Below are 57671 nucleotides of genomic sequence, written 5' to 3'. Positions count from 1 at the left end.
CCCTCAGGTCAGACGGCGGGCCCCCGCTGACGGGACCGCCGGGAACACCCGGGGAGCCGTGAAGCCCGCCGCGGCGAAGGCCTCGTCCACCGCCTTGGTGACCGTGTCCGCGTCCGCGGACTCGACCAGGACGATCGCCGAGCCGCCGAAGCCGCCACCGGTCATCCGGGCACCGAGGGCACCGGAGGAGTTGGCGGTGTCGACGACCAGGTCCAGCTCCGGGCATGAGATCCGCAGGTCGTCCCGCAGGGACGCGTGGCCGTCGGTGAGGACGGGGCCGATGGCCCGGACATCGCCCGCGTCCAGCAGCGCGACCACCCGCGCCACGCGGTGGTCGTCGGAGACGACATGGCGGACGTAACGGCGCACGCGCTCGTCGGAGAGGCGAGCCAGCGCCGCGTCCAACTCCTCGTACGCGACATCACGAAGATGGGAGACGCCCAGCTGCCGCGCACCCTCCTCGCACCCCTGCCGCCGCTCCGCGTACGCCCCGTCGCCCAGCGCGTGCTTCACCCGGGTGTCGACGACCAGGAGCTCCAGGCCGTGGGCAGGCAGGTCGAAGGGGATCTGGCGGATCGACAGGTCACGGCAGTCGAGGTGCAGGGCGTGGCCCTCGGTGCAGCACGCGGACGCCGTCTGGTCCATGACGCCACAGGGCACGCCGACGAAGTCGTTCTCGGCGCGCTGGGCCACGCGAGCCAACTCCGGTCGGGTGAGGCCCAGTTCGTAGAGGTCGTTGAGCGCCAGGGCGGTGACCACCTCCAGTGCCGCCGACGACGACAGGCCCGCGCCCGTCGGCACCGTCGAGGCCAGGTGGATGTCCGCGCCGGTGATCACATGCCCCGCCTCGCGCAGAACCCAGACGACGCCCGCCGGGTACGCGGCCCAGCTGGTGTTCGTCAGGGGTTCCAGCGCGTCCACGTCCAGCTCGACGACCGGCCCCTCGATGTCCGCCGAGTGGAGGCGCAGGACTCCGTCGGAGCGCCGCGACACCGCCGCCACCGCGGTGTGCGGCAGGGCGAGCGGCATCACGAACCCCTCGTTGAAGTCCGTGTACTCGCCGATCAGGTTGACCCGGCCCGGCGCAGCCCAGACGCCCTGGGGAGCCGTCCCGTACAACTCCTCGAAGCCCTCACGTACCCCCACTTGCTACCCCTTCGCTACGTTCTGTGCGAACTCCCACGCGTCCGCGACGATCCCCGCGAGATCCGCGCGGGACGGGTTCCAGCCGAGCCGCTCCCGGGCCGTGGCCGCGGAAGCCACCAGTACCGCCGGGTCGCCGCCGCGGCGCGGGGCCACGACCTCGGGGATCGGGTGCCCGGTCACCTGTCGCACCGTCTCGATGACCTCGCGGACGGAGAACCCGTTGCCGTTGCCGAGGTTGCAGATCAGGTGTTCGGCGGGAGCGGCCGCCTTCAGCGCCAAGAGGTGGGCTTCCGCCAGGTCCGCGACGTGGATGTAGTCGCGGACGCACGTGCCGTCCGGCGTCGGGTAGTCGTCACCGTAGATCGAGATCGCGTCGCGGCGGCCCTGCGCGACCTGGAGGACCAGGGGGATCAGATGCGACTCGGGGTCGTGGCGCTCTCCGCACGCCCCGTACGCGCCCGCCACGTTGAAGTAGCGCAGCGACACCGCACCCAGTCCGTGCGCCGCCGCCTCGCCGGTGATCATGTGGTCGACGGCGAGCTTCGAGGCACCGTAGGGGTTGGTGGGCTTGGTGGGCGCCGACTCGACGATCGGGGTCGTCTCCGGTTCGCCGTACGTCGCCGCCGTGGAGGAGAAGACCAGCTTGCGGACGCCCGCCTCGCGCATCGCGGCGAGCAGCGCCATCGTGCCGCCGACGTTGTTGTCCCAGTACTTCTCGGGCTTCACCACCGACTCGCCGACCTGTGAGAACGCGGCGAAGTGGAGCACGGCGTCGAACGAGGAGTCCAGCCACTTGGCCGCGTCCCGGATGTCGCCTTCCACGAACGAAGCACCCGCCGGTACGCCCTCTCGGAAACCCGTCGAGAGGTTGTCCAGTACGACGACCTCGTGGCCCGCCTCGATCAGGTGCTGCGCGACCACGCTGCCCACATAACCCGCACCACCGGTGACCAGGTACTTCCCACTCATCAACTCGCTACCTCTCGCAGTCGCTGGGCCGCGGTCTCCGGCGGCACGTCGTTGATGAACACGCTCATGCCGGACTCGGAACCCGCGAGGAACTTCAGCTTGCCGGAAGTACGGCGAATGGTGAAAAGCTCAAGGTGAAGCGCGAAGTCGTCGCGGTTGACGCCCTCGAACTCCTCCAGCGCGCCGAAGGGTGCCTGGTGCCAGGCGGCGATGTACGGCGTCGGAGGCTCGCCCGCCCCTTCTTTCCCTCCATCCGGCCCGTCGAAGATCCGGTCGAAGCGCCTCAAGAGTTCCAGATAGACCTGGGGGAACTCTGTGCGCGCATCCTCGTCGAGGCCGAGCAGGTCGGGTACGCGGCGCCGCGGGTAGAGGTGGACCTCGTACGGCCAGTGCGCCGCGTACGGCACGAAGGCCACCCAGTGGTCACTCGACAGGACGACCCGGGAGCCGTCCGCCACCTCGCGGGCGACGACCTCGTCGAAGAGGTTCTCCCCGCCGGTCGCCTCCTTGTGGGCCGCCAGTGAACGCAGCATCAGCGCGGTGCGCGGGGTGGTGAAGGGGTAGCCGTAGATCTGTCCGTGCGGGTGGCCGAGGGTCACGCCGATCTCGGCGCCGCGGTTCTCGAAGCAGAAGACCTGTTCGACGGCGGGGAGGTGGGACAGCTCGGCGGTCCGGTCCGTCCACGCTTCCAGCACCAGCCGCGCCTGATCCTCCGTGAGGTCGGCGAAGGACGCGTCGTGGTCGGAGGTGAAGCAGACGACCTCGCAACGGCCGGAGTCGCCGGCCAGCGAGGGGAAGCGGTTCTCGAACACCACGACGTCGTACGAGGAGTCGGGGATCTCGCTCAGCCGGTCGCCGGAGGAGGGGCACAGCGGGCATTCGTTCGCCGGCGGGTGGTACGTACGGCCCTGGCGGTGCGAGGCGATCGCGACCGAATCGCCGAGCAGCGGGTCGCGGCGTACCTCCGAAGTGGTGACGGTCGGGTCGAGCGGGCGCCGGTCCACCGCGTCGCGCACCACGTCGTCGCGTGAGTCGTAGTAGATGAGCTCACGACCGTCGGCGAGCCGGGTCGAGGTCTTCTTCACAGTCGGACTCCCCATCCGCACCCATTCAAGCCTTCAAACATAACCGAACACAACAAACCACGAATCACCACCGGCGTCAACATCACAATCAAACAAAGGACACCACCAGAAGTGTTCATTTCTTGAACATGGAGGCGTAGGTTCCGCTCTTGATCAGTTCGCGCAACGAAGCGAGACGAAGCGAGTTCTTATGCAGTCCCCCACACATTCCCCCACATTCCTCACCGAACCAGGCATCCACCTCGCCGCCGGGCTCCGGCTCCCCACCAACGGCCTCGACTACACGATCCTGGCGATCTACTTCGTCGCCGTCCTCGGCATCGGTTTCGCCGCCCGCCGCTCGGTGAAGACGAGCCTCGACTTCTTCCTCTCAGGGCGCTCACTGCCCGCGTGGGTCACCGGACTCGCGTTCATCTCCGCCAACCTGGGCGCCACCGAGATCCTGGGCATGGCCGCCAACAGCGCCCAGTACGGCGTCTACACCGTGCACTGGTACTGGATCGGCGCCATCCCCGCCATGGTCTTCCTCGGCCTGGTGATGATGCCCTTCTACTACGGCTCCAAGGTCCGCTCGGTCCCCGAGTTCCTGCTGCTGCGCTTCGACAAATGGGCGCACCTGCTGAGTTCGATCCTGTTCGCCTTCGCCGCCATCCTGATCGCCGGCGTCAACCTCTACTCGCTCGCGATCGTCGTCGAGGCGCTGCTCGGCTGGCCGCAGTGGGTGGCGATCGTGGTGGCCGGCCTCTTCGTCCTGGCGTACATCACGCTCGGCGGCCTGTCCTCCGCCATCTACAACGAGGTCCTGCAGTTCTTCGTCATCCTCGCCGCGCTGATCCCGATCGCCGCGCTCGGCCTGAAGCGGGTGGGCGGCTGGGACGGCCTGACGAACTCCCTCGACAAGACCCACGGCGCCGACTTCACCACCGCCTGGGGCGGAACGGGCATCGGCCACGACAACCCACTGGGCGCCAACTGGCTGACCATCGTGCTCGGCCTGGGCTTCGTCCTGTCCTTCGGCTACTGGACGACGAACTTCGCCGAGGTCCAGCGCGCGCTGTCGGCCAAGAACCTCTCCGCGGCCCAGCGAACCCCGCTGATCGCCGCATACCCGAAGATCTTCATCGTCTTCCTGGTGATGATCCCGGGCCTGGTGGCGGCCGTCCTGGTCCCGAAGATCGGCACGAGCGGCTCTGACCTGCAGTACAACGACGCGATCCCCTATCTGATGCAGGAGCTGTTGCCGAACGGCGTGCTCGGCATCGCGGTGACGGGCCTCCTCGCGGCCTTCATGGCGGGCATGGCGGCCAACGTCTCGTCCTTCAACACGGTCTTCACGACGGACATCTGGGCGAAGTACGTGGTCAAGGGACGGGAGGACACCTACTACGTCGGCTTCGGCCGTCTGATCACGGTGATCGGCGTACTGGCGTCGATGGGAACGGCGTTCCTGGCGTCGTCCTTCTCGAACATCATGAGCTACCTGCAGACGCTGTTCTCCTTCTTCAACGTGCCGATGTTCGTGGTCTTCATCGTCGGCATGTTCTGGAAGCGCGCGTCGGTGAAGTCGGGCTTCTGGGGCCTCCTGGCCGGCACGACGGCGGCGATGATCAACTACTTCGTCATCTACAAGCAGGGCATCATCGACATCCCCTCCGACCAGGGCGCCAACTTCGTCTCGGCGATCGCGGGCTTCGTGGCCGGTGCGGTGGTCATGGTCGCGGTCTCGCTCTTCACCGCCCCCAAGCCGGAGGAGGACCTCCAAGGCCTCGTCTACGGGACCCGCTCCCCCGGCATGGCCGAGCCGCCCGCCGTCGGCGACGACGCCTGGTACCGCAAGCCGGCCCTGCTGGGCTGGGGCGCGTTGATCCTCGCGGCCGCCTGCTACATCCCGTTCTCGTTCTGATCTCGTTGCGACGAGGGAGGCTTAAGAAACCATGTCCGACCATTACTCGGATCGCGACGTCCAGCGTGAGGTCACCGAGCTGGAGCAGAAGTCCGCGACCGCGACTCGCCTCTTCGACATCCGCCTCATGATCGGCGGCCTGTTCGTGATCTACGGCATCATCGTCACGATCGCCGGCATCACCGTCTCCGACGCCAACCTCGACAAGGCCGGGGGCGTCAACATCAACCTCTGGACCGGCCTGGGCATGCTCGCCCTGGGGGTGTTCTTCCTGGGGTGGCTGTGGCTGCGGCCACTGGCGCCGCCGGTACAGGCGCCTGACGAGAAGGGGGCGGCGGAGTAGCTCTCTGACGTGGGGCCGGAGTTCACGGTGGGACTCCGGCCCGTACGGCTACGGGGCTGCTCGGGGAGAAAGAGGTCGGCCGGGTCGGTCGCTTCGAAGGCGCGGTCGCGCAAGATCGGGAGCTGCTCCAGGTCGGTGGTTGCGAACACCTTGGCCTTGACGTCAGGTGGTGTCTCAATGCCCCGCCAGCACAGGAGTTTCAGGACGATGCGCTGCAGGCGCCCCCGTTCGAAGCGCTCCGCACAGCCTTCACTCCAGGCCCGCTCGGCGGCCTCCAGCCACGCTCGCCGTATTGTTGGCTGCCAGATTTCCGGGGGCAGCTTCCACGGAGTCGAGTCCCGCTGCCGACTGCCGTCCTTCTGCTCAGGCTCCGTCGCCGACGTGCGCAGAAAGGTGGCACGGCGGATCCTCCGGGACGGCTTCGGCGGCTGAGGCCTCCACCGCCAGTCCGTCTACTGCGGCGGTCGAGGATCCTCCCCGCCGCCCGGCGCCGTAGGCACAGGCCCCGCCCGGTCCAGCAACCCCGTCCGCGCCGCCAGCGCCGCCGCCTCCAGCCGCGATCCCACCCCCAGCTTCATCAGCACCCGCTGGACATGGGTCCGGGCCGTCGACGGAGCGATCCCCATCCCCGCCGCGATCAGTCGCGTGTCCTCGCCGTCCGCGACCCGGACCAGGACCTCGACCTCCCTCGGGGTCAGCATCTGGAGAAGCCGCTGGCCCTCGTCATCGGGCTGTGCGGCCGGATTGAGCAGCTCGCTGAAGGCGCCCTGGAGCAGTTGTGGGGCCACCGCCGCCTCGCCCGCGCGGGCCTTCATGATCGCGCGCTCGACTCCCTCTATGCGCTCGTCGTGCCGGACATAGCCGGAGGCACCTGCCGCGAACGCGGCCGCGATGCCGCGTGGGTTCGGTACCGGGCCCAGGACGAGGACCGCCACCTGCGGGCGCTCCCGTTTGATCTTCACCACCGGGTCGAAGATCCCCGGCTCGGCCGGTGTCGCGGTGCCGATCAGGCACACCTCGGGTGCCCGTGTGATCACCAGCTCTGCCGCTCCCGCGGCGGGCGCCGCCGCGGCGAGCACCCGGTGCCCCCGCAGCTTCAAGGCCGAGGCCAACGCCTCGGCGAGCAATCGGTGGTCGTCGACCACCATGAGCCGCACTCCCATCAGGCAACCCCCCAGTCCCCCCAAGCATCCCCACTGGTTCCCCGTGGATTAGGAGCCCCCCGGCTCTCCATCCCCCGGAAGCTACACGCTTGTTCGACGTTGCGCTTCCCCTACCGGAGAGAAGTGCCCCGGAATATCAAAATCCCTCCCATTCGGGAGTGATGAGGGGTACGCGAACGACCCCGCCCCTGAGCAGGGATCCTGCACCAAGGGCGGGGCCGTTCACAACGGCGCGTTCATCTATTGAGCGCCGAGGGCGATCGTGCGCGATTACTGCGTGCCGAAGGCGATCGCCAGGTACTCCTTGTCGTCCGAGGACGACGGCTTGTGGGCGTAGACCGCGGACATGTACAGGTGACCGTCCTTGTAGAGGATCTCGGCGTAGTCCGGGAGCATGCTGGTCTCCGCGCCGTGGACCGCCTCGGTCGCGGGGTTCTCCAGGAGCTTGGTCTCCTTGAACGAGGTGCCGTCGATGGTGACGATCTGCCCGCCCTTGTCGTACGGCGGACGCTTGTACGCCAGGATGTTGCCGCCATCCATACGCAGCGGGGTGATGCTGTAGCCGTCTCCCGCGTCCGCGCGCTGGCCGGTCTGCTTTCCGGTGGCCAGGTCGAAGGCGACGATCTCGTTGGTCTGGCTGTACTCGCCGGTGCCGTCGTGCTCCTCGGTCGGGATGTAGAGCTTGTCGTTGCCGACGGCGAGCGAGGAGCAGTACTCGATCCTGGTGATCCCGTCGCATCGGGCGGCGTACGTCTTGCCGGGCGCCGAGATCTTCGTACGCAGCGTGCCGGTCTTGTTGTCGATGGAGAAGAAGTCCGAGATGCCGCTGCCGTCACCGGCGGAGTCGCCGACGTCGGCGGCGACGACCAGCGGGTTGGTCGACACGACGCTCGCGTACTCGATGCCGGGCGACATCTTGTACTCGGAGAGCACCTTCCCGGACTTCGGGTCGATGGTCTGGATGTGCAGCTGACGGGTGCTGCCGTACTCACCGCACTTGCGGACCGCGACCAGCTTGTCGCCGCCGCCGTATCCGGAGTCGTAGCAGCTGTCGGTCGGCTTCGGCGCCCACAGCTGCTTGCCGGTGGATATGTCGAACGCGGCGCCGCCGCTGGTGCTGCCCGCGGCCACCGTGTTCGCGCTCACGGTGACGTTGTCGAGGCTGACCAGCTGGTCACCGGACTTGACCGTCTTGGTCCACAGCTTCTTGCCGATGTCGAGGTCGAGGGCCGCGAGTTGGCTGCAGCCGTGCGAGGGCTCCGCCTTGGTCGGCATGGCGGGCTCGTAGATGATCGCCGTCCGGTTGGCCTCGGTGCTGTGGCGGCTGGCCTGGCACACCGGGCCGGGAAGTTTGATCGTCCAGAGCTTGGCGCCCGAGTCGGGGTCGTAGCCGTTGATCTCGGCGTTGCCGCTCTTGGCGTACACCTTGTCGGTGAGCCAGGAGCCGACGGTGGTCACGCTGCTGTCGTCCTTCACGGCGGGCGCGGGCACCTGGAACAGCACCTTGGAGCTGGTGTTGGACGGCACCTTCTCCTTGCCGTTGGAGCCGCTCGTCTTGCCGCCGTCCTTGCCGTCCTTGCCGCCGGTGCCGCCGCTCGTACCGGACGAGTTGTTCTTGCCGTCGTCCTTGCCCGAGGAGTTGGCGTACCAGACACCGCCACCGATGATCAGCGCCACGGCCACCACAGCCGAGACGATGATGACCAGCTGGCTGTTGAACTTCCGCCCGCCGCCCTGGGGAGCCTGCGGCTGCATCGGCATGGTCTGCGGCTGGGGGTAGCCGTACGGCGTCTGCTGCGCGCCGTACTGCGGCTGCTGGCCGGGATAGCCGTAGCCGGGCTGAGCCGGGGGCGGCGTCTGCGGGTAGCCGTACGGCTGCTGCGGCGGGGCGGACGGGGGCGACTGCGGAGCCGGGGGCGTCTGCGGGTAGCCGTAGCCGGGGCCCTGCGCGGGCGGCGGGGGCGTCGGGGCACCGAAACCGCCCGGGGGCGGGTCCTGCGGGGCGCCGAAACCGCCGGGCGGCGGGTCCTGGGGCGCGCCGAAGCCGCCCTGCGGGGGCTGGTTCGGCGGTGGCGGGGGCGGCTGGCTCATGACGTGTGTACCTCGGAATACGAAGGGATGGCGGGTCTGGACGGAAGGAGGACGAGGGTCACTTGCCGTAGGCCAGCATCAACTTCTCCTTCGCCTCGTCATTGCCCGTCAGCCGGGTGGTGGAGATGTAGAAGCGCCCGTCCACGTAGTCGACCGCCTTCGAGAAGAAGCTGTTCTCGATGTCCGCGGTGCCTTGTGGCATCTGCAGGAGCTTCGTCGTCCTGTGGCTGCCGCCGGTCGTCGGGATCGACACGATCTGGCCACCGCCGTCGTACGACGGCTCGACGTACGCGACGAGATTCGTGCCGTCCATCCTCATCGGCAGCATCGACTCGTCCGCCGGGGACTTGACGCGCCACTTCTCCTTGCCGGTCTCCAGGCTGAACGCGACGATCTCGTTGGCGCCGCTCTTCGCCTCGGTCGGCAGATAGAGGGTGTTGGCATCGGCCGCGGTGCCGAAGCAGCCGGACAGGTCGCGGTTGAGGATGGCGTAGCCGCACTCGGGCGCGAAGGAGTCCTTGCTCTCCAGCTGCGAGCGCAGATCGCCGTTGTTCTTCAGCGTGGTGACGTTGACCGTCTTCTTGTCGTCCTTGGTCATGTAGAGGACGACGGGGTCGACGGAGTACGCGCGCTCGACCCGCCAGCCCTTGGGGATCTTCGTGGTCCACTTGGCCTTGCCGGTGGCCGGGTCCAGCTCCTGCACCTCGTCGTGCTCGGTGTCGGAGCCGACGCCGCAGGACGAGACGGCCAGCAGCTTGGTGCCGCCCGCGAACGCGGCCGGATAGCAGCCCGAGCCGTACTTCCCCTTGTCCCACAGCTTCTTGCCGCTGCCGGTGTCGAACGCCGTACCGGACATCGAGCGGCCGACCGTCAGCGTGTCGCCGGTGATGGACAGCTCGACGGAGAGCGTGCTGTCGAAGAGGTCACCGTCGGGGACCTTCCCGCTCCAGCCCTTGGCACCGGTGTTGAGGTCGATCTCCTGGAGCTGGTTGCACTTGGCGCTGTCGCTGGAGCCGCTCATGTACGCCACGAAGACCTTGTCGTCGGACGTCTTCTGCGGGGTGACCGCGCAGATCTTCTGCGGGAAGGTCAGCGCGTCCCAAGTGGGCTTGCCATCCCCGGTGTTGTAGGCGAAGACCTGCTTGTACGCCGCCTTCACCGCGGCCTTGTCGGTGATCCACAGACCGGGGGCGTCGGCGCCGGACCCGGGCGCGTCCGGCGCCTGCTTGTACCAGAGCACCTTCGCCTCACCGGCCTGGCGGCCCGCGTTGAGGTCCTCGGGGTCCTCCCCGCCGTTGCCGCTGCCGTCACCGGGGTTGACCGGGTCGTCGGAGGCGGAGGCCTTGGAGGTCGGGCTCTTGTCGGCGACCGGCTTCTTGCCGTCGTCACCGCCGCTGCTGACGGCCCAGACGGTGCCGCCGACGACGAGCAGCGCGGCGACCGCGGCGCCGATGATCACCGCGGGCCTGCCCTTGAAGGGGTTCTTGGAGCCGCCGCCGGGGGACGGGGTGCCGGGCGCGCCCGGGTACTGCGCCTGGGGCGGGTATCCGTAACCGGGCTGCTGCGGCTGGCCGTAGGGGCCGGGCTGGCCATACGGTCCCGGCTGCTGCGGTTGTCCGTACGGGCCCGGCTGGCCGTAGGGGCCGGGCTGCTGGGGGTATCCGTAACCGGGCTGCGGGGGGCCGGCGGGCGGAGCCTGCGGGGGCGCGGGGGCCTGGGGCGGCTGCGCCGGCGGAGGTGGCGTGCCCTGGGGCGTGTTGGCGGGGGGCGCGCCGAAGCCGCCCTGCGACCGCGGGTCCTGGGGCGCGCCGAAGCCACCCGCCGGCGGCTGGTCCTGTGGTGCTCCGAAGCCGCCCTGCGGCGGCTGACTGGGCGGCTGACTCATCAGCGCTTCCCCCTCTTCACTGATGTGGCGCCCCACCGGCGGCGCTGGACTCGCGCCACCCCCGGTGGTTCTCAGACTGTTCTCAGACGGCCCTTTCTATCACTCTGAGGCCCATGAACAGCGGGCCGGTCCGTCCCCTGTTCCCAAGGGAGGACCGGCCCGTGATGCCGTCGTTACGCGCCTTCACGCGCCCTTCACGCGGGGCCCACGTCGGCGCTCGCGCGGGCCCATGTCGGGGTCCGCCCGGCGCACTTCAGGCATACGCGCCCTCGTGCGCGACCCGTCAGGCGTCCTCGGCCAGCTCCAGCCAGCGCAGCTCCAGGTCCTCGCGCTCCCCGGCCAACTCGCGCAACTCCGCGTCGAGTTTGGCGACCCGCTCGAAGTCGGTGGCGTTGTCGGCGATTTGGGTGTGCAGCTTGGTCGCCTTCTCGGAGATCTTGTCCAGCTGCCGCTCGATCTTCTGGAGCTCCTTCTTGGCGGCGCGGGCGTCGGCGGCGGAGGCGGCCTTGGCGGGCGCCGGCGCGGAGGCGAGCACGGCGGCGGCCGCGACCTCCTCGATCTTCCTGCGCCGCTCCAGGTACTCGTCGATCCCGCGCGGCAGCATCCGCAGCGTGCCGTCGCCGAGCAGCGCGAAGACGTTGTCCGTCGTCCGCTCGATGAAGAACCGGTCGTGGGAGATCACGACCATCGAGCCGGGCCATCCGTCGAGCAGGTCCTCCAGCTGCGTGAGGGTCTCGATGTCGAGGTCGTTGGTGGGCTCGTCGAGGAAGAGGACGTTGGGCTCGTCCATGAGGAGCCGCAGAAGCTGCAGCCGCCGACGCTCACCACCGGAGAGGTCCCCGACCGGGGTCCACTGCTTCTCCTTGTTGAAGCCGAAGGTCTCGCAGAGCTGCCCCGCGGTCATCTCGCGGCCCTTGCCGAGGTCGACCCGGTCGCGGACGGCCTGGACGGCCTGCAACACACGCCAGTTCGGGTCGAGTTCGGCGACCTCCTGCGAGAGGTAGGCCAGCTTGACCGTCTTGCCGGTGACGATCCGCCCGGCGGCGGGCTGCTTCTCCCCCTCGCTGCGGGCGGCCTCGGCCAGGGCCCGCAGGAGCGAGGTCTTCCCGGCGCCGTTCACGCCGACGAGCCCGACGCGATCGCCGGGGCCGAGGTGCCAGGTGAGGTGCTTGAGCAGCACCTTCTGGCCCGCCTGGACGGTCACGCCCTCCAGGTCGAAGACGGTCTTGCCGAGCCGCGAGCCGGCGAACTTCATCAGCTCGCTCTTGTCGCGGGGCGGCGGCACGTCCGCGATCAGCTCGTTGGCGGCCTCGACGCGAAAGCGCGGCTTGGAGGTGCGGGCGGGCGCCCCGCGCCGCAGCCAGGCCAGCTCCTTGCGTACGAGGTTCTGCCGCTTGACTTCCTCGGTGGCGGCGATGCGCTCGCGCTCTGCGCGCGCGAAGACGTAGTCGGAGTAGCCGCCCTCGTACTCGTACACCGCGCCCTTCTGCACGTCCCACATGCGGGTGCAGACCTGGTCCAGGAACCACCGGTCGTGGGTGACGCAGACGAGGGCCGAGCGCCGCTCGCGCAGATGCTGCGCGAGCCAGGCGATGCCTTCCACGTCCAGGTGGTTGGTGGGCTCGTCGAGGATGATCAGGTCCTGCTCCTCGATGAGCAGCTTGGCGAGGGCGATGCGGCGGCGCTCGCCGCCGGAGAGGGGGCCGATGACGGTGTCCAGCCCCTGCGGGAAGCCGGGCAGGTCCAGCCCCCCGAACAGCCCGGTCAGTACGTCTCTGATCTTGGCGTTGCCCGCCCACTCGTGGTCGGCCAGGTCGCGGATGACCTCGTGGCGGACGGTGGCCGTGGGGTCGAGGGAGTCGTGCTGTGTCAGCACTCCCACGTGCAGGCCGCCGGAGTGCGTGACACGGCCGGTGTCGGCCTCCTCCAGCTTGGCGAGCATCCGGATGAGGGTGGTCTTGCCGTCGCCGTTCCGGCCGACCACGCCGATACGGTCGCCCTCGCTGACGCCGAGGGAGACTCCGTCGAGCAGTGCACGGGTGCCGTACACCTTGCTGACGGACTCGACATTGACCAGGTTGACGGCCATTTCTCTCCTGACAAGGGGGACGATCGACCCTCAAGGGTAGTCCGCGCGGTACGGGGGCCGAGCGGTGAGGTTGTTCGCCCCCTCCGCCCCTGCCATGGCCTCCTCGTTCATGCCGAAGCCGCTGTTCTCGACCTCGACGAGGACACCGTCCCGCAGCCGCGCGGCCCGCAGCTGCACCTTGGTGCTGGGCGGCGAGAAGGCGGCGGCGTTCTCGACCAGCTCGGCGAGCAGGTGGATCACATCGGCGACGGAGATCAGAACCGCACGACGGAGATCACAGCGGTACGTCGCGGATCAGAGCACGGTCGCTCCCGGCGCCGGGCTCTCGGTGACCCGTACGGAGCGGCAGGTGCCCGAGGCGAGCAGGGTCTTGGCGACCGTCTTCGCGGACTCGGCGCCCGGCGCGAGAAAGGCCGTGGTCGGGCCCGAGCCGGAGACCAGCGCCGCGAGGGCGCCGGCCGCGCGGCCCGCGGTGAGGGTGTCGGCGAGGGCCGGGAAGAGGGAGAGGGCGGCGGGCTGCAGGTCGTTGGAGACCGCGGCCGCGAGAGCGTCGGCGTCCCCCTTCCGCAACGCGTCGAACAGCTCCTGCGAGGCGACGGGTTCAGGGATCCGCACGCCCTCGTTCATCCGGTCGAACTCCCGGAAGACGGCCGGGGTCGACAGCCCCCGCTCGGCCATGGCGAAGACCCAGTGGAAGGTCCCGCCGACCTCCAGCACCCGCAGCTGCTCGCCCCGGCCGACGCCGAGCGCCGCCCCGCCCACCAGACTGAACGGCACATCGCTGCCCAATGCGGCACAGATGTCGAGGAGTTCGTCGCGCGAGGCGTCCGTGCCCCACAGCGCGTCGCAGGCGAGGAGCGCACCGGCCCCGTCCGCGCTGCCGCCCGCCATACCGCCGGCGACGGGGATGTCCTTGGCTATGTGGATGTGCACGGCGGGGTCGCGGTCGTACCGCCGGGCGAGTTCGAGGGCCGCGCGGGCCGCCAGGTTCGTACGGTCCAGGGGCACCTGCGCGGCGTCCGGACCCGCGCAGGTGATGCGCAGTTCCTCGGCGGGGGTCACCGTCACCTCGTCGTAGAGGCCGACCGCGAGGAAGACATTGGCCAGGTCGTGGAAGCCGTCGGGGCGGGCGCCGCCCACCGCGAGCTGGACATTGACCTTGGCAGGGACGCGTACCGTCACGCTCACTTACAGGGACTCCTTGTGCTCGGCGATACGCGCGAACTCCTCGACCGTCAGGGACTCCCCGCGCGCCTGCGGCGAGACACCCGCGGCGACGAGCGCTGCCTCCGCGGCGGGCGCGGATCCGGCCCACCCGGCGAGAGCGGCGCGCAGCGTCTTGCGCCGCTGGGCGAAGGCGGCGTCGACCACGGCGAAGACCTCGCGCTTCGTCGCCGTGGTCTTGATCGGCTCGCTCCGGCGGACGAGCGACACGAGCCCGCTGTCCACGTTGGGCGCCGGCCAGAAGACATTCCGCCCGATGGCGCCGGCCCGCTTGACCTCGGCGTACCAGTTCGCCTTCACGGACGGGACGCCGTACACCTTCGAACCGGGCGCGGCCGCGAGGCGGTCGGCGACCTCGGCCTGCACCATCACGAGCGTGCGCTCGATGGTCGGGAAGGTGTCGAGCATGTGCAACAGGACGGGTACGGCGACGTTGTACGGAAGGTTGGCCACCAGCGCGGTCGGGGCGGGCCCGGGGAGTTCCCGTACGTGCATCGCGTCGGAGTGCACGAGCGCGAAACGCTCCGCGCGCTCCGGCATGCGGGCCGCGACGGTCGACGGCAGAGCCCCCGCGAGCACGTCGTCGATCTCCACCGCGACGACCCTCTCGGCCACCTCCAGCAGGGCGAGTGTCAGCGAGCCGAGCCCGGGGCCCACCTCCACGACCACGTCGTCGGGCCGCACGTCCGCGGTGCGCACGATGCGGCGCACGGTGTTCGCGTCGATCACAAAGTTCTGGCCGCGCTGCTTGGTGGGTCGCACGCCGAGGGCACCCGCGAGTTCGCGGATGTCGGCGGGGCCCAGGAGGGCGTCGGGGGTGGGGCTGGTCACGGAGCAAGGGTACGGGTGCGGAGGGCTGGGGGATGTTTTCGCCCCCTCCGCCCCTACCCTCCCCCACTCTCGGCTTCGCTTGAGCGGGGGACCCCCATCGTCCCTGGGGGCTGCCGCCCCCAGACCCCCGCCAAAAGACTGCGCAGTTCCCCGCGCCCCCAAAACGGGGCGCGGGGAACTGCGCGACAAGCCTGGAGCGAAAAAACCTCGCGGCCTCACCTCCACAGCCGCCCCCCACAATGCGGCCAAGGGCTCGCTCCCCGCCGCACATACAGCTTCTTCGCACGCGAGGTCTGCTCGGCGGCGGAGGCGTCCTGGGGGCGCCCGGAACCGCCGAGGGCGTGCCAGGTGCGGGTGTCGAACTGGTAGAGGCCGCCATACGTGCCGGAGGGGTCCACGGCCCCCGGCCGCCCACTGGACTCGCACGCCGCGAGACCGGACCAGTTCAGATCGTCGACCCCGTCGAAGGACGTCGGATGCGGCTTCGTACCGACCTTCACCAGCTGCGCCCGCGGCTCCCGCACCACCGCGGACTCGATCCGCCTCGGCCTCTGCTCGACCCCGTTGACGGTCCGAAGGGAATACGTGACGCGCCGCGCCCCCGGCTGACCGGCACGCTCGACGACCTCCGTGCCCTTGAACAGCGAGGGGTCCTGAGTCCGCCGTACCTCGAACGGAATCGGCTCGTCGCGGACCTCCCTGGCCCCGGTGACCCGCATGACGGTGACCGTCTGCCCGTCGCGCGGGAAGCTCCCGGGCGCGACGGAGGTGGTGTCCTGCCCGTGCAGGGTGATCCCGGCCTCCTCGACGGCCTCCCGGACGCTCGCCGCGTTCGTACGGATGGTCCGCGCCCGCCCGTCCGCCATGATCGTCACCGTGCGCTCGGTACGGACGTTGACCGCGAGGCCCGCGCGCCTGATTCGCTGGGAGCGCGACGTCGACAGGTACGCGCCCTCCGCACGCACCCCGAGCTGTCGAAGCGCCTCGTCCACCGTGTGCGCCGTCGTCCACACCTCGCGCCGGTGTCCGTCGAGGGTGAGGTGTATGGGCCGCCCGTAATGCACCGCGACCTCGTCGCCGCTGGCGAGCGCCGTGCCGGGCCCGGGCGCGACGACGTCGTGCGCCCCGACCTCGACGCCCTCGCCGGCGAGGAGTTCGCCGACGTCGTCCGCGAAGGTGTGCAGGGTGCGCGGCTTCCCGTCGACGCTGAGCTCGATCGCCTTGTCGTTGGCGACGAACGCGGAGGTGCCTCCGGCCAGGAATGCCACGACCAGCGCCTGTGGGAGCAGCCGCCGCAGGGGGTCGGGCCGCTCGGTGCTGCGCTTGCGCCGTGCCGCGCGCCGGGCCTCGGCGCGACCGCCGGGCGCGGGCGCCCCGTCCGCCTGCCCTGGCCGGGGCAGCCGGGGTTCCGTCGACGCCTCCGGCTCGGCCACCCAGGCCGCCTCGTACGCGGGCCGGTAGGTGTCCGGGTGGCCGAGGCCGTACGACGGGTCGAAATGCCCGTACGACGTCCCTGTCGCACCAGGGAGTCCAGCGACACCAGCGCTATGGGCAACACCGGTGTCACCAGCGACACCAGTGGGTCCATACGTCTCGTACTGCGAGCTGCTCACGACGACACGCTCCAGAAGTCCGGATGAGGCGACCAGAACCTAGCGGAGCGGTCGTCACTCTCCCAAGCGACCTGGCTACGCTGTGTCGCGACACTCCCCTGAGGTGCGCCCCGGAAGAACCCCCGGAACCGTTATCCGTCAGTAATCGAAAGCGCGCGCAGTGTTCGCGGAGATCGAGGTCGCCAGCGCGTCCTCGTCGATGCCCCGTACAGCCGCCATCGCGCGCACTGTGACCGGAATGAGATACGGCGCGTTAGGCCGTCCGCGGTACGGAGCGGGCGTCAGGAAGGGCGCGTCGGTCTCGACGAGGACGAGTTCCAGGGGCGCCACGGCCAGCGCGTCGCGCAACGGCTGGGCGTTCTTGAAGGTCATGTTGCCGGCGAAGGACATGAAATATCCGGCGCCGGCGCAGATCTCGGCCATCGCGGCGTCGCCGGAGTAGCAGTGGAAGACGGTCCGCTCGGGCGCGCCCTCCTCCTTGAGGATGCGCAGCACGTCGGTATGGGCGTCGCGGTCGTGGATGACCAGGGCCTTCCCGTGCCGTTTGGCTATCTCGATGTGGGCGCGGAAGGACCGTTCCTGCGCGGCCTTGCCCTCGGGTCCCGTACGGAAGTAGTCGAGCCCGGTCTCGCCCACGCCCTTGACCTGGGGAAGGGCGGCGAGCCGGTCGATCTCCGCCAGCGCCTCGTCCAGCGCGGCGTCTCCGCCCGGCTGCCGCGCGCCCTGCCGGGACCAGCCGTCGGGATCGCCGTGCACGATCCGGGGCGCTTCGTTGGGGTGCAGCGCGACGGTCGCGTGCACGGCGTCGTACTCGGCCGCCGTCTGCGCCGCCCAGCGCGAGCCGTTCACGTCGCAGCCGACCTGTACGACCGTCGTCACGCCGACCGACGCGGCCTTGGCCAGGCCCTCCTCGACCGTGCCGGACTGCATGTCGAGGTGGGTGTGCGAGTCGGCGACGGGCACCCGGAGGGGATCCGGCAGCGGCGGGGCTTCGGCGTTGGAAGGCATGCCCCGATCCTACGAAGGGGGCATGCCCGACCTCACCTCGCGGGGAGCCGGGAGGTCATTCCACCTGGCCGCCGGACCGGCCGACGCCGCGGATGAGCCCGCCGTGTCCGGCGGATCAGCCCGCCTTGCGGTGGTGAAACGGGTGCAGGAGATCGGAGAGGTGCCAGTGGTGGGACTCGCGGGGCTCGCGGGGCTCCTCGGTCGCCGTCTCGGGCGCGTCCACCTGGGGCTCGGGCTGCCGTGCCGGCACCGGCCGCTGCAGGGAGTTCCGCGCCGAGGACACCTGTCCCGGACGCATGATGCGCACCACATGGTTGTCGCAGTTCTGGCAGGTGGGCCGGCTCAGCGGCGACGGCACGATCCGGCCGTCGGCCACGTACATGACGAACTCGTTGCCCTCGGCGTCGAGGTGGTGCTCTATCTCGTACGACTGCTCCCAGCCGTGCCCGCAGCGCATGCAGGCGAAGGAATACGACTCGTTGACAACGGCGGTCGCCGCACCGCGGTGGCCGGTCTGCCCTGCAATCTCACTCATGCCAGCTCCTGCTGTCCGCTGGACAAGCGCCCCCGCGCACGGGGGCGAGGGACGGGTACGTCCCTTCAACCAGTGGACGCTTCTCCCGGCTCGAACGCATCAGGCCTGTCGACTATTGGAGTCGTTTTGGGCGTTCCTTGTCGGAAGGCGCTCGCCACCCGGCCTGAGCTTTGCCTTTCGCGACCGTCCTTTGCCCTTCTATGGGGCGCTTCGCGCTGCATTCTTTGCCGCGACGACCGCATCGAAGACGTCGCGCTTGGGAATTCCCGCCTCCGCGGCGACGGCCGCGATCGCCTCCTTGCGCCGCTCCCCCGCCTCCTCGCGCACCTGCACCCTGCGCACCAGCTCAGCGGCGTCCAGCTCCTCCGCGCCCTTCTCGGCGGCGCCCTCGACGACCACGGTGATCTCACCCCGTACGCCCTCGGCGGCCCAGGCGGCCAGCTCGCCCAGCGGGCCGCGCTTGACCTCCTCGTACGTCTTCGTCAGCTCGCGGCAGACGGCGGCGCGCCGCTCGGTCCCGAAGACCTCGGCCATCGCGGCGAGCGTGTCGTCGAGCCGGTGGGGCGCTTCGAAGTAGACGAGGGTGCGCCGCTCGTCGGCGACCTCGCGCAGGCGCGACAGGCGCTCGCCCGCCTTCCTGGGCAGAAAGCCCTCGAAGCAGAAGCGGTCGACGGGCAGCCCGGACAGTGCGAGCGCGGTGAGCACGGCGGACGGGCCGGGGACGGCGGTGACCTTGATGTCCTTCTCGACGGCGGCCGCGACCAGCCGGTAGCCGGGGTCGGAGACGGACGGCATCCCCGCGTCGGTCACCAGCAGCACCCGCGCCCCACCGGCCAGCGCCTCGACGAGCTCCGGCGTACGGGCCGCCTCATTGCCCTCGAAGTACGACACGACGCGCCCGGCGGGCTGCACGCCGAGCGCCTGGGTGAGCCGCCGCAGCCGCCGGGTGTCCTCGGCGGCGACGACATCGGCCCCGGCCAGTTCGGCGGCGAGCCGTGGCGGCGCGTCGGAGATGTCGCCGATGGGAGTGCCTGCCAACACAAGGGTTCCTGTCACGGTTCCATCCTCGCAGGGCCCAGGCACGGGACTCCCACAGACGTGTTCCCTACGATGGCGCGGTGACCAGTACCGCGTCCTCCACGGACACCCGGCAGGGCCAGGCCGCCGAAGAGCAGCGGCCGTCGTGGCAGCAGCGGCTGCGCCGCTTCGGATACACGACGCCGCCCAGAAGCGATGTCCGCGACCGGCTCATGCCGCCGTACGCCGAGCCCAGCCCGCGCCTCTGGGCCACGATCGGGCTGCGCCACGAGGTCGCCGAGCGCATCACGCGCTGGTCGGGCTGGGGCGGCCCGCTCCTGGTGACGCTGCTCGCCGGGCTGCTGCGGTTCTGGAACCTGGGCAGCCCGAAGGCGGTGATATTCGACGAGACGTACTACGCCAAGGACGCCTGGGCCCTCATCCACCGCGGATACGAGGTCAACTGGGCGAAGGACGCCAACGATCTGATCCTGCAGGGCAATGGCCATGTGCGGATCCCGAGCGACGCCGCATATGTGGTGCACCCGCCGGTCGGCAAGTACGTCATCGGGCTCGGCGAGTGGATGTTCGGGTTCAACCCGTTCGGCTGGCGGTTCATGACGGCGCTGCTCGGCACGCTGTCGGTGCTGCTGCTGTGCCGGATCGGGCGCCGGCTGTTCCGCTCGACGTTCCTCGGCTGCCTCGCGGGCGCGCTGATGGCGGTGGACGGCCTGCACTTCGTGATGAGCCGCACCTCGCTGCTCGACGGCGTGCTGATGTTCTTCGTGCTCGCGGCCTTCGGCTGCCTGCTCGTCGACCGGGACAAGGCGCGAGCGAGGCTCGCGGCGGCGCTGCCCGGCGACGCGGACGGAGTCGTACGTCCCGACGCGCACGCCGCCGAGACGACCCGCCTCGGCTGGCGCCCCTGGCGCTGGGGGGCCGGCCTGATGCTGGGCCTGGCCATCGGCACCAAGTGGAACGGCCTCTACATCCTCGCCGCGTTCTGTGTGATGGCGGTCCTGTGGGACGCGGCCTCGCGCCGGGTCGCGGGCGCCCGCCGCCCGTACCTGGCGGCCCTCAAGCACGACACGGGCATCACGTTCCTGGCGACGGTCCCGGTCGCCCTGGCCGTGTATCTCTTCTCCTGGATCGGCTGGATCCTCTCCCCCGACAACGGCAAGGGCGGCTACTTCCGCAACTGGGCGGTGACGGACGGCAAGGGCGGCAGTTTCGCCTTCCTCCCCGACTGGCTGCGCAGTCTGTGGCACTACGAGCACGAGGTGTACGAGTTCCACGTCGGTCTCTCGTCCCCGCACACCTACCAGTCGAACCCGTGGAGCTGGCTCGTCCTGGGCCGCCCGGTCTCGTACTTCTACGAGTCCCCGCTGCCCGGCAAGGACGGCTGCCCCAGCGACGCGGGCGACAAGTGCGCCCGTGAGGTGCTGGCGCTCGGCACCCCCCTCCTGTGGTGGGCGGCCTGTTTCGCGATCGCCTACGTGCTCTGGCGCTGGGCGTTCCGCCGCGACTGGCGCGCGGGCGCCATCGCCTGTGGCATCGCGGCCGGTTACCTCCCCTGGTTCATGTACCAGGAGCGCACGATCTTCTTCTTCTACGCCGTCGTCTTCGTCCCGTTCCTGTGCCTGGCCGTCGCGATGATGATCGGCGCGATCCTCGGCCCACCCAACGCGGGCGAACGCCGCCGCGTCATCGGCGCGGCGGGCGCGGGCGTCCTGGTCCTGCTGATCGCGTGGAACTTCATCTACTTCTGGCCCCTGTACACCGGCACCGCGATCCCCATCAATGAATGGCGTTCACGAATGTGGCTGGATACCTGGGTCTAACAATTCGGAGAACTCCCGCCCCATGAACCACACCCCCCGCATACAGTGCGGTGTAGACCAACTTTTCTGAACGCGTTCAGAAGTTCGGGGGAGGGTCAACGGGGAGGGATCGCGCGATGCGCAAGGGGGCAAAGGCAGCCGTCATCGGCAGTGTGTTCGCCGTGATGGTGGGGGGCGCCGGGTACGGCGCGTACAACGTAGTGACCGCGATCAGCGGGGACGGCGGCTCAGGCGGGCCCGGAGCGGCAAAGACCGGGCCGCCGAGCAGTGCGGAGGTCAAGGAGACCACCCGCGCGTTCTTCGCTGCCTGGGAGAAGGGCGACGCGGCCAAGGCGGCGTCGTACACCAACTACGCGACGAACGCGGAAGCCATGCTCGCCGGTTACCGCACCGACGCGCACCTCACCGACGTGCGGATCACGCCGGGCACGCCGACCGGCGCGACCGTGCCGTTCTCGGTGAAGGCGACGGTGTCCTACGACGGGAAGAGCAAGCCCTTCTCGTACGAATCCGAACTGACCGTCGTGCGCGGGGACACCACCGGGAAGGCGCTGGTCGGCTGGAAGCCGTCCGTCCTCTATCCGGAGCTGAAGGACGGGGACACGCTCGTCACGGGCGAGTCGGCGAGTCCGGCGATCGAGGCCGTGGACCGCAACGACGTTGCCCTGACGAAGGAGAAGTACCCGTCCCTGGGGCCGATCCTTGACGCGCTGCGCGACAAGTACGGCGACACGGCGGGCGGCACACCCGGTATCGAGCTGGCGATCCGGCACGGGAGCGAGGACACCGGCGACACGACCCTGGTCACCCTCGCCAAGGGGCAGCCGGGCAAGGTCCGTACGACGCTCAGCGCGAGCGCGCAGGCCGCGGCGGAGAAGGCGGTCGCGCAGTACTCCGAGTCGTCCGTCGTGGCGGTGAAGCCGAGCACCGGTGAGGTGCTGGCGGTCGCCAACCACCGCGAGGACGGGTTCAACGCGGCGTTCCTCGGCAAACTCGCGCCCGGTTCCACGATGAAGATCATCACCGCGGCGATGTTCATCGACAACGGCGTGACCACGATGAACGGCCCTGCGCCCTGCCCGGACACCGCGACCTGGCAGAGCCAGACGTTCCACAACCTCACGGGCATGACGGCCAACGAGAACGCCAGCCTCGCCAACAGCTTCATGCGGTCCTGCAACACGGCCTTCGTGAAGCTCGTCGACGGCAGCGACAAGGCGCCGCTCACCGACGAGTCGCTCACCACCGAGGCGCAGACGCGGTTCGGCCTCGGCCAGGACAACTGGAAGACCGGCATTCCGTCCTTCGACGGCAGCGTCCCCGCCTCCGCCGGCTCGGACCGCGCGGCGAACGCGATCGGTCAGGGCCAGGTCCAGATGAGCCCGCTGAACATGGCGTCGGTGACGGCGACCGCCATCACCGGCACGTTCCGTCAGCCGGTCATCGTGCCGCTCAAGCTCGACGACCGCGTGCCGGCGCAGGCGAAGGGGCTGCCGGTGAACACCGTCGCGCAGCTCAAGCAGATGATGCGGCTCACCGCGACGAGCGGCACCGCCGCGCGCGTCATGGCCGGGCTCGGCGGTGACCTCGGCGCCAAGACCGGCTCCGCCGAGGTCGACGGCCAGACCAAGTCCAACAGCTGGTTCACCGGTTACCGCAATGACATCGCGGCCGCCGCGATGACCCAGGAGGGCGGCCACGGAGGGGACGCGGCCGGTCCGATCGTCGCAGCTGTGCTACGAACTGGTGGCTGAAGTCACCCCTAACAGGGCGGGACCCTAGGGTGGTGCTGTCGTTGAGCAGGTTGAGCAGCGTGCGGCACGGGGGTATCAGGGGACAGCGGAGGACTGAAAGCTGTGGGCAAGAGAAGGCGCGTCGCCGAGCGGCGGAAGACTAAGCAGCCCGCCGTGCTCGGCGGGGTGATCGCCGTGGTCGTCGCCGGCGGGGCGTTCGGCGCCTACAGCCTGTACGGCGGCGCGGCGGCCGACGACGGGACGTCGACGACGGGCGACCACAAGACCGTGAAGACGGGCCCCTTGTCGGCGACCGAAGTGCGCACGACGACGGCCGCCTTCCTCACCGCCTGGCAGAGCGGCGACGTCGCCAAGGCGGCCGCCGCCACCGACGACTCGGCCGCCGCGACGACCGCGCTCACCGGCTACGCCAAGGACGCCCACATCACCGGCGTGACGCTGACCAGCGGCAAGCGGTCGGGCGCCGCCGTCCCGTTCTCCGTCAAGGCCACCGTCACGTACAAGGGCAAGAGCAAGCCGCTGACCTACGACTCGAAGCTGACGGTCGTCCGACGCGCCAAGGACGGCGTACCGCTCGTCGGTTGGAAACCGTCCGTCGTCCACCCGGACCTCCAGGACGGCGACCGGCTGGTCACCGGCGAGTCGGGCACGCCCCCGATCAGGGCCCTGGACCGAAACGGTGCGGAGCTGACCACCGCCAAGTACCCCTCCCTGGGCACGGTCCTCGACGGGCTGCGCGAGAAGTACGGCAAGACGGCCGGCGGCAAGGCGGGCATCGAGCTGCGCGTGGTCCGCAAGGCCGCGGAGAAGGGCGCCCAGAAGACCCCCGACAAGACCCTGGTGGCGCTCAGCGAGGGCACCCCGGGGACCGTGAAGACGACGCTCAGCCCGACCCTGCAGGCCCTCGCCGAGGAGAAGGTGGCCGCGAAGTCGAAGGCGTCGGTGGTCGTGATGCGCCCCTCGACGGGCGAGATCCTCGCCGTCGCGAACACCGGCCACGGCTTCAACACCGCCCTCCAGGGCTCCCTCGCCCCCGGTTCCACGATGAAGGTCATCACGGCGTCGCTGCTCTTCGACAAGGGCCTGGCCTCGGCCGACAAGCCGCACCCGTGCCCCAAGACGGCGACGTACGGCGGCTGGAAGTTCCACAACGACAACGACTTCGAGATCAAGGACGGCACGTTCAAGGCAAGCTTCGCGCGGTCCTGCAACACCGCCTTCATCACCCAGGCGAAGGAACTGGAGAACGACGACCTGACCAAGCAGGCCCAGCAGGTCTTCGGGCTGAGCATGAACAACTGGGCGATCGGCGTCCCGTCCTTCGACGGCTCGGTGCCGGTGCAGAGCGCCGCGCAGATGGCGGCGTCGCTGATGGGCCAGGGCGGGGTCCGCATGAACCCGCTGAACATGGCGTCGGTCGCCTCGACGGTCCAGGCGGGTACCTTCCACCAGCCGTACCTGGTGTCTCCGACGGTGGACCACCGCACGCTGGCCACGGCGTCCCGCACCCTGTCCGCGTCCACGCTCTCCCAGCTCCGCGAAGTGATGCAGTACACGGCCGCCGCCGGCACCGCCGCCGAGGCCATGTCCGGCCTCGGCCCCGACTACGGTGCCAAGACCGGCTCCGCCGAGGTCGACGGCCAGGACAAGCCGAACGGCTGGTTCACGGCGTGGAAGGGCGACTTGGCGGCGGCGGGCGTCGTGCAGCAGGGCGGGCACGGGGGCGACACGGCGGGGCCGATCGTTGCGGCGCTGCTGAAGGCCGGCAGCTAGCCGTTCGGTTGAGGGCGCCTTTGTCCGGTGGCCAGTCGTCCGGTCGGGGGCGCCTTGCTTTCGGTTCGGAGGCGATGTCAGTGGGGCGCTCTACGCTCCGCGCATGACGTTCCCTCTTCCCGAGGGGCTGCCCGCCGGGCGTTGCGTGCCCGCCGGCTCCCCGGTCATGTGGCGCTCCGACAAGCCCCCGTACGACCCTTTGGCCTCGTGGACCCGCTACCAGCGGCAGCAGGGCGCGACCGGCCTGCTGCCGATCCTCTGTTACGCGGACGACGACCGGCCCGGTTCGCTCGACCTCGCCGCGATAGACGCCGTCGACCTGGAAGGCGAGTTGGCGGAAGGCTGGCGCGCATACCGGCGGCGTCAACTCGCATGGCTCGCCGCGCCGCCCGAACCGATGGACTGCCCCGAGGACGTGGACGTCGAGCCGTGGGAGGACGACCCCGGCGCACCGTACGACCAATGGCCCGGGCTGGCCCCCAGCACGCTCCCCTCCACGGGCGTCGACCCGGACGAGGCCGCCCGGGCTGCCTTCGCCCACCTCGTCGACGACGACCCGTACATGGCGACGGGAGCCGGTCTCGGCCTCGTCGCCGCCGCGCGGAGCGCCGACATCCCCGCCGTCATCGGCTGGCGCGCAGAGGCGCCCCTCCCCCTGCTCTGCGCCCTGCTGCGCAGCTGGGAGGACCGCTTCGGGGCGCGAGTCCTCGCCGCCGTCGGGTCGACGCTGTACGTCTCCGTAGCGAGTCCGCCGCGCGACGAGCGGCAGGCCGGCCACATCGCCCTCGAACACCTCCTGACCACGGCCGACAACATCGTCAACGACCCCCCGACCCCTTTCCCCCAGTACGCGGCATCCCTCGTCGACGCCCCGCTGTGGCGCTTCTGGTGGGACTAGGCGACCCCGGGGAGGACCCGCGCAGAACTCGGTCGCGTGCCTCGTACACCGACCGCTAGCGTGCCGTTCATGACCGCCACCGATGAGAACGCCGCCGAGGAGCAGTCCCCCGCCGCGAACGCCGCCCACCCCCGTTTCGCCGAGGCCCTGCGGGAGTTGGGGCTCGACGAGGTGAACGGGCGCATCCGCCGCTTCCCGGACGCGACCCGCACCGCGGCCGAGGCCGCCGCCGCGATCGGCTGCGAGCTGAGCCAGATCTGCAAGTCGCTGATCTTCGCGGCGGACGGGGTGCCGGTGCTGGTGCTGATGGACGGCGCGTCGCGGGTCGACGTGGAGCTCGTACGGCGGGAGCTGGGCGCCGAGAAGGTGACCCGGCCCAAGGCGGACGTGGTGCGGGAGACGACGGGGTACGCGATCGGCGGCGTACCGCCCTTCGGGCACCGCACCAAGACCCGTGTTCTGGCGGACCGTTCGCTGCTCGACCACGACACGGTGTGGGCCGCGGCGGGCACGCCGTACACCGTCTTCCCGATGGACCCCAAGAGCCTGATCGCCCACGCCGGCGGCACCCTGGTGGACGTGCGCGAGCAGACCGCGTGACGCCGGTCGTCACCGCGGCGGTGCTGCTCGCCGCGGTCACCCACGCCAGCTGGAACGCGATCGCGCACCGCATCAGCGACAAGCTGGTCGGGTTCACGCTGATCGCGGGCGGCGGCATGCTGATCGGTCTGGTCATGGTGCCGTTCGTGGCGTTCCCGGCGTCCGGGGCGTGGCCGTACCTCATCGCCTCCGCCGTGATCCACGTCGCGTACTACGTGCTGCTGATGCGCTCCTTCCGGCTCGGCGACTTCGGGCAGGCGTACCCGATCGCCCGCGGGACCGCTCCACTGATCGTCACGGCACTGGCGGCCGTCTTCGCGCACGAGGTGCCCGACGGGTGGGCGGCCTCGGGCATCGCACTGTCCTGCGCGGGGCTGACGGGTGTCGCGCTGTGGGGACTGCGCGGGCGGCGGCCCAACTGGGCCGCGATCGGGGCCGCGTTGGCGACCGGGGTGTCGATCGCCGCGTACACCGTCGTCGACGGTCTTGGCGTGCGCGCCTCCGGGTCCTCCCTCGGGTACATCGCCTGGCTGATGGCCGTAGAGGGTGTGGTGATCCCGGCGTACGCGGTGTACCGCTGGCGCGGTGAACTCGTATCCGTGTTGCGGCCGTTCGCCGCCGTCGGCTTCCTCGGGGCGGCGCTCTCCGTCGCGGCGTACGGTCTGGTCCTCTGGGCCCAGACCCGCGCCGAGCTCGCTCCGATCGCCGCCCTCCGGGAGTCCTCGATCATCGTCGGCGCGGCCATCGGCGCGATCTTCTTCAAGGAACGCTTCGGAGCGCCCCGCATCGCGGCAGCGGGGCTCCTGGTGCTGGGCATCGGGCTGATGCTGCACGCGGGATAGGTTGCTGGGACGGTCGAGAGGGCGTCCGGGGCGCCGGGTGCCGTGACAGCGGTCGCAGCTGTGGCCATGCGTGCCGCCAGGGGCGGCACGGGTGGGCACAGCGGCACCCCGTACAGCGCCGGGTTGCACGACCACCCCCGACGGCAACCCCCACCCAGGGTGCCCCGAAGCAGGAGCTCAGCCCCCGAGGGACAGACGTACCGCCCGTACCAGTGCCTGGGCCCGTGGGTCCGCCGTCACGCTCTTGCGGAAGCCGTTCGTGACGTAGCCGAAGGCGATGCCCGAGTCGGGGTCGGCGAAGCCGAGGGCGCCGCCCCGGCCGGGGTGGCCGAAGGAGCCAGGGGAGAGCAGGGGCGAGGCGGTGCCGTGGAGCATGTAGCCGAGGCCGAAGCGGGTGTTGACGACGAGGACCCGGTCGGGCCCTGCGGACTGTTCGGCGCGGGCCCGCTCCACGGTGGCCGGCGTGAACAGCCGTACGCCGTCCACCTCCCCGATCAGCGCGGCGTAGAACCGGGCCAGCCCCTCAGCCGTGGCGATGCCGTTGGACGCGGGCAGAACCGCCGCCCGGTACGCCGGATCGTTCTCGTCCGGCAGCGGAGTGATCGCGGCGAAGGCGCGCCGGGTGAGGGACGACGCATCCGCGTACGCCTCGGAGACCGCCCGCTTGGGGCGGGTCTTCAGGCCGCCCGGCGCCGACGGGACCTCGACCTGCGCGACCCTGCCCACGCGCCCCGCCGCCGCCTCCGGCAGCCCGACCCACAGATCCAGCCCGAGCGGCCCGGCCACCTCGTCCGCGATCCACGCGCCGATCGAGCGCCCGGTCACTCGCCGGACCAGCTCACCGGTCAGCCAGCTGTACGTCTGCGCGTGATATCCGTGATCCGCCCCCGGCTCCCACACCGGCGCCTGCGCGGCCACCACCGCGGCCGCGAGATCGGGATCCGCCGCCTGGGCCGGAGTGAGCGGATGGTCGAGAACGGGCACCCCGGCCCGGTGCGCGAGCACGTGCCGGACGAGGGTCCGTTCCTTGCCCGCCGCCTTGTACTGCGGCCAGTACTGGCCGACCGGAGCGTCCAGGTCGAGTTCCCCGCGCTGGGCGAGCAGCAGCAGTACGGCGGCGGCGACGCCCTTGGTCGCGGAGCGCACGATCTGCGCGGTGCCGTGCTGCCAGGGCTCGGTGCCGTCGACGTCGCGTGTGCCGCCCCACAGGTCGACGACCTTGTGCCCGTCGCGGTACACGGTGACGGCGGCGCCCCGGTCTCCGAGCACCTCGAAGTTGCGTACGAACGCTTCCCTGACCGGCTCGAAGCCCTCGGCCACTGTGCCGTTCACGTCCACGCCCGCGCTCCCTGTCGCCTCACCTGTGCCAACAGTGAGTGCAACACACACGTACAGCCTTCGATTCCTAGCCCAGCAGGATCGTGACCTCGATGTTGCCGCGGGTGGCGTTCGAGTACGGGCAGACTTCGTGGGCCGCGTCCACGAGCTTCGTCGCGACGTCCTGGTCGACGACGGGGAGCGAGACGCTCAGGGCGACCGCGAGGCCGTAGCCGCGCTGCTTGTTGGGGCCGATGCCGACCTTCGCGGCGACCGTGGAGCCGGAGAGGTCGAACCCGGCGCGACGGCCCACCAGCACCAGCGCGTTGTGGAAGCAGGCGCTGTAGCCGGCCGCGAACAGCTGCTCCGGGTTGGTGCCGTTGCCGTCCCCGCCGAGCGCGGGCGGCATCGCGACCTTCACTGCGAGCTGGCCGTCCTGGCTGGTGACGTACCCGTCCCGGCCGCCGTGCGCGGTGGCCTCGGCGACGTACATGATCTTCGTCGGACGAGTGTCGACAACGGTGCCGTCGATCACAGCGGGACCTCCCCCAGGGCATACAACTCGGCGGGCAGCACGGCAGACAGCACACGGGTGTGCAAGTACATCGTGCACAAGGTACCCGCCGGTATGGAGGCTCGTATTACCAGGGGGTAGAAACCGTGGGTAACCCTCAAGGGGCGTTCCACGGGCGCGCGTCAGCGCCCTCGCGCCGCCGCCCCCTCCGCGCGCTCCGCCAAGCGCCACAGCTCCTCCCGGAGCCGCGCGACCTCGGCCTCGCTCACACCCGTCGCCGTCAGCAGCGCCTGCGGTACCTCCTCCGCGCGCTCCCTGAGCATCTCGCCGCGCCCGGTGAGCGCGACCAGCACGGAGCGTTCGTCGTGCGCCGAGCGCTCACGGCGCACAAGACCCGCCGACTCCAGCCGCTTGAGCAGCGGCGACACCGTGCCGTAGTCCAGGTGCAGCGCGGTCGCGAGCGCCTTGACCGTGGTCTCGCCACGCTCCCAGAGGACCAGCAGGACCAGGTACTGCGGGTAGGTGAGACCGAGCTCCTCCAGCAGCGGGCGGTAGGCGGCGGTCACGGCGCGCTGGGCGGCGTACAGCGCGAAGCACAGCTGCTCGTCGAGCAGCAGCGACCTGGCCGAGCCGACCGACCCGGCGGACCCGGTGGACCCGACGGACCCGACGGACCCGACGGACCCGGTGGACCCGGCGGACCCGACGTCCTCTTGTTTCGTCACGTGCCCATTGTTCACGTGGCCATTGTTCACGTGGCCGGGGCTCACGCGCCCATCGTTCACGCGCCCATGGTCACGGAGCGCGGGTCGAACCCGAAGGGGAGCTCCAGACGGTGCGTGCGCATGAGCTCGTCATCGGAGAGCAGTTCGCCGGTCTTCCCGTCGGCCGCGATCACGCCCTCGCTCAGGACCAGCGACCGGGGACACAGTTCGAGGGCGTACGGCAGGTCGTGCGTGACCATGAGGACGGTGACGTCCAACGACCGCAGGATGTCGGCGAGTTCGCGCCGCGAGGCGGGGTCCAGGTTGGAGGACGGCTCGTCGAGGACGAGGATCTCCGGCTCCATCGCGAGGACGGTCGCGACGGCCACCCGGCGCCGCTGGCCGAAGGAGAGGTGGTGCGGAGGACGGTCGGCGAAGGCCTCCATGCCGACCCGCTCCAGCGCCGTACGGACCCGCTGCTCCAGCTCGGCGCCCTGCATCCCCGCCGCGGCCGGGCCGAAGGCGACGTCCTCCCGGACGGTCGGCATGAACAGCTGGTCGTCCGGGTCCTGGAAGACAATGCCGACCTTGCGCCGGATCTCCGCCATGTGCCGCTTGCCGACCGGCAGTCCGGCCACCGTCACGGTTCCGGTACCGCCGCTCAGGATGCCGTTGAGGTGCAGCACGAGCGTCGTCTTGCCTGCGCCGTTCGGGCCGAGCAGCGCGACGCGCTCGCCACGCCCGATGGTGAAGTCCACGCCGAAGAGGGCCTGGTGCCCGTCTGGGTAGGCGAAGGCCAGTCCGGCCACTTCCAGAGAGGGGGTCACAGCGTCCATCCCAGCAGACATACGACAAGGGCGGCGAACGGGAGGGCGAGGGCGTACGACCACTGCGCCCGGGACGCGGTCACCTCATCGATGACCGGCATCGAACCGGCGTACCCCCGGCTCACCATGGCAAGATGCACGCGCTCCCCGCGCTCGTAGGAGCGGATGAACAGCGCGCCCGCCGACTTCGCGAGCACCCCCCACTGCCGCACACCACGGGCCTCGAAGCCGCGCGACTCCCGCGCGATCCGCATCCGCCGCATCTCGTCCGTGATGACATCGCCGTACCGGATCATGAAGGAGGCGATCTGCACGAGGAGCGGCGGAAGCTTCAACCGCTGCAGGCCGAGGAGCAGTTCGCGCAGTTCCGTGGTGGAGGCCAGAAGTACGGAGGCGGCGACGCCCAGCGTTCCCTTGGCGAGCACGTTCCAGGCGCCCCAGAGGCCATTGACGCTCAACGACATGCCCAGCACGTCCACCCGCTCACCCTCCGCCACGAACGGCATCAGCACGGCGAAGGCGACGAACGGGATCTCGATCAGCAGCCGCTTGAGCAGGAATCCGGCCGGTACGCGGGCCTTGTACGCGACCGTCGCCAGCAGCGCGGCGTACAGCGCGAACGCCCACATCGCCTCGCGCGGGGTGGAGACGACCACGACCACGAAGGCGAAGGCCGCGGCGAGTTTGGTGTGCGGCGGCAGGGCGTGCACGGGCGAGTGCCCGTGCCGGTAGAGCCGGTGGGCGTGGCCCGCGCCCATGTCAGACGCCCTCGGGGACGGAGACGGCGGACGCGTCGGCGCTGCGGCGCCTGCGGATCGCCCAGAAGACGCCGCTGCCCGCGACGACGGTGACGCCGACGCCGATCACGCCCGCGAGGCCGCCGGAGATCCGGGCGTCGGAGATGTCCTTGACGCCGTAACCGGCGAGCGGGGAGTCCTCCGTGGCGTGCTTCTCGGCCTTCTGGTCGATGCCCTTGTCCTTGGCGACCTTCTCCAGGCCGTCGGGGCTGGCGGAGGCGTAGAAGCTGACGAATCCGGCGAGGACGAGAGAGGTGACGAGGCCGGTGATCCACACCTTGCGGTGCGAGGAGCGGGCGGCGACGGGGGCGACGGTCGTGGGGGCGTCGACCAGCTCCCCGTTCACACGCAGCTTGAGCTGCTGCTGGAGGCCGCGCGCGCCGTACACGAGATCGGGTCGTACGGCGATGACGGCGCCGACGGTGAGTGCGGTGATGGCGGCCTCACCGAGGCCGATGAGGACGTGCACGCCGATCATGGCGGTGGCGACCTTGGAGATCGCGACGTCGGTGGTGCCGCCGATCGCGTAGATGAGGGTGAAGGCGACGGCGGCGGCCGGGACGGAAAGCAGGGCGGAGACGAAGGCCGCGACGGTGATGGAGCGCCGCTTGCGGGGAAGCACCTTCACCAGGCCGCGGAAGACGGCGTACGACACGACCGTCGTCACGATCGCCATGTCCGTGATGTTCACACCGAGCGCGGTGAGGCCGCCGTCCGCGAAGAGGATGCCCTGCATCAGCAGGACCACCGAAACGCAGAGGACGCCGGTGCAGGGGCCGACGAGTATCGCGGCCAGGGCGCCGCCGAGCAGATGTCCGCTGGTCCCGGCGGCGACCGGGAAGTTCAGCATCTGTACGGCGAAGATGAAGGCGGCGACCAGGCCGGCGAGCGGGGCGGTTCGCTCGTCGAGTTCGCGGCGTGCGCCGCGCAGGCTCACGGCGATGGCACCGGCGGCGACTGCTCCGGTGACCGCGGAGACCGGGGCGTTGATGAATCCGTCAGGCACATGCACCGTTCGATGATAGTGCCTTGTTGCGAACGACTTGCAAGAGCGAGTCGCCCATGAATAGCCCTGAGGGCGCGCCTTGGAGGATCGCACCGAATGATCCGGAAGCGTTTTCCGTGAGATGTGCGACATTGGAATGGTGACGGATTCACAGATTCCGCACAGCTAACGCAGCGTAAGGAGTCGGTTCATGTACGCCGTCGAACAATACGCACGCGCCCATATCGTCACCGACACCGCCGACACCTTCGACGACGAACACCGCGCCGTCCCGGTGGCCCTACGTTACGACCCGGAGGACGATCCCCGCCGGGTGCACATCACCTTGCCCGGCCCCCATGAGTGGGTGTTCGCCCGCGAGCTGCTGGAGCAGGGGCTGCGCGCCCCCGTCAGCAGCGGCGACGTCCGCGTCTGGCCGTGCGGCCGGGTGCAGGCCGTCATGGAGTTCCACTCGGCGGACGGGGTGGCGGTCGTGCAGGTCGACTCGAAAGTCCTGATGCGCTTCCTGCGCCGTACGTATACGGCGACGACAGCGGGCCGGTCACCCGCTCGGGTCGGACACGGCACGGCGTCGCGCGGGCGCGCCTAGCGAGACGGCCATGTACCGCTCGACACGGGGGCTGAGCGGGTCGGTCGGCATCGTTCGCAGACCACGAAAGCCTGACAGACGCCGGTGAGGGCGCCCCACGCAGGGGGCGCCCTCACTGCGGTTGCGGCGTGCTCAGACCCGGGCCAGTTCCCGGTCGTCGTCCTCGTCCGTCGCCCTCTTGTCGAGTGCCCGCAGACCCTCGCCCTCGACGTCGACGTTCGGTAGCGCGCGGTCCAGCCACTTCGGCAGCCACCAGGCCTTCTTGCCCAGCAGGGCCAGGACGGCCGGGACGATCGCCATGCGCACGATGAACGCGTCGAAGAAGACGGCGATCGCGAGGCCGAAGCCGATCATCTTGATCATCGACTCGCTGGAGCCGATGAAGCCGGAGAACACCGCGATCATGATGACGGCCGCCGCCGTGACCACCCGCGCGCCGTGCTTGAAGCCGGTCACGATGGCCTGACTGGGCTTCTCCCCGTGGACGTACGCCTCGCGCATCCGGGTCACGAGGAAGACCTCGTAGTCCATGGCGAGACCGAAGACGACACCCACCATGAAGATCGGCATCATCGACATGATCGGGCCGGTCTCCTCGACGCCCATGAGGCCGGACAGCCAGCCCCACTGGAAGACCGCGACGACTGCGCCGAGCGCGGCCATCACCGAGAGCAGGAAGCCGAGGGCCGCCTTCAGCGGGACCAGGATCGAGCGGAACACCACGATCAGGAGCAGGAAGGCGAGGCCCACCACCAGCGCGAGATACGGGATCAGAGCGTCGTTGAGCTTCTGCGAGAAGTCGATGTTCATCGCGGTGGTGCCGGTGACCAGCACGTTGGCGTCGGTGTCCGCCTTGATCTCGCCACCCGCGTCACGGATGGTGTGCACCAGGTCCTCGGTCTTGACGGAGGACGGCTTGGAGTCCGGGATGACCGTGATCGTCGCGGTGTCGCCGGCCTTGTTGGGCGCCGGCGGGGTCACCGTCACGACACCCTTGAGGTCCTTGATCTCGTCGCTCACCTTGGTGAACGCCGCCTTCGGGGCGTCGCTGGACTTCGCGTCGACCACGACCATCAGCGGGCCGTTGAAGCCGGGCCCGAAGCCCTCGGACAGCAGGTCGTACGCGCGGCGCTGCGTGGTCGACGTCGGCTGCGAACCGTCGTCGGGCAGACCCAGTTCCAGCGAGGTCGCCGGGATCGCGGCAGCGCCCAGGCCCACCACACCGAGCAGCAGGACGGCGAGCGGACGGCGCACGACGAAGCTCGCCCAGCGCGTGCCCATATTGGGCTTGCTCTCCTTCTTGGCGGCGCGACCGCCGCCGAGCAGCTTGCTCTTCTTGCCGGCGGGCTGCACCTTGCGGCCCGCGTACCCGAGCAGCGCGGGAATCATGGTCAGCGCGATGAGTACGGCGATGGCGACCGTGCCCGCCGCCGCGACACCCATCTTCGTCAGCATCGGGATGTTGACGACCGACAGGCCGACCAGCGCGATCACGACTGTCAGACCCGCGAAGACCACCGCGGAGCCCGCCGTGCCGACGGCCCGCCCGGCCGCCTCCTCGCGTTCGCGGCCCTCGGCCAGCTCGGCCCGGTAGCGGGAGACGATGAACAGCGCGTAGTCGATGCCGACCGCGAGGCCGATCATCATCGCCAGCGTCGACGTGGTGGTGCCGAGGTCGAGCGCGTTGGCGAGGGCGGTGATGGTGGAGACGCCGATGCCGACACCGATCAGCGCGGTCAGCAGCGGCAGCCCGGCCGCGATCAGCGAACCGAAGGTGATGACGAGCACGACCGCGGCGACCGCGATACCGATGACCTCGGTGGATCCGGTCTCGGGCGTCGCCTGGAGGGCGTCACCGCCGACCTCGACGGTCAGCCCGGCATCCCGGGCCTCCTGCGCGGTCTCCTTCAGGGCGTCCTTCGAGGAGTCCTTCAACTCCATGCCGGAGACCGTGTACTTCACCTGCGCGTAGGCGATCGAGCCGTCCTTGCTCACGGCCTTCGCCTTGAACGGGTCGGTGACGGAGGTGACTTCGGAGCCGTCGCGGAGCGCCCTGACGGTCTTCTTGACGGTGGCCTTGTTGTCCTTGTCCGACATCTTCTCGCCGCTGGGCGCCTTGAAGACGACCCGCGCGGTCGCTCCGTCGGCGCTCATGCCGGGGAAGCGGCTCTCCAGCAGGTCGAAGGCCTTCTGGGCCTCGGTGCCGGGGATCGAGAAGGAGGACGCTCCCGCGGTGGGCGCGGAGGCGGCGCCGACACCCGCGAGCGTCAGCAGTGCCACCCAGATCAGGGCGACGAAGTGCCGTCGCCTGAAGGCGAGTCGGCCGATTTTGTAGAGGAACGTGGCCACGAGGGCGTTCTCCCGGTCAGGTCGTGGGATGGCAGGGGCTGGTGTGATCACCCGAGTGGGGGCAGGGGGGATCAGCCCGACGACGTGAGCGGTCGCGCGTCAGGTGCAACTGGTGGGTCTTACAGGTGAGTTGGCGGAGATTCAGGCACCGAGGGCGGGGAAGACCACGGCATCGAAGTACTTGCGGAGGAACTCCTGCGTCGGTGGCAGATCGTCGATGAACGTACGGGCGGCGAAGCCGCCGATCACCATGTGCAGCACGTAGTCCATCGCGGGGTTGTCCGGACGGATCTCACCCCGCTCGACGGCGCGCTGGAGCACCTTGCGCATCTCCACGATCTCCGGCTCGACGAGCAGTTCACGGAAGGCCTTGAGGAGATCGGGGTTGGAGTGCACCGCCATGGCCAGGGCCCGCATCAGCGCGGAGTTCTGTTCCATGGCGCAGTCGTCCTCGCGCGCCAGCAGCGCGAGGAAGTCGTCCCGCAGGGACCCCGTGTCGACGTCGGCGGTGCGGCCCGGCTTGCTGTGCCGCATCGCCCTGACGACCAGCTCGGCCTTGCCGCCCCACTGGCGGTAGAGGGTGGCCTTGCTGGACTTGGTGCGCGCGGCGACGGCATCCATGGTCAGCGCGTCGTAGCCGACCTCCCGGAGCAGGTCGAGCACGGCCGCGTACAACTCGGCCTCGCGCTCCGGCGTGATCCGACTGCGTCGCACCGTTGCGGTCTCAGCCATCGCACTCACCCTCTCCTGCTCCGCGCCCGGAGCGGCAGGGCTCCGAACGACACGGTTTCGTACGTCTCTTGCGTACGACTCTGAAGATACCCCGAGAGTCAACGAAACGAAACCGTTTCGTACGTGTTCTGGGTCACGGGTACGTCCTTACGAGTTGCCGGGGCCCGCCGAGCGGAAAAGCATGGGTAGGTGAGCGACGAGCACGAGCAGGCGACCACCGAAGAGCACGCGACCACCGACGGGCCGGCGATCACCGACGAGAACGTGACCACCAACGGGCTGACGATCACCGAAGAGACCGTGATCACCGACGAGAACGCGACCGGCACGGAGCACGCACCCGGATACCTGCGCTTCCCGCACCTCAGCGGCGATCTGCTGTGCTTCGCGGCAGAGGACGACCTGTGGCTGGCCCCCCTCGACGGGCCCGGCCGCGCCTGGCGGGTCACCGTGGACCGCACCAAGGTCGGCCACCCCCGCTTCTCCCCCGACGGCCGCCACATCGCGTACACGAGCTGGCGCAGCTTCGTCCCGGAGATCCATCTGGCGCCGGTGGCCGGCGGTCCCGCCAAGCGGCTCACCTACTGGGGCAGCGCGGACACCCAGGTCTGCGGCTGGTCCCCCGACGGCGACATCCTCGCTGTCGCCTCGCACGGCGAGCCCTTCTCGTACTTCACCTGGGCCTACAAGGTCCCCACCAACGGCGACCCGGGCGGCAAGATGCCCTGGGGCCCGGTCTCGCACATCGCCACCGCCGACATCGACGGCGAGCGCAAGACCCTGCTGCTCACCGGCACCCCGCCGCACGAGCCGGCCGCCTGGAAGCGGTACCGGGGCGGCGCGATGGGCCGGCTCTGGATGCACGGTCAGCAGCTGCTCGCCGGCCTCGAGGGCCACCTCGCCTGCCCCATGTTCGTCCGCGACCGCATCGCCTTCCTCTCCGACCACGAGGGCATCGGGAACCTCTACTCGTGCGCGTACGACGGCTCCGACCTGCGCCGGCACACCGACCACGACGCCTTCTACGCCCGGCACGCCTCCAGCGACGGCACCCGGGTCGTCTACCAGTGCGCGGGCGACCTGTGGATCGTCGACGACCTGTCCCCGGAGTCGATCCCGCGCCGCCTCGACATCCGCCTGGGCGGGCCGCGCGCGGGACGCCGTACGTACCAGGTGCCGGCCACCCAGAACGTCGACGGCATCTCCGTGGACGAGACGGGCCGCGCCAGCGCCGTCGTCGTACGCGGCAGCCTGTACTGGCTCACCCACCGCGACGGCCCCGCCCGCACGATCACGGACACCCCAGGCGTACGGGTCCGGCTCCCCGAGATGCTCGGCTCGGGCGGTCAGGTCGCCTACGTCACGGACGCCGAGGGCGAGGACGCCGTCGAGATCGCCTTCCTGCCGCGCGCCACCGGCGACCGCGTGCCGCGCCGGCTTGCCTCCGGGGAGCTGGGCCGCGTACAGGAGCTGGTGTCGGACCCGCCGGGCGAGCGCCTCGCGATCGCCTCGAACGACGGACGGCTGCTGCTGCTCGACGCGAGCGAGGAGTCTGGGGGCACCTCCCGGACGGAGTCTGGGGGAGGCGAGGTCACGGAACTCATTCGGTCCATCAACGGGCCGGTGAGGGATCTGGCCTTCTCACCGGACGGGGCATGGCTGGCGTGGTCGCACCCAGGCATCGGCCGCTCCCTGCGCCAGATCAAGATGGCGCGGATAAAGGACCGCCTGATCGTCGACGTCACCAACGGGCGCTTCGAGGACGAGAACCCTGTGTTCACCCGGGACGGCCGCTATCTGGCCTTCCTTTCCTGGCGCGGCTTCGACCCGGTGTACGACGTGCACACCGGGGACCTTTCCTTCCCGCTCGGCTGCAGGCCCTATCTGGTGCCGCTGTCCTCGGCTACACCCTCCCCCTTCGCGCTGAACCCCGAGGGGCGTCCGGTCGCCGGGGGCCTGGACCCGATCGAGGACGAGGCGGGCGACAGCGGCATGGCGACCGTCGAACTCGAAGGCCTGGAGAGCCGGGTGACCCCCTTCCCGGTCACCGCCTCCAAGTACTCGGCGCTGCACCCGGTCGCGGGCGGCGGCCTGGTCTGGCTGCGCTGGCCGATCTCGGGCGCGCTGGGCGAGACCTTCGTGAACCCGGCCGACCTGTCGGGCCGCCCGACCCTCGAATACTTCAACCTCGGCAAGGCGAAGAAGTCCGAACTCGTCGAGCATCTGGACTGGTTCGCGGTGAGCGGCGACGGCACCCGGCTGGTCGTCGTGGACGAGGGCGATCTGCGCGCCGTCCCGTCCACCGAGTCCGGCGACGGCGACACCACGGTCTGGATCGACCTGCGCCGCATCCTGCACACAGTGGACCCGCCCGCCGAATGGCGCCAGGCCTACGCGGAGGCGGGCCGCATCATCCGGGACTACTTCTGGGAACCCCACATGTGCGGCATCGACTGGGACGCAGTGCTCGCGCAGTACCGTCCCCTGGTCGAGCGGGTCGCGTCACCGGACGAGTTCGCGGACCTGCTGCGCGAGGTGCTGGGCGAACTGGGCACGTCCCACGCGTACGTCTCCGCCGCCCGCCGCAACGAGGGGCCGCCCCACTACCAGCGCCTGCAGGGCCTCCTGGGCGCCAACTTCGTCCGCCGGGACGGCGGTTGGATGCTCAAGCGGATCCTCCCCGGCGATTCGTCCGACTCCAAGGCCCGCTCTCCGCTGGCCGGTACGGGGATCCGCGAGGGTGCGGTGCTCACCCACGTCGACGGCCGTCCCGTGAACCCTGTGACGGGCCCGTATCCCCTACTGGCCGGCGCGGGCGGTACGACGGTGGAGCTGACCTTCACCCCGGCGGAGGGCGAGGGCCGGTCACGCCGTGTCGCGGTGGTGCCCCTGATCGACGAGCGGCCCCTTCGCTACCAGGACTGGGTGGCCAAACGTCGCGAAGTGGTAAGGGAGTTGAGCCACGGCATGTGCGGGTATCTGCACATCCCCGACATGGGCGGCTCGGGCTGGGCCCAGTTCAACCGCGACCTGCGCATGGAGGTGTCCCGGCCCGCCCTGATCGTCGACGTACGCGGCAACGCGGGCGGCCACATCAGCGAGCTCGTCATCGAAAAGCTGACGCGCAGGATCCTGGGCTGGGACCTGACACGCAACGCCCAGCCGGTGTCGTACGCGTCGAACGCGCCGCGGGGTCCTGTGGTCGCCCTGGCGGACGAGGCGACCTCGTCGGACGGCGACATGATCACGGCGGCGTTCAAGCTGTTGAAGCTGGGCCCGGTGATCGGCCAGCGCACCTGGGGCGGCGTCGTCGGCATGACCGGCCGCCACCGCCTCGGCGACGGCACGGTGATCACGGTCCCCATGAACGCGGCCTGGTTCGACGCGTACGGCTGGTCCATCGAAAACCGTGGCGTCATCCCGGACCTGGAGATCCTCCGCACCCCCCTCGACTGGGCCGAGGGCCGCCACGCCCAACTCGACGACGCCATCCAACTGGCGCTCGACCTCCTGAAGACCAACCCGGCGGCATCCCCACCGGACTACTCACAGGTCCCGGACAGAACGAGACCGAAACTCCCGCCGCGGCCGACGGACTAGCCGTTGGCGCACAGCCTGCAGCGCAGGGCACCCGGGCCGGCGGCAGCCAACGCAACGCAAGAATGGGGTGCCCTCCGTCAAGAGGGCACCCCATCCCGGGTAAAGCCGGCGCAGCCAGGCGCAACGATCAGACGTCGTAGTCCTGGTCGAAGCGGTCCTGGGCCTCGCGCTGAATGCGCTCGTCCTCACGCTGGTTCTGCGAAGGCTGGTTCTTCGAAGGCTGGTTCTGCGAGCGCTGGTTCTGGGAGGAACGCTCCCGCGTCCCTTCCTTGGCGTCGCCCATCTTCTTCTTGGCCTGCTTCATCTGCTCGGCCTTGTCCTGGTACTGGTCCTTCATGCCCATGAGGTTTCACTCCCATAGTGGGTGAGGGGATTGGGCCTCGACCAGACTTACACGAGGGGACAAAGCACGCATTTCGATCAGTGACTCACGGTGAGCCGCGCCGCATGACTCAAGGTGAAGTGCCCTGCCGCTGCTGCTCGTCGGCGGCCCCGCCGGCCCCGACCAGCCCCGTACGCACGCTCGCGAGCCGCGGCTCGAACCGCCGCATCTCGCGCTGCCCGACCGCCCCGATGATCCCGGGCAGATATCCGCGCACGCCCTGCATCCCCCGCAGCCACCACTGCGCGTAGACATGACTCGACCGCCGCTCGATCCCGGCGACGATCCGGTCGACCGCGGGACCCAGCGGATACGTCTTGTTGGACGGCCACGGCAGCCGCTGCCGCAGTTCGCGCATCACCTCGTCCTGGTCGGCGCCCCGCACCATGTCCGTGTCGGTCCACGAGAGATACCCGACCCCGACGCGCACGCCCTTGTAGCCGACCTCGGCGCGCAGGCTGTGCGCGTACGCCTCCACGCCCGACTTGGACGCGCAGTACGCGGTCATCATCGGCGCCGGAGTGATGGCGGCGAGCGAGGCGATCTGCAGCAGATACCCCCGGCTCTCCATCAGCACGGGCAGGAACGCCCGCGCCGTGACCGCCGACCCGATCAGATTGACCTCGATGACGCGCCGCCAGGCGACCGGATCGGAGTCCACGAAAGGCCCGCCGCTGGCCACGCCCGCGTTGGCGACGACGATGTCGACCTTCCCGAACCGCTGCTTGATCTCCTCGGCGACCCGCGCCATCGCCTCGTGGTCGGTGACGTCGGCGTACCAGTGGTCACTGTCGCTGTGCAGCCGTTCCGAGACCTGCTTGAGCGCGTCCGCCTCCAGGCCGACGAGCGCGACCTTGGCGCCGCGCGCGGAGAGCTTGCGGGCGAGGAGTTCACCGACGCCCCGCGCCGCGCCCGTGACGACCGCGACCTGTCCTTCCAGGCTCACCCTGCTCATGCGCCCTCCTTGATCTCTACGGCTTCCGGTGCCCCCGAGGCGTATGTGGTGACGAGTTCGCGTATGCGCGAGGTCACCAGCTCGGGCGCCTCCACCGGTGTCATGTGTCCGAGCCCCGGCAACTCGGTGATCCCGACGCAGTTCGGCAGCGTGGCGACCAGGGCGCGCGCGTGCACGACCGGCGTCAACCGGTCCGCCGTCCCGGCGACGACCGCCGTCGGCACCCGCAACTCTCGTACGCCGTCGTCGAGATCGAGCAGTTCGAGCACGACCGACCACGCGTACCGCACCTTGCGCGGACAGGCGTGCACGATCCGCGCGCACGCCTCGACCATGCCCGGCGACGAACCGGGGCCCATCGTCGCGTACTTGAGGATCCGCCTGGCGAGCGGCGTGACCGGCCCGAGCGGTGCGCGCGATCCAAGGACGGACTTGGTGATACGGGTCCGCAGCCGCCCAGCGCGCATCGGCACCACGCGCGCCTCCGCGACCAACCGCGAGCTCCCCGTGCTGCACAGCAGCGCGGCCGCCGCGTGCTCCCGGAAGCGCGCCCGGGCCGAGGCGGCCATGAGCGTCATGCCGCCCATGGAGTGCCCCACGAGCACGGCCTTCTCGCCGGGCGCGAGCGTGGCCGCGAGCACGGCCTCCAGGTCGTCGGCGAGCGCCTCGGTGCCGCACGTGGCGCTCGCCGGGCTGCGCCCGTGCCCGCGCTGGTCGTACGCGATGACCCGGTGGTCGGCGGCGAGGTCCCGTATCTGCGCCGCCCAGAAGGCGGTCGAGCAGGTCCAGCCGTGCGCGAGGACGACCGCGGGCGCGTTCTCGGGCCCGTGCACCTCGACGTGCAGTCGCGCGCCGTCGGCGGAGACGGCGGTCAGCTCGCGCGCGGGCGCGGGCGGCGCGTACGCCCCGTGCGCCACATGCATCAGTCGGCTCATGCTTCGGCCTCCACCCTCTTCTTGGTACGGGACTTGGTCGGGGACTTGGCGGGGGATGTGCCATCGGCCGGTGCCTTCGGCGCCCGCACGACCTCGTACTCCCCCAGGTCCACGCGCCGGGTGGCCGTTCGGAACTCGCTCGTCGTGCCCGGCCAGATGGTGGTGTTCACGCCGTTGGCGTCGAGGTACCAGCTGGTGCAGCCACCGGTGTTCCACACCGTGCGCTTCATGCGCTCCTGGACCTTGTGGTTCCAGGCGTCCACGGCGGCGGGGCGCGCGTCGAGGGCCGCACGCCCTCCGAGCACGTCCAACTGCCGTACGAAGTCGGCCATGTAGTTCAGCTGGGACTCGATCATCAGGATCATCGACGAGTTCCCGAGGCCGGTGTTGGGCCCGATGATCGTCATCCAGTTGGGGAAGCCGGCCGCGGTCGCCCCGCGCAGCGACTTCATACCCGTCCGCCACACCTCGGCGAGCGTCTCGCCCTCCGCCCCGACGACCCGTTCCGCGATCGGCATGTCGGTGACGTGGAAGCCCGTGCCGAAGACGATCGCGTCGACCTCGGCGGTGCTGCCGTCGGCGGCGACGAGGGTGGAGCCGTCGATCTTGGCGAGCCCGGAGGCCACCACGTCCACATTCGGCTGCGTGAGCGCCGGGTAGTACGTGTTGGACAGCAGGATCCGCTTGCAGCCGATCCGGTAGTCGGGGGTCAGCTTCTTGCGAAGCTCCGGATCCTTGACGGCGCGGGCGATGTTCCGCTTGGCCAGCTGCTCCACCATGCCGAGCTCGTTGGGCCGCTTGGTGAACGCCTGGACCTGCAACTCCCGGATGCCCCACAGGAGTCCGCGCCGGGCCTGCGTGGTGAAAGGCAGTTGGCGATGGATCCAGCGCTCGGCGCCACTGATGGCCCGGTCGACGCGCGGCATCACCCACGGCGGAGTGCGCTGGAAGAGGGTGAGCCTGGCGACCTCCGGCTGGATGGACGGCACGATCTGGATGGCCGACGCCCCCGTGCCGATCATGGCGACGCGCTTGCCGCGCAGGTCGTAGTCGTGGTCCCAGCGGGCCGAGTGGAAGACCTTGCCGGGGAAGGTGTCGATCCCCGGGACGTCCGGGACCTTGGGGTCGGAGAGCGGCCCGGTGGCGGAGACGACGACATCCGCCGTGAGGAACCCGCTACTGGTCTCGATCCCCCAGCGCAGCTTCTCCGCGTCCCAGGTCATCATCTTCACTTCGGTGTCGAAGCGCAGATGCGACCGCAGCCGGAAGACGTCCGCCACATGCTCCAGGTACGCGCGGATGTGCTCCTGCCCGGAGAAGGTGCGCGGCCAGTCGGGGTTGGGCGCGAACGAGAACGAGTACAGGTGGGACGGTACGTCGCAGGCGCACCCGGGGTAGCTGTTGTCCCGCCAGGTGCCGCCCACGCTGTCGCCTCGCTCCAGGACGACGAAGTCGGTGACCCCTTCGCGGCGCAGCCGCACGGCGGCTCCCAGACCGCCGAACCCGGTCCCGATCACCGCCACTCGTACATGCTCGTGCTCGGTCATCCCGACGCCTCCCTAGCCGCACGACCCTGCCAGTGAACACTGGCGCAATGGGGAGAGTAGAGCAGCCGCGTACTGATGGGTAGGGGTCGCGACCGGGAAAGTTACCCGGGGTACGACGTAGGGTGCGCACGTGGCGGAGAAGCGTGAGTACCGGATGGAGGAGCTGGCCAAGGAGGCCGGCATCACCGTGCGCACCCTGCGCTTCTACCGGGAGCGCAAGCTCATACCGCCGCCCCGCCGCGAGGGCCGTATCGCCTGGTACGACGACACACACCTGGCCCGCCTGCGCACGATCTCGGCACTGCTCGAACGCGGCCACACCCTGAGCGGCATCGCCGAACTGGCCGAGGCCTTCGACCACGGGCGCGACGTGGGCGAACTGCTGGGCCTGGGCGAGCCCACCGAGGAAACCCCCGTCCGCCTCTCCCCCGAGGAACTGGCCGACGTCTTCGCGGGCCAGGCGACCCCGGAGAACCTCGCCGCCGCGCTCGACCTCGGCTACCTCGGCACCGACGGCGGCGAGATCGTGCACATCAGCCGCCGCCTGCTCGACGTCTCGGCGGCTCTGGTCCGCGAGGGCATCCCGCTCGCGGACGTCCTGACGGCCGCCCGGCGCGTACGCGATCACGCCGACGCGCTCGCCGAGCTCTTCACCACCCTCGTCCTCACCGAGGACCGCACGACCGAGGACCTCCAGCGCCTGCGCCCGCTGGCGAAGAGCGTGGTGGAGGCGGAGCTGTCGATGGCGCTGGACCGGCGACTACGGGATCAGAGGTCGTAGACCACGGTCACGGGCGCATGGTCGGACCAGCGCTCCCCGTGCGTGGCCGCGCGCTCCACGAACCCCTTGACCGCCTTGCCCGCGAGCCCCGGCGTGGCGACCTGGTAGTCGATGCGCCAGCCGGTGTCGTTGTCGAAGGCCCGGCCGCGGTACGACCACCACGAGTACGGCCCTTCGACGTCCGGGTGCAGCGCGCGCACGACATCGACGTATCCGCCGTCACCCGCGTCGAAGACCTGCCCCATCCACGCCCGCTCCTCGGGCAGGAAGCCGGAGTTCTTCTTGTTGCCGCGCCAGTTCTTGAGGTCGGCCTCCTGGTGGGCGATGTTCCAGTCGCCGCACACGACGACCTCACGCCCGTCGGCGGCGGCCCGCTCGCGCAGCCCCTTCAGATGGGCGAGGAACTCCCCCATGAACCGGACCTTCTCGTCCTGCCGCTCGGTCCCGACCTCACCGGAGGGCAGATAGAGGCTGGCGACGGTGACACCGGGCAGGTCGGCCTCGACGTAGCGCCCACTGGAGTCGAACTCCTCGGACCCGAAACCGACCCGCACACGATCCGGCTCACGCCGTGTGTAAAGGGACACACCCGCGCGCCCCTTGGCGGCGGCGGGAGCGTGCACGACATGCCACCCCGCCGGTTTGAGAACCTCCTCCGGCAGCTGCTGGGGCTCGGCCCGCACCTCCTGAAGGCACAGCACGTCCGCGGAGGTCCCCGCGAGCCACTCCACGAAGCCCTTCTTCGCGGCGGCCCGGAGTCCGTTCACATTCACAGAGGTCACAGTCAGCACCCGGGGCACGATACTTAATCGGTACCGCCGATCCGAACCCGATCGGCACCGCCCACTGAATGCATAGATGTACGATAGGACGCATGAATATCCGCCCGGTCCCCTTCGACCACCCCGACGCCGTCAAGCTCAACGACCAGGTGCAGGCCGAATACGCCGAGCGCTACGAGGACGAGGGTGACGTCACCCCCCTCGCCCCGTCGATGTTCGCCCCACCGCTCGGGCTCTACCTGATCGCGTACGACGAGTGGGACCGCCCGGTCGCCACGGGCGGCTGGCGCACCCAGGACGAGAACGACGAGGGCTACTCGGACGGCGACGCCGAGCTCAAGCGCATGTACGTGATCCCCGAGGCCCGCGGTCTGGGCCTCGCCCGCCGCATCCTGGCCGCCCTCGAGTCCGACGCCCGTGCGGCCGGCCGCACCCGCATGGTCCTGGAAACCGGGTCCAAGCAGCCCGAGGCGGTCGCCCTCTACGCGTCGAGCGACTACGCGCCCTGCGCCAAGTTCGGCCACTACCGCTTCCACGAACTGAGCCTGTGCTACGCCAAGGCGCTGTAGATGTCCGATCGTGGCGGCGACCATACGAGGGCACCCCTCGGCCAAGACCGAACCGAAGGTCACCAGCCTCCACGCGCTACCCCGCGACCTGGCCCTCGCCGCCCTCCCGGGCCTCTTCATGACCGGTGTCGGCCAAGGGAATTGAGCCCTTCCACGCCCCCTGGTCGTCTCCCGGAAGGCGGTTGATGCGGTACACGTCCGGGACGCACAGATTGAGGACGGCAGCGGCGACGATGAGACCGGCGCACGCCATGAGCACCGTCCGGTTGTCCCACGCGTGGACGGCGAGAGCGGTGATCAGGTAGCCGAAGGGAATGGCGAGGAGTTCCCCGACGCTGTTGAACGCGCTCATGCGTCCCAACTCGGTTTGGGGCACGTGTTGCTGGAAGGCCGTGGTCCACGCGACGATCGCGACATCGAGCCCGATCCCCGCGAGCAGGGCGGCGAGCAGCACGCAGGGCAGCGGCAGCCCCCACCCCATGGCGACCAGGGGCAGCGCGAGGGCGGAACTGGTCGCGACGGCCACGGCCAGCAACCGGTGCGGGCGCCAGCGCAGGCACACCAGTGTCCCGGCCAGCAGCCCCGACGCGAAGGCAGCCTGGACCAGCCCCCAGTCCCGTGCGCCCGCGTACCGCTCCGCGGCGACGACCGGCCCGAGGAGCTGGAAGCCGGCCAACCACGCGGCGACGAGGAGGGTTCCGGCGGCCGTGTAGGTCCACAGCCAGGTGCGCGACCAGAAACCGGTCCACCCCGCTCGCAGATCGCTGAGCGCGCTGTCGGCAGTGAGCGGAGCGTCCAGGCGCAGGCCGAGCAGCAGCAGGGCCGCGGCGGCGAAGGTGAGCGCGTCCCAGGCCAGGGCCCAGGACGGACCGGCGGCCGCGACGACGAGTCCACCGATGACGGGGCCGAGTACCTTGACCGCGTTGCTCGGGAGTCTGAGCAGGGCATTGGCCTGCTGCAGGTGCTCCCGGGGAATGATCTGGCCCACGGCGCCCTGAGCGGCGGGCATCGTGAAGGCCACCGCCGTTCCCGAGGCGAAGCCGCAGACCGCGATGGAGGTTGTCGTCGCGTGGCCGGTGGCGACGGTCGCCGCCAACGTCCCCTGGGCCGCGGCCGCCAGCAGGTTGCCGAGGAAGAGAATCCGGCTCCGGGACAGACGGTCCGCGAGGACTCCGCCCGCGAGGAGGAAGACGACGGTCGGAACGGTGTTCGTGGCGAGCACAAGGCCGAGGGCCCCGGCGCCGCCGCCCTGCTCGATCACGGAATAGGCGAGCGCGAGAGGCGCCATCGCGGACCCGGTGACCGAGATCAGGTTGGCCAGCACGAATCGGCGGAAGGCCGGGATCCTCAGTGGCGCCATACGCGTCGTCGCCAAGTCCGCTGCGGTCTCCATGCTCTCCCTCGTGCTCGGCGCAGCGAGCACCCTACGGCAACGACCGCAGGTCGGGCGCGAGTTGTCGGCAGCCCGGGAGAACAAGGATCCCGCCCGATCAATCAGATCGGACGGGATCTCGTCAACTGCCCCCGAGTCACCTCAAGAACAGCCGCTGCGTGGACCTGAGGGGATGTGAACCCCTGGCCCCCTCGATGCGAACTACGGGCGCGACGGTCGCTGAGGTTTGCCGAGCACGTCAGACGGTCACCCGAGACCGGTGATGGTCAGAGGTGGTTGCGGTGGTTGCTGTACTTCTCTGCTGTACAGCACTCGTGGCGGCTACCGAATCAGGAGCGTGGGGCGAGTTGGGGCCTGACCTGGGGCATGTCGGCTTCGACAGTCGGCGACTCAGTTCCCCCCTGGCTCCCTGCCTGATCTGGCGCAGCCGTGGCACGGGCACATCTGATCCTTAGGCGTGTGCACCCCGATGTGACAGCCGCCGACCACGTCAGGAATCCGGGATACATGAATTGGGCTGTCTGTATGGTTCGGCCGCTCGTCCGGCCGAGCCCCGATGGCGGGGGGCCAAGGCCGACTTGAGGATGCTGCTGGTGGCCAATGCGCCGTCAGCCGAGCACTGCCCTGGCGGCAGTCCCGCGGCCTCAGGACCTTCTGGAGCACGAGACGCAGCAACAAGGAGATGCGCGATGCCCCCTACGCCGGACGAGTCCCCCCATAGACGTACGAGCAAGCGACGAGATCAGGTACGTCCCGGACGACGCACACGGGTCGTTGGGGCCCTGGCGGTGCTGTTCACAGCGCTGCTGCCCCTCGCCACTCCCCACGCCTCAGCAGCGCTGGAGCAGTCCCTCTCCTGGCCCCGATGCCACACCTCCCATGTCGGGCTCCGATGCCAGACCGCCTATGTGACGAACATCGACGATGACAATGTGTCGGTGATCGACACCAACACGAATCAGGTGGTCGGGTCCCCCATTGCCGTCGGTGACCGCCCGGTCGGTGTGGCGGTGGACACGACGCGTGCTCGCGCCTACGTGGCCAACTTCGGCGACGACAACGTGTCGGTGATCAACACCAACACCCATCAGGTGGTCGGGTCCCCCATTGCCGTCGGTGACGGCCCGTTCGCGGTGGCGGTGGACACAACCCGTGCTCGCGCCTACGTGACCAACGCCAGCGCCGGCACCGTGTCGGTGATCGACACCAGCACCAACCAGGTGGTCGGGGCACCCATCGTCGTCGGTACCCAGCCGCGCGCGGTGGGGGTGGACCCGGCTCGTGCCCGCGCCTACGTGGCCAACTTCTCTGACAACAATGTGTCGGTGATCGACACCAGCACCAACCAGGTAGGCGGCTCGCCCATCACCGTCGGCAACGGCCCGATCGGTGTGGCGGTGGACCAGCGACGTGCCCGCGCCTACGTGACCAACTTCAGCGACGACAACGTGTCGGTGATCGACACCAGCTCCAACCAGGTAGTCGGCTCACCCATCACCGTCGCCGATGGCCCGGTCGGTGTGGCGGTGGACCAGCGACGTGCCCGCGCCTACGTGGCGAATCGCAACTCGGACAACGTGTCGTTGATCAACACTAGCGGAGTGATCGGGTCCCCTATTCCCGCAGGAGACGGCCCCACCGGTGTGGCGGTGCACCCGCGCCTCGCCCGGGCCTACGTGACCAACCTCTTCAACGCCACCGTGTCGGTGATCAACACGGGAAACAACCGGGTCATCGCCACTATTGCCGTCGGCAGCGGCCCGACCGGAGTCGCCGCCTTCTGACAACCGCAGCAGACATAGGCACATCTCACCTCACCCGGCAGAGACTGATCAGGTTCTGCCGGGTGAGCCTTGTCCCCGCATCCGTCGGGTGTGGCTCCCTGGCCGACTTCGGCTCAGCGTAATGGACCAACCCGAGCGCTGCCTCGGTCGCGTACCCCGCGGTCTGCAAGCGGGGCGACCGCCCCAGCCAGAGAGGGGTTCTTCCACTCTCAAGGTCGCGTCCGCCGTCCGGCCGGTGGCCTGGTGCGGGATCAGCGGGCCGTACGAACGTCTGCGCATCTGGCAGCGTCGGCCCGTACACCACCGCCACCACGATCCGGCCTCTCGCGGTAGCACAAAGCGTCTTTGACCTGCTCCGTTGGGGATCACCTTGTGTCCCTGTGCCCGTGTTGTGTTTTGGCCGCTGCGTGTGGCGACGGGCGGACGGCGCGCCGCAGCCGGTGGCGTAGACATGGAGGCAGCGGGGCGGCCGACCGGCGCCGCCCGGCTGTGCGCGGCCATCGATCCATGATCGACCTGACGGTGTCAGGCAGCCGGGCGGAAAAGGGTGCGCAGGTGGCCCCGGACAGGGGCGTCGGGGTCTGACTGCTGTGGTGGTTTTCCCCATCCGAGGCCGGATCGTGGTGACGGTGCTGTGCGGGCCGGAAGCGGCCGTTGATGCGCCTGGGCGGAGTCTGCGGCGGTCGGGTTGGCGATGATCGATGAGTACTGCTAGCCGCCGGACGAGCGAGCGCAGCGAGCCTTGATGATGTAGGGAAAGTCTGACCGCGCTCAGCGTTCGGGCGTTGTCCGGTCCCGGGAGATGCTTGACACTTCGATCCCAGATCTCCTCACCGCCGCGATCCGCGCCGCCGCCGTCCACCCGTACGCGACGGTCACCGTGCCCACTGCTGGGGACCACCCAGAGCGCACCTTCCAGTGGGGCACACAGCTCGACATCCGACCCGTGAGGGCGTTCGGGGACGGCTCGGACATCACAGAGCAGGCCGTCGCCTCCTACGTCGCCAAGTACGCGACCAAGGCGGCCGAGAACACGGGCACCCTGGACCGCCCCATCGGCAACCGCGAAGCCGCCGTGCTGCTCGCCGTGCCCGACCATGCCAGCCGCCTATAGAGGCCTGCTTCGACCTCGAACCCCTCTACCCGGACCGGCGGTTACGGGCCTGGGCCCACATGCTCGGCTTTCGCGGCCACTTCTCGTCGAAGTCCCACCGCTACTCGACCACCCTCGGCGCGCTCCGTCAGACCCGCGCCGACTACCGCGCCACCCAAGAGCGCGAAGCTCGCGGCCTCGACGACTGCGAGCCGGACACCGTCCTGATCCTGGCGAGCTGGTAGTACGCAGGACACGGCCACACACCCGGCGAATCGATCCTTGCCGCGACCATCGCCCGCGACCTCCAACTCAACCGCGAAACCGCTCGCGAAGCCCTGCAAGACCAACTCGCCCTGGAAGGAGCCGAAGCATGACCACCACAGTGATCCAGCGAAAGTGGTACACGACGCGCGAGGTCGCCGACATGCTCGGCTACGGCCTCTCCAAGACCAAGATGCTGGTCCTCACCGGAGAGATCCGCTCCGTCAAGGACGGCCGTAATCGCCGCATCCTGCCTCGCTGGGTCGATGAGTACGTCGAACGTCGCGCACAGGAAGCCGAAGCGAAGTGGTCCGCATGAGCGGCAAGCGCGGCAACGGAGAGGGTTCGATCTACCCGTACAAGAACGGCTTCGCCGCGTACGCCTGGGTCGACACCCCGGAAGGCAAGCGCAAGCGGAAGTACGTCTACGGCAAGACCCGTGAAGAGGTCCACGACAAGTGGATCAAACTGCACGCGGAAGCCAAGGAAGGGCCGGTGGCGACGTCTTCGCCGTCGCTGGCGCAGTACCTCACGCGGTGGCTCCGGGAGGTAGTAGAGCCCGATCTGAAGCCCAAGACGGCGGAGACCTACGCGATGCACGTCCGGCTCTACATAGTGCCGGGACTCGGCTCGAAGCGGCTCGACAAGCTCACCGTGCGGGACGTCCGGAGCTGGTCAACGCCCTGTTGGAGCAGTGCCAGTGCTGCGCTCAAGGCCTGGACGCCAAGCGGGACACGCCGCGCTGCTGCGCCGTCGGCGACTGCTGCGAGCGCATCCCGTCGCGTCGCACAGTGCAGGACGCGCGCGCCGTGCTGCGGTCCGCCTTGACCAACGCGATGGCGGAAGAGCTTATTTCGAAGAACGTCGCGGCCCTGGTGAAGGTTCGGTCGGCACGCAAGACGAAGCGGCACCCATGGTCAGTGGAAGAGGCCCGACAGTTCCTAGAAGCGGCCAGCACCGCCCATGATCCGCTGTATGCCGCATACGTGCTCATCCTGGTCCTGGGCTTCCGACGCGGCGAAGTACTGGGCCTCACCTGGGAGAACGTGAACGTGGACGCCGGAGAGATCACGGTGCAGATGCAGCTACAGCGCATCAACCGGCGCTTGGTCCATGACGAGACCAAGACCGAGGCGTCAACGGCCACGCTTCCCCTCCCCCAGATCTCCGTGACGGCTCTCCAACTCCGCAGGAAGGAACAAGAGCTGGCCAAGCAAGCCGCCGGTGAGCTGTGGACCGACTCCGATTTCGTGTTCACCACGCGCTGCACACCGTTCGAACCGCGCAACTTCAACCGCCGGTTCGGCGACCGGTCGGCCAGGGCGGGTGTCCGCCGGATCCGGCTGCACGACACTCGGCACACCTGCGGCTCTCTGCTCGCCGCCCTCGACGTCCACCCCCGGGTCGCGATGCAGATACTCCGGCACAGCAAGATCGCGGTGACGATGGAGGTCTACACGCACGTGCCGTCAGAGTCGACCCGGCGGGCACTTCGCAAGCTGGGCAAGCACCTTGGGAAGCAAGATCGAAAGTAGTTGCTGCACTTCGCTGCTGTACGGCATGCCAAAGCCCCTGTCGGTGATTACCAACAGGGGCTTTGAGCTGCGTGGACCTGAGGGGATTTGAACCCCTGGCCCCCTCGATGCGAACGAGGTGCGCTACCGGACTGCGCCACAGGCCCTTGCAACGAGTGAAACTCTAGCATCCCCATCGAGGTGCTCGGAAATCCGTTCCTGGCTGGTCAGCCGGGGGCTCCCGAGCCCCCGTCGTCACGCCCGTCACTCGTTGGCCGCGCGCGGCCGTTCCCCGTCCTCGTACTGGTCGAAGAGCGGCGTACGACCGCGCTCGCGGGCGCGCCGGGCGGACGCGGCGCGACGCGCGTCACTGCGGCCGTCGTCGCCGGCCTCCGCCTCGTCGGACGGCTCCTCGGCGGCCGGCTGGGCCTCCGGCGTGGACGGTTCCACGGCGCTGGAGCGCGCGGAGCTCCACGCGTCCGGCGCCCCCAGGTCGACGCTGGGCGTGGCCCGGGGCGCGACCGGCGCGGTCACGTACGTCGGCAGCGGAACCGGCACCGGGTCCCAGCTGTCGCCCTGGCCGGGACCGCGCTGGCGCTCGCGCTGCTGGTCGACCCACTCCGCGTGATCGGTCTGCTCGACGAGCGCGCGGCGGTCGGCCGCCAGCGCGGAGACTCCGGGGTCGGCCGCCGGCTCCGGTCCCTCGTCCGGCTCGTCGGCTCCGGGGTCGACGGTCGGTCGCCGGCGCGGCTGCCGCTCCCGCAGCCGCTGCGCCGCGGCCTCGGCCCGGCGCCGGTCCATCGTGTAGGTGAAGCGGCGCCGCTCCTGGGCCCGCAGATACACGATGTACGCGCTCAGCATCACCGCGGGCACGCCGGGCGCCCACAGGAAGGCGAGCCCACCCACGGCCGCCACGATCGCGCCGAGTGTGAAGGCGAGGAAGAGCATCACCGTCGTACGCCGTCGGCGCGCGAGCGCCTTCGAGCGCCGGGCACGCGCTGCGGCCTCCGCCGAGGAACCACGCCGCGCGGCCGGCACACGCCGGGACGCGGGCTTGGCGGACGGCTTCGGCGCGGAGGTGGCCGACTGCTGGGTTACGGACTTGGCCGACTGCTGCGGTACGGACTTGGCCGCCTGCTGGGGTACGGGTCTGGCGGCGCCCGGGGCCTCGTGCGCAGCCCCCTGCCTGGCGCCCGCCGGAGGCGCCGTCTCCGAGTGCGCCGGGGACGACTGCTGAACCCGCTCCTGCACCTGCGGCCGGTGCTGGACCTGCGCCTGCGGCCGGGTCGGAGGCATGGCGAAGGCCCGGACGTCCACCGAATCGGTGACGCCGTCCGGGTCGGCGCTGAACTCCCCCTCCTCGGCGGAGCGCGCCCGCAGGTCCTTGGCGTACCGGCGCTCCATACCCGCCCGTCCGGACAGCAGCCGGATGGCGGTGCTGAAGCGTTCCGTCGGACGGGCTTCGTTCAGCTCGTCCTGCCTACGGAGCCACATCGGCACCAAGTAGGCGGCCCAGGCCCCGACGATGACTGCGTAGATGAGGCCGCTGCTGCTCACGTCTCACACGGTAGAGGGGTTTGCGTGAGGCCATCTGCCAATTGAGCCGGTGTGTCGCACGATCTGGCTGATATTTCGAGCTTTTTTTGTGACCGATGCGATCAGCAGGCCGCCGGGACCGTGAATTCAATGACCGGAGACGGACTCAAGGCGATCGCCGATCGGTCAATTTCGAACATCTATTCAATTAGCCGGCGTTCCCCGGCTTGCTCTGATTTTGCGAGCCCGCCTGCTCCGATCCCACCTGCTCCGAGCGGGTCTGCGCCGAGCGCGCCCGGCGCCAACGTCCGAGCAGCCCTTCGGGCACCTCTTCGGCGGTGAGCGCGTACACGAGATGGTCGCGCCAGGCCCCGTCGATGTGGAGATAACGTGGCCGAAGCCCTTCCTCACGGAATCCGAGTTTCTCCACGACCCGGCGGCTCGGCCCGTTCTCGGGGCGAATACAGACTTCGATGCGGTGCAGTCCGACGGTGCGGAAGCAGTGGTCGGTCACCAGCGCCACGGCCGTCGGCATCACTCCGCGGCCCGCGACCCCCTGGTCCACCCAGTAGCCGATGTGCCCGGAACACATAGATCCCCAGGTGATCCCGGCAACCGTCAGCTGCCCGACGAGCCGGCCCTGGTACTCGATCACGAAGGGCAGCATCCGGCCCGCGTTGGCCTCGGCGCGCAGATGCCGGACCATCTGGCGGTAGGTCGGCCGGTGCGCGATCGGGCCGCTGGGGGTGGGCGGCGGGATGGTCGCCTCCCACGGCCGCAGCCAGTCCCGGTTGCGCCGGTTGACCTCGCGCCAGGCCCGCTGGTCGCGCAGCTTTATGGGCCGGAGGACGACATCGCCGTCCACCAGCTCGACGGGCCAGGATGGGCTGTTCAGCTCGCACCCCCACTGCCATGGGGTCTGGCGTGGTCGCCGCCGCGGATCTGGTCGACGGCGTGGATCAAAAGGGGCTCCAGGACGGCGAGGCCGTCCTTCACCCCGCCGGTGGAGCCCGGCAGGTTGACGATCAGCGTCCGTCCTGCGACTCCGGCGAGCCCCCGGGACAGCGCCGCCGTCGGGACCTTCTCTCTTCCGAACGCCCTGATGGCCTCGGGAATGCCCGGCACCTCGTGGTCGAGCACCCGCCGGGTCGCCTCGGGCGTCCGGTCGGTCGGCGAGATCCCCGTACCACCGGTGGTCACGATGACGTCGTACCCGGCGTCGGTGCCCGCGCGCAGGGCGGCCTCGACCGGGTCGCCGTCGGGGACGACCTGCGGCCCGTCCACCGCGAAGCCGAACCTCGCGAGCCCCTCGGCGATCAGGGGACCGCCCTTGTCCTCGTACACCCCGGCGGCGGCGCGGTTGGAGGCCGTGACCACCAGGGCTCGATACGACGATGCCGTCATGCCCGGCTCCAGTCGCCCGACTTCCCGCCCGTCTTCTCTTCCACCCTCACGTCCGTGATGACCGCCCCCTTGTCGACCGCCTTCACCATGTCGATCACGGTGAGGGCCGCCACGCTGACCGCGGTGAGGGCTTCCATCTCCACGCCCGTACGGTCGGTGGTCTTCACGGTGGCGAGGATCTCGACGGCGTCGTCCGCGACCGACAGATCAATCTTGACACCCGACACCGACAACGGGTGGCACAGCGGAATCAGGTCCGGCGTGCGCTTGGCGCCCATGATGCCCGCGATGCGCGCGGTGGCGAGGGCATCGCCCTTGGGAACCCCCTCGCCGCGCAGCAGCTCAATGACACGGGGTGAGACCAGGACGCGTCCGCTGGCACGGGCGGTGCGCGCGGTCACGTCCTTCCCGGATACGTCGACCATGCGGGCGGCGCCCGCCTCGTCGATGTGCGTCAGTCGGTCCTGCGTGCTCATGTGCGTGGGCGCTCCCGGTCCGGGCCTGTCGCGGTACGGCGCGTGGGCCTGTTGTGCGCGACACGGTACCGCCAACTCGGGGTGCTCAGCCGAGCAGGACCCTCTCGGGCCCCGGCCGCTCAGCCGAGCAGGACCACCTCGACGTCCGCGCCGGGCTCGACCGACGTGTCGTCCTCGGGCACGACGATCAGCGCGTCGGCGTGCGCGAGCGCCGCGACCAGGTGTGATCCGGCGCCGCCGACGGGCGCCACCTCGCCCTCCGCGTACGTCCCCCGCAGGAACTGCCGGCGGCCCGCGGGCGAGGTCAGCGCCTTGTCCGCCTTCAGCGTCGCCCTGGTCGTGGGCCGGTGGACGTCCTTCAGACCCATCAGGGTGCGGATCGCGGGGCGCACGAACAGCTCGAAGGAGACGTACGACGACACGGGGTTGCCCGGGAGCGCGAGCAGCGGGGTGTGGTCGGGGCCGATGGTGCCGAAGCCCTGGGGCTTGCCGGGCTGCATGGCGAGCTTGCGGAACTCGATGCCACTGCCCGCCTGGTCCTCGTCGCCCACGGAGGACAGCGCCTCCTTGACGACGTCGTACGCGCCGACGCTCACACCGCCCGTCGTGACCAGCATGTCCGCGCGGATGAGCTGGTCCTCGATGGTGGCCCGAAGCGTCTCGGCGTCGTCGGCGACCGCGCCCACGCGGTAGCCGATGGCACCTGCGTCGCGGGCGGCGGCGCAGAGGGCGAAGCTGTTGGAGTCATAGATCTGGCCGGCGCCCAACTTCTCGTCGGGCTGAACCAGTTCGCTGCCGGTGGACAGGACGACCACGCGCGGGCGCGGGCGCACGCGCACGGTGCCGCGGCCGATCGCGGCGAGCAGGCCGATCTGCGGCGGGCCGAGGATGGTGCCGGCTTCGAGGGCGCGGTCACCGGCCTTCACATCGCTGCCCTTCGCGCGCACATGCGCGCGTGCCTCGGCCGGGCGGTGGACCTGCACCTGACCGGAAGCCGCCTCGGGGGCCGCGCTGTGGGCGCGCATCCCGGAGACCGGGCCCTCGCCCAGGCCGCCGTCGGTCCACTCCACGGGCACGACGGCCTCGGCGCCGGGCGGCAGCGGGGCGCCGGTCATGATGCGGGCGGCCTGGCCGGGGCCCACACGGGGCTGCTCGGCCTGGCCGGCCGCGACGTCGCCGACGACCGCCAGAACGGCCGGGTACTCCTCGCTCGCGCCCGCGACATCGGCGATCCGGACCGCGTACCCGTCCATCGAGCTGTTGTCGAACGGTGGCAGGGAGACCGGCACCATGACGTCCTCGACCAGGACGCAGCCCTGGGCGTCGAGGAGTTGCAGCTCGATGGGTTCGAGGGGGCGGACGGTCGCGAGGATGTCCTCCAGGTGGTCGTCCACGGACCAGAGGTGATCCTGGCCGGTGGTGCGGGTCGCGGCGCTGCTCAAAGTCCCTGCATCTCCTCGGCTACGTAACTGCGAAGCCAGGTCCGGAAGTCCGGGCCCAGGTCTTCACGTTCGCACGCGAGTCTGACAATGGCACGCAGGTAGTCGCCACGGTCGCCGGTGTCATAGCGGCGGCCCTTGAAGACGACGCCGTGCACGGGGCCGCCGACCTTCTCCTCGTCGGCGAGCTGCTGGAGAGCGTCTGTGAGCTGGATCTCACCGCCGCGACCCGGTTGGGTCTTGCGTAGTATGTCGAAGATGTGCGGATCGAGGACGTACCGCCCGATGATCGCGTAGTTGCTGGGCGCGTCCACGACGTCCGGCTTCTCGACCAGGCCCGTCACCTTGACCAGGTCGCCCTCGTCGGTGGCCTCGACGGCGGCACACCCGTAGAGGTGGATCTGCTCGGGCGCGACCTCCATGAGCGCGATGACGCTGCCGCCGCGCTGTTCCTGGACCTCGACCATGCGGGCGAGCAGGGGGTCGCGCGGGTCGATCAGGTCGTCACCGAGGAGCACCGCGAAGGGCTCGTGACCGACGTGCGGGGCGGCGCACAGCACGGCGTGACCGAGGCCCTTGGGGTCGCCCTGGCGCACGTAGTGCATGGTGGCGAGGTCGCTGGACTCCTGGACCTTGGCGAGCCGGTCGGCGTCGCCCTTCTTCTGGAGCGCCGATTCGAGCTCGTAGTTGCGGTCGAAGTGGTCCTCGAGGGGGCGCTTGTTGCGGCCCGTGATCATCAGGACGTCGTCAAGACCCGCCGACACGGCCTCTTCGACCACGTACTGGATCGCCGGCTTGTCGACGACCGGCAGCATCTCCTTGGGAGTGGCTTTGGTGGCCGGCAGGAACCGGGTGCCGAGGCCTGCTGCGGGAATGACAGCCTTGCTGATCCTGGGGTGTGACTCAGTCATGCCCGCAACCATAACCGGTGCCTATGTGCGGAATCTGAGGCTCCAGTTAATTCGCTCTCATATGAGCGCATTAGGAAGGGTACGGGAGCAACCTGTGAGTCACCTCGGACGCGAACCGGAGTCTGGCAAGCGAATGTTGCGGCAAGGATTCCTCTCGGTGAGAAAAGGGTTGACGGCCGATGACGTGCGGAAAACGGCCGAGGCCCTGGCCGCCCGTGCCCTGGAGCTGCCCGAACTGGCGCAGGCGCGCACAGTGGCGGCGTACGTCTCCGTAGGGAGCGAGCCTGGCACCCTCGCGCTCCTGGACGCGCTTCGTGCGCGGGGCGTGCGCGTGCTGCTGCCGGTCCTGATGGCGGACAACGACCTGGACTGGGGGGCGTACGCGGGGGATGAGTCCCTCGTACGGGTCCAACACGGGGGAAAGATGGCGCTCTTGGAGCCCGCGGGCGAGCGGCTTGGCCCGGAGGCCGTCCAGGACGCCGACGTCGTTCTGCTGCCCGGTCTCGCCGTCGACGCGCGCGGCATGCGTCTGGGACGCGGCGGGGGCTCCTACGACCGCGTCCTGGCCCGTCTGGAGCGTGCGGGGGCCGATCCGGCCCTGGTGGTGCTCCTGTACGACGCCGAGGTCGTCGAGCGGGTGCCCGAGGAGCCGCACGACCGTCCCGTGCACGCGGTGGTGACCCCCGCCGGCGTGCGCCGCTTCCGGTGACGGCCCCGGGTATGTGAAGTGGGCCCCCCCCCGCGCGTGGGGGGGCACCTCTCCTCCCTCCCCACCACCCGGGGGTCCGGAACAACATTTTGCTCCTCCTCTTTTTGCCAGCCCCCTCCCAGAAGAACCAAGAGAGCAATTTCCCCCTTGCC

49 protein-coding genes, 1 tRNA gene and 2 pseudogenes are annotated in these 57671 nt (G+C 70.1%); 17 read left to right on the top strand and 35 right to left on the bottom strand.

Annotation, left to right across the window (positions count from 1 at the left end; translation table 11 throughout):
- Positions 1-3: 3 nt before the first annotated feature.
- Genes galK through galT form a run of 3 tightly spaced genes read right to left on the bottom strand, consistent with a single transcriptional unit; the run spans position 4 to position 3200 of the window.
- Positions 4-1146 (bottom strand): galactokinase, encoded by a 1143-nt coding sequence (gene galK, locus ACZ4RZ_RS25955; protein WP_467748001.1) that lies wholly within the window; start codon positions 1144-1146, stop codon positions 4-6.
- Between the two features lie 3 nt (positions 1147-1149).
- Positions 1150-2115 carry a UDP-glucose 4-epimerase GalE gene (galE, locus tag ACZ4RZ_RS25950; protein WP_467748000.1) on the bottom strand — a complete coding sequence of 322 codons (966 nt, stop codon included), beginning with the start codon at positions 2113-2115 and terminating at the stop codon, positions 1150-1152.
- Complete coding sequence (galT, locus tag ACZ4RZ_RS25945; RefSeq protein ID WP_467747998.1) at positions 2115-3200, bottom strand: galactose-1-phosphate uridylyltransferase; 1086 nt, start codon at positions 3198-3200, stop codon at positions 2115-2117. The genes galE and galT overlap by 1 nt, the downstream gene beginning before the upstream one ends.
- Before the next feature lie 190 nt (positions 3201-3390).
- On the opposite strand from galT, the gene ACZ4RZ_RS25940 reads away from it, so the two are divergent.
- Positions 3391-5103, top strand: coding sequence for a sodium:solute symporter family protein (locus tag ACZ4RZ_RS25940; RefSeq protein WP_467747996.1), 1713 nt, complete (start codon positions 3391-3393; stop codon positions 5101-5103).
- A 31-nt stretch (positions 5104-5134) separates the two neighbouring features.
- Positions 5135-5446: a hypothetical protein gene (locus tag ACZ4RZ_RS25935; protein WP_467747994.1), complete on the top strand. Its 312-nt coding sequence runs from the start codon at positions 5135-5137 to the stop codon at positions 5444-5446.
- A gap of 452 nt (positions 5447-5898) precedes the next feature.
- Here the strand turns inward: ACZ4RZ_RS25935 and ACZ4RZ_RS25930 are convergent, their stop codons facing one another.
- The 11 genes from ACZ4RZ_RS25930 to rsmI all read right to left on the bottom strand — a co-directional run bounded on the left by ACZ4RZ_RS25930 (position 5899) and on the right by rsmI (position 18941).
- Positions 5899-6609 carry a helix-turn-helix transcriptional regulator gene (locus ACZ4RZ_RS25930; RefSeq protein ID WP_467747993.1) on the bottom strand — a complete coding sequence of 237 codons (711 nt, stop codon included), beginning with the start codon at positions 6607-6609 and terminating at the stop codon, positions 5899-5901.
- A 270-nt stretch (positions 6610-6879) separates the two neighbouring features.
- Positions 6880-8700 carry an outer membrane protein assembly factor BamB family protein gene (locus ACZ4RZ_RS25925; protein WP_467747991.1) on the bottom strand — a complete coding sequence of 607 codons (1821 nt, stop codon included), beginning with the start codon at positions 8698-8700 and terminating at the stop codon, positions 6880-6882.
- Positions 8701-8758: 58 nt separating this feature from the next.
- Positions 8759-10585: an outer membrane protein assembly factor BamB family protein gene (locus tag ACZ4RZ_RS25920; protein ID WP_467747990.1), complete on the bottom strand. Its 1827-nt coding sequence runs from the start codon at positions 10583-10585 to the stop codon at positions 8759-8761.
- Between the two features lie 283 nt (positions 10586-10868).
- Positions 10869-12674, bottom strand: coding sequence for an ABC-F family ATP-binding cassette domain-containing protein (locus ACZ4RZ_RS25915; protein WP_467747989.1), 1806 nt, complete (start codon positions 12672-12674; stop codon positions 10869-10871).
- 30 nt (positions 12675-12704) lie between these two features.
- Positions 12705-12914 (bottom strand): ATP-binding protein, encoded by a 210-nt coding sequence (locus ACZ4RZ_RS25910; protein ID WP_467747988.1) that lies wholly within the window; start codon positions 12912-12914, stop codon positions 12705-12707.
- 54 nt (positions 12915-12968) lie between these two features.
- Positions 12969-13862 carry a 4-(cytidine 5'-diphospho)-2-C-methyl-D-erythritol kinase gene (locus tag ACZ4RZ_RS25905; protein WP_467747987.1) on the bottom strand — a complete coding sequence of 298 codons (894 nt, stop codon included), beginning with the start codon at positions 13860-13862 and terminating at the stop codon, positions 12969-12971.
- Complete coding sequence (rsmA, locus tag ACZ4RZ_RS25900) at positions 13863-14729, bottom strand: 16S rRNA (adenine(1518)-N(6)/adenine(1519)-N(6))-dimethyltransferase RsmA (protein ID WP_467747986.1); 867 nt, start codon at positions 14727-14729, stop codon at positions 13863-13865.
- A 215-nt stretch (positions 14730-14944) separates the two neighbouring features.
- Complete coding sequence (locus ACZ4RZ_RS25895; RefSeq protein WP_467747984.1) at positions 14945-16342, bottom strand: ubiquitin-like domain-containing protein; 1398 nt, start codon at positions 16340-16342, stop codon at positions 14945-14947.
- Between the two features lie 138 nt (positions 16343-16480).
- The gene (locus tag ACZ4RZ_RS25890) at positions 16481-17350 is read right to left on the bottom strand and encodes a TatD family hydrolase (protein ID WP_467747983.1); all 870 of its coding nucleotides are present in this window, start codon (positions 17348-17350) and stop codon (positions 16481-16483) included.
- Between the two features lie 115 nt (positions 17351-17465).
- On the bottom strand, positions 17466-17885 hold the full coding sequence (locus tag ACZ4RZ_RS25885; RefSeq protein WP_467747981.1) for a hypothetical protein: 420 nt from the start codon (positions 17883-17885) through the stop codon (positions 17466-17468).
- A gap of 198 nt (positions 17886-18083) precedes the next feature.
- Positions 18084-18941, bottom strand: coding sequence for a 16S rRNA (cytidine(1402)-2'-O)-methyltransferase (gene rsmI / locus ACZ4RZ_RS25880; protein WP_369247187.1), 858 nt, complete (start codon positions 18939-18941; stop codon positions 18084-18086).
- Between the two features lie 62 nt (positions 18942-19003).
- Between rsmI and ACZ4RZ_RS25875 the strand changes: the two genes are divergently transcribed.
- The 6 genes from ACZ4RZ_RS25875 (at position 19004) to ACZ4RZ_RS25850 (ending at position 26610) form a co-directional block, all read left to right on the top strand.
- Positions 19004-20743 carry a dolichyl-phosphate-mannose--protein mannosyltransferase gene (locus tag ACZ4RZ_RS25875; protein ID WP_467747979.1) on the top strand — a complete coding sequence of 580 codons (1740 nt, stop codon included), beginning with the start codon at positions 19004-19006 and terminating at the stop codon, positions 20741-20743.
- A 116-nt stretch (positions 20744-20859) separates the two neighbouring features.
- Complete coding sequence (locus ACZ4RZ_RS25870) at positions 20860-22497, top strand: penicillin-binding transpeptidase domain-containing protein (protein ID WP_467747977.1); 1638 nt, start codon at positions 20860-20862, stop codon at positions 22495-22497.
- A gap of 102 nt (positions 22498-22599) precedes the next feature.
- The gene (locus ACZ4RZ_RS25865) at positions 22600-24270 is read left to right on the top strand and encodes a penicillin-binding transpeptidase domain-containing protein (protein WP_467747975.1); all 1671 of its coding nucleotides are present in this window, start codon (positions 22600-22602) and stop codon (positions 24268-24270) included.
- Positions 24271-24373: 103 nt separating this feature from the next.
- Complete coding sequence (locus tag ACZ4RZ_RS25860; protein WP_467747973.1) at positions 24374-25168, top strand: DUF4253 domain-containing protein; 795 nt, start codon at positions 24374-24376, stop codon at positions 25166-25168.
- Between the two features lie 69 nt (positions 25169-25237).
- Entirely contained in the window at positions 25238-25768 is a 531-nt protein-coding gene (locus ACZ4RZ_RS25855; RefSeq protein ID WP_467747972.1) for a YbaK/EbsC family protein, read from the top strand.
- Positions 25765-26610: an EamA family transporter gene (locus ACZ4RZ_RS25850; protein WP_467747970.1), complete on the top strand. Its 846-nt coding sequence runs from the start codon at positions 25765-25767 to the stop codon at positions 26608-26610. Before ACZ4RZ_RS25855 ends, ACZ4RZ_RS25850 begins: the two co-directional genes overlap by 4 nt.
- A gap of 177 nt (positions 26611-26787) precedes the next feature.
- On the opposite strand, the gene ACZ4RZ_RS25845 is transcribed toward ACZ4RZ_RS25850, so the two are convergent.
- The 6 genes from ACZ4RZ_RS25845 to ACZ4RZ_RS25820 all read right to left on the bottom strand — a co-directional run bounded on the left by ACZ4RZ_RS25845 (position 26788) and on the right by ACZ4RZ_RS25820 (position 31781).
- Complete coding sequence (locus ACZ4RZ_RS25845) at positions 26788-27948, bottom strand: serine hydrolase domain-containing protein (RefSeq protein WP_467747969.1); 1161 nt, start codon at positions 27946-27948, stop codon at positions 26788-26790.
- Between the two features lie 67 nt (positions 27949-28015).
- On the bottom strand, positions 28016-28420 hold the full coding sequence (locus tag ACZ4RZ_RS25840; protein WP_467748235.1) for an organic hydroperoxide resistance protein: 405 nt from the start codon (positions 28418-28420) through the stop codon (positions 28016-28018).
- Positions 28421-28623: 203 nt separating this feature from the next.
- Positions 28624-29058 (bottom strand): MarR family winged helix-turn-helix transcriptional regulator, encoded by a 435-nt coding sequence (locus ACZ4RZ_RS25835; protein ID WP_467748233.1) that lies wholly within the window; start codon positions 29056-29058, stop codon positions 28624-28626.
- Between the two features lie 164 nt (positions 29059-29222).
- Entirely contained in the window at positions 29223-29993 is a 771-nt protein-coding gene (locus tag ACZ4RZ_RS25830; RefSeq protein ID WP_467747967.1) for an energy-coupling factor ABC transporter ATP-binding protein, read from the bottom strand.
- On the bottom strand, positions 29969-30730 hold the full coding sequence (gene cbiQ / locus ACZ4RZ_RS25825) for a cobalt ECF transporter T component CbiQ (RefSeq protein WP_467747965.1): 762 nt from the start codon (positions 30728-30730) through the stop codon (positions 29969-29971). The genes ACZ4RZ_RS25830 and cbiQ overlap by 25 nt, the downstream gene beginning before the upstream one ends.
- Before the next feature lies 1 nt (position 30731).
- Positions 30732-31781 carry an energy-coupling factor ABC transporter permease gene (locus ACZ4RZ_RS25820; RefSeq protein ID WP_467747963.1) on the bottom strand — a complete coding sequence of 350 codons (1050 nt, stop codon included), beginning with the start codon at positions 31779-31781 and terminating at the stop codon, positions 30732-30734.
- Between the two features lie 184 nt (positions 31782-31965).
- Here ACZ4RZ_RS25820 and ACZ4RZ_RS25815 point away from each other — a divergent pair, with 184 nt between their 5' ends.
- Positions 31966-32364 (top strand): SsgA family sporulation/cell division regulator, encoded by a 399-nt coding sequence (locus ACZ4RZ_RS25815; RefSeq protein WP_467747962.1) that lies wholly within the window; start codon positions 31966-31968, stop codon positions 32362-32364.
- A gap of 132 nt (positions 32365-32496) precedes the next feature.
- On the opposite strand, the gene ACZ4RZ_RS25810 is transcribed toward ACZ4RZ_RS25815, so the two are convergent.
- Together ACZ4RZ_RS25810 and ACZ4RZ_RS25805 are read right to left on the bottom strand one after the other, a co-directional pair.
- Entirely contained in the window at positions 32497-34713 is a 2217-nt protein-coding gene (locus ACZ4RZ_RS25810; RefSeq protein ID WP_467747960.1) for an MMPL family transporter, read from the bottom strand.
- Positions 34714-34854: 141 nt separating this feature from the next.
- Positions 34855-35445, bottom strand: a complete 591-nt coding sequence (locus ACZ4RZ_RS25805) for a TetR/AcrR family transcriptional regulator (protein ID WP_467747958.1) — start codon at positions 35443-35445, stop codon at positions 34855-34857.
- A gap of 300 nt (positions 35446-35745) precedes the next feature.
- Between ACZ4RZ_RS25805 and ACZ4RZ_RS25800 the strand changes: the two genes are divergently transcribed.
- Positions 35746-39045: a S41 family peptidase gene (locus ACZ4RZ_RS25800; protein ID WP_467748231.1), complete on the top strand. Its 3300-nt coding sequence runs from the start codon at positions 35746-35748 to the stop codon at positions 39043-39045.
- A gap of 127 nt (positions 39046-39172) precedes the next feature.
- Here ACZ4RZ_RS25800 and ACZ4RZ_RS25795 read toward each other — a convergent pair whose 3' ends face one another.
- The 4 genes from ACZ4RZ_RS25795 to ACZ4RZ_RS25780 all read right to left on the bottom strand — a co-directional run bounded on the left by ACZ4RZ_RS25795 (position 39173) and on the right by ACZ4RZ_RS25780 (position 42864).
- Entirely contained in the window at positions 39173-39382 is a 210-nt protein-coding gene (locus ACZ4RZ_RS25795) for a hypothetical protein (protein WP_467747956.1), read from the bottom strand.
- A gap of 115 nt (positions 39383-39497) precedes the next feature.
- Positions 39498-40382 carry an SDR family oxidoreductase gene (locus ACZ4RZ_RS25790; protein ID WP_467747954.1) on the bottom strand — a complete coding sequence of 295 codons (885 nt, stop codon included), beginning with the start codon at positions 40380-40382 and terminating at the stop codon, positions 39498-39500.
- The gene (locus ACZ4RZ_RS25785; protein WP_467747953.1) at positions 40379-41317 is read right to left on the bottom strand and encodes an alpha/beta fold hydrolase; all 939 of its coding nucleotides are present in this window, start codon (positions 41315-41317) and stop codon (positions 40379-40381) included. Before ACZ4RZ_RS25785 ends, ACZ4RZ_RS25790 begins: the two co-directional genes overlap by 4 nt.
- Positions 41314-42864: a flavin-containing monooxygenase gene (locus ACZ4RZ_RS25780; protein WP_467747951.1), complete on the bottom strand. Its 1551-nt coding sequence runs from the start codon at positions 42862-42864 to the stop codon at positions 41314-41316. Before ACZ4RZ_RS25780 ends, ACZ4RZ_RS25785 begins: the two co-directional genes overlap by 4 nt.
- A 154-nt stretch (positions 42865-43018) precedes the next feature.
- On the opposite strand from ACZ4RZ_RS25780, the gene ACZ4RZ_RS25775 reads away from it, so the two are divergent.
- A complete protein-coding gene (locus ACZ4RZ_RS25775) occupies positions 43019-43645 on the top strand; it encodes a MerR family transcriptional regulator (protein ID WP_467748229.1) in 627 nt (208 codons plus the stop codon).
- On the opposite strand, the gene ACZ4RZ_RS25770 is transcribed toward ACZ4RZ_RS25775, so the two are convergent.
- On the bottom strand, positions 43633-44436 hold the full coding sequence (locus ACZ4RZ_RS25770; RefSeq protein ID WP_467747949.1) for an exodeoxyribonuclease III: 804 nt from the start codon (positions 44434-44436) through the stop codon (positions 43633-43635). The genes ACZ4RZ_RS25775 and ACZ4RZ_RS25770 overlap by 13 nt on opposite strands.
- 83 nt (positions 44437-44519) lie before the next feature.
- On the opposite strand from ACZ4RZ_RS25770, the gene ACZ4RZ_RS25765 reads away from it, so the two are divergent.
- A complete protein-coding gene (locus ACZ4RZ_RS25765) occupies positions 44520-44996 on the top strand; it encodes a GNAT family N-acetyltransferase (protein WP_467747947.1) in 477 nt (158 codons plus the stop codon).
- A 76-nt stretch (positions 44997-45072) separates the two neighbouring features.
- Here ACZ4RZ_RS25765 and ACZ4RZ_RS25760 read toward each other — a convergent pair whose 3' ends face one another.
- Entirely contained in the window at positions 45073-46389 is a 1317-nt protein-coding gene (locus tag ACZ4RZ_RS25760) for an MFS transporter (RefSeq protein WP_467747946.1), read from the bottom strand.
- A 908-nt stretch (positions 46390-47297) separates the two neighbouring features.
- Here ACZ4RZ_RS25760 and ACZ4RZ_RS25755 point away from each other — a divergent pair.
- The 4 genes and pseudogenes from ACZ4RZ_RS25755 to ACZ4RZ_RS25740 all read left to right on the top strand — a co-directional run bounded on the left by ACZ4RZ_RS25755 (position 47298) and on the right by ACZ4RZ_RS25740 (position 51065).
- On the top strand, positions 47298-48173 hold the full coding sequence (locus ACZ4RZ_RS25755) for a beta-propeller fold lactonase family protein (RefSeq protein ID WP_467747944.1): 876 nt from the start codon (positions 47298-47300) through the stop codon (positions 48171-48173).
- Positions 48174-48996: 823 nt separating this feature from the next.
- Positions 48997-49643 (top strand): annotated as a pseudogene (locus ACZ4RZ_RS25750) (replication initiator); the annotation flags it as partial.
- Entirely contained in the window at positions 49640-49849 is a 210-nt protein-coding gene (locus ACZ4RZ_RS25745; RefSeq protein ID WP_467747942.1) for an excisionase family DNA-binding protein, read from the top strand. The pseudogene ACZ4RZ_RS25750 and the gene ACZ4RZ_RS25745, both read left to right, overlap by 4 nt.
- Positions 49837-51065 (top strand): annotated as a pseudogene (locus ACZ4RZ_RS25740) (site-specific integrase). Before ACZ4RZ_RS25745 ends, ACZ4RZ_RS25740 begins: the two are co-directional and overlap by 13 nt.
- Before the next feature lie 72 nt (positions 51066-51137).
- Here the strand turns inward: ACZ4RZ_RS25740 and ACZ4RZ_RS25735 are convergent.
- The 7 genes from ACZ4RZ_RS25735 to galU all read right to left on the bottom strand — a co-directional run bounded on the left by ACZ4RZ_RS25735 (position 51138) and on the right by galU (position 56810).
- A tRNA-Ala gene (locus ACZ4RZ_RS25735) sits at positions 51138-51211 on the bottom strand.
- 97 nt (positions 51212-51308) lie between these two features.
- Positions 51309-52601, bottom strand: coding sequence for a divisome protein SepX/GlpR (gene sepX / locus ACZ4RZ_RS25730; RefSeq protein WP_467747940.1), 1293 nt, complete (start codon positions 52599-52601; stop codon positions 51309-51311).
- 187 nt (positions 52602-52788) lie between these two features.
- Positions 52789-53448 (bottom strand): GNAT family N-acetyltransferase, encoded by a 660-nt coding sequence (locus ACZ4RZ_RS25725; protein ID WP_229702951.1) that lies wholly within the window; start codon positions 53446-53448, stop codon positions 52789-52791.
- A gap of 23 nt (positions 53449-53471) precedes the next feature.
- Positions 53472-53984, bottom strand: coding sequence for a MogA/MoaB family molybdenum cofactor biosynthesis protein (locus ACZ4RZ_RS25720; protein ID WP_467747938.1), 513 nt, complete (start codon positions 53982-53984; stop codon positions 53472-53474).
- Positions 53981-54460 carry a cyclic pyranopterin monophosphate synthase MoaC gene (gene moaC, locus ACZ4RZ_RS25715; RefSeq protein ID WP_467747936.1) on the bottom strand — a complete coding sequence of 160 codons (480 nt, stop codon included), beginning with the start codon at positions 54458-54460 and terminating at the stop codon, positions 53981-53983. The genes ACZ4RZ_RS25720 and moaC overlap by 4 nt, the downstream gene beginning before the upstream one ends.
- A 119-nt stretch (positions 54461-54579) precedes the next feature.
- A complete protein-coding gene (gene glp / locus ACZ4RZ_RS25710; protein WP_467747934.1) occupies positions 54580-55902 on the bottom strand; it encodes a molybdotransferase-like divisome protein Glp in 1323 nt (440 codons plus the stop codon).
- Entirely contained in the window at positions 55899-56810 is a 912-nt protein-coding gene (gene galU / locus ACZ4RZ_RS25705) for a UTP--glucose-1-phosphate uridylyltransferase GalU (RefSeq protein ID WP_467747933.1), read from the bottom strand. Before galU ends, glp begins: the two co-directional genes overlap by 4 nt.
- Before the next feature lie 133 nt (positions 56811-56943).
- Between galU and ACZ4RZ_RS25700 the strand changes: the two genes are divergently transcribed.
- Positions 56944-57519: a 5-formyltetrahydrofolate cyclo-ligase gene (locus ACZ4RZ_RS25700; protein WP_467747931.1), complete on the top strand. Its 576-nt coding sequence runs from the start codon at positions 56944-56946 to the stop codon at positions 57517-57519.
- Positions 57520-57671: the final 152 nt, after the last annotated feature.

It is taken from the genome of Streptomyces sp. NPDC027189 (genome assembly GCF_055566975.1).
The sequence above is the reverse complement of the archived record's forward strand: the minus strand, read 5'-3'. Positions and strand labels throughout refer to the sequence as shown.

Excerpts from the sequence above, each read along its gene's own strand:
- galE (WP_467748000.1), bottom strand. The coding sequence starts at position 2,115 with ATGAGTGGGAAGTACCTGGTCACCGGTGGTGCGGGTTATGTGGGCAGC.
- ACZ4RZ_RS25940 (WP_467747996.1), top strand. The coding sequence starts at position 3,391 with ATGCAGTCCCCCACACATTCCCCCACATTCCTCACCGAACCAGGCATC.
- ACZ4RZ_RS25935 (WP_467747994.1), top strand. The coding sequence starts at position 5,135 with ATGTCCGACCATTACTCGGATCGCGACGTCCAGCGTGAGGTCACCGAG.
- ACZ4RZ_RS25930 (WP_467747993.1), bottom strand. The coding sequence starts at position 6,609 with ATGGGAGTGCGGCTCATGGTGGTCGACGACCACCGATTGCTCGCCGAG.
- ACZ4RZ_RS25925 (WP_467747991.1), bottom strand. The coding sequence starts at position 8,700 with ATGAGCCAGCCGCCCCCGCCACCGCCGAACCAGCCCCCGCAGGGCGGC.
- ACZ4RZ_RS25920 (WP_467747990.1), bottom strand. The coding sequence starts at position 10,585 with ATGAGTCAGCCGCCCAGTCAGCCGCCGCAGGGCGGCTTCGGAGCACCA.
- ACZ4RZ_RS25915 (WP_467747989.1), bottom strand. The coding sequence starts at position 12,674 with ATGGCCGTCAACCTGGTCAATGTCGAGTCCGTCAGCAAGGTGTACGGC.
- ACZ4RZ_RS25890 (WP_467747983.1), bottom strand. The coding sequence starts at position 17,350 with ATGCCTTCCAACGCCGAAGCCCCGCCGCTGCCGGATCCCCTCCGGGTG.
- ACZ4RZ_RS25885 (WP_467747981.1), bottom strand. The coding sequence starts at position 17,885 with ATGAGTGAGATTGCAGGGCAGACCGGCCACCGCGGTGCGGCGACCGCC.
- ACZ4RZ_RS25870 (WP_467747977.1), top strand. The coding sequence starts at position 20,860 with ATGCGCAAGGGGGCAAAGGCAGCCGTCATCGGCAGTGTGTTCGCCGTG.
- ACZ4RZ_RS25860 (WP_467747973.1), top strand. The coding sequence starts at position 24,374 with ATGACGTTCCCTCTTCCCGAGGGGCTGCCCGCCGGGCGTTGCGTGCCC.
- ACZ4RZ_RS25855 (WP_467747972.1), top strand. The coding sequence starts at position 25,238 with ATGACCGCCACCGATGAGAACGCCGCCGAGGAGCAGTCCCCCGCCGCG.
- ACZ4RZ_RS25840 (WP_467748235.1), bottom strand. The coding sequence starts at position 28,420 with ATGTACGTCGCCGAGGCCACCGCGCACGGCGGCCGGGACGGGTACGTC.
- ACZ4RZ_RS25830 (WP_467747967.1), bottom strand. The coding sequence starts at position 29,993 with ATGTCTGCTGGGATGGACGCTGTGACCCCCTCTCTGGAAGTGGCCGGA.
- cbiQ (WP_467747965.1), bottom strand. The coding sequence starts at position 30,730 with ATGGGCGCGGGCCACGCCCACCGGCTCTACCGGCACGGGCACTCGCCC.
- ACZ4RZ_RS25815 (WP_467747962.1), top strand. The coding sequence starts at position 31,966 with ATGTACGCCGTCGAACAATACGCACGCGCCCATATCGTCACCGACACC.
- ACZ4RZ_RS25805 (WP_467747958.1), bottom strand. The coding sequence starts at position 35,445 with ATGGCTGAGACCGCAACGGTGCGACGCAGTCGGATCACGCCGGAGCGC.
- ACZ4RZ_RS25795 (WP_467747956.1), bottom strand. The coding sequence starts at position 39,382 with ATGAAGGACCAGTACCAGGACAAGGCCGAGCAGATGAAGCAGGCCAAG.
- ACZ4RZ_RS25790 (WP_467747954.1), bottom strand. The coding sequence starts at position 40,382 with ATGAGCAGGGTGAGCCTGGAAGGACAGGTCGCGGTCGTCACGGGCGCG.
- ACZ4RZ_RS25785 (WP_467747953.1), bottom strand. The coding sequence starts at position 41,317 with ATGAGCCGACTGATGCATGTGGCGCACGGGGCGTACGCGCCGCCCGCG.
- ACZ4RZ_RS25780 (WP_467747951.1), bottom strand. The coding sequence starts at position 42,864 with ATGACCGAGCACGAGCATGTACGAGTGGCGGTGATCGGGACCGGGTTC.
- ACZ4RZ_RS25775 (WP_467748229.1), top strand. The coding sequence starts at position 43,019 with ATGGAGGAGCTGGCCAAGGAGGCCGGCATCACCGTGCGCACCCTGCGC.
- ACZ4RZ_RS25765 (WP_467747947.1), top strand. The coding sequence starts at position 44,520 with ATGAATATCCGCCCGGTCCCCTTCGACCACCCCGACGCCGTCAAGCTC.
- ACZ4RZ_RS25760 (WP_467747946.1), bottom strand. The coding sequence starts at position 46,389 with ATGGAGACCGCAGCGGACTTGGCGACGACGCGTATGGCGCCACTGAGG.
- ACZ4RZ_RS25745 (WP_467747942.1), top strand. The coding sequence starts at position 49,640 with ATGACCACCACAGTGATCCAGCGAAAGTGGTACACGACGCGCGAGGTC.
- ACZ4RZ_RS25720 (WP_467747938.1), bottom strand. The coding sequence starts at position 53,984 with ATGACGGCATCGTCGTATCGAGCCCTGGTGGTCACGGCCTCCAACCGC.
- moaC (WP_467747936.1), bottom strand. The coding sequence starts at position 54,460 with ATGAGCACGCAGGACCGACTGACGCACATCGACGAGGCGGGCGCCGCC.
- galU (WP_467747933.1), bottom strand. The coding sequence starts at position 56,810 with ATGACTGAGTCACACCCCAGGATCAGCAAGGCTGTCATTCCCGCAGCA.
- ACZ4RZ_RS25700 (WP_467747931.1), top strand. The coding sequence starts at position 56,944 with ATGTTGCGGCAAGGATTCCTCTCGGTGAGAAAAGGGTTGACGGCCGAT.